55 protein-coding genes (2 of these 55 only partly in view) are annotated in these 55,734 nt (G+C 69.5%); 20 read left to right on the top strand and 35 right to left on the bottom strand.

Annotated features, from left to right (window positions below; genetic code table 11):
- The 4 genes from AC0J5J_RS11020 to AC0J5J_RS11005 all read left to right on the top strand — a co-directional run.
- Nucleotides 1–907, top strand: partial view of a LysR family transcriptional regulator gene (locus AC0J5J_RS11020; protein ID WP_474898000.1) — the 3' portion only. Its footprint begins 8 nt before the window's first position; the window shows 907 of its 915 coding nt (coding positions 9–915); the start codon falls outside the window, past its left edge; its stop codon occupies nt 905–907.
- A gap of 69 nt (nt 908–976) precedes the next feature.
- On the top strand, nt 977–1,348 hold the full coding sequence (locus tag AC0J5J_RS11015) for an META domain-containing protein (protein WP_134423859.1): 372 nt from the start codon (nt 977–979) through the stop codon (nt 1,346–1,348).
- A gap of 21 nt (nt 1,349–1,369) precedes the next feature.
- Nucleotides 1,370–3,007, top strand: a complete 1,638-nt coding sequence (locus AC0J5J_RS11010; protein WP_474897998.1) for a phytoene desaturase family protein — start codon at nt 1,370–1,372, stop codon at nt 3,005–3,007.
- A 110-nt stretch (nt 3,008–3,117) separates the two neighbouring features.
- Nucleotides 3,118–3,630 (top strand): SRPBCC domain-containing protein, encoded by a 513-nt coding sequence (locus tag AC0J5J_RS11005; protein ID WP_134423858.1) that lies wholly within the window; start codon nt 3,118–3,120, stop codon nt 3,628–3,630.
- 52 nt (nt 3,631–3,682) lie between these two features.
- Here the strand turns inward: AC0J5J_RS11005 and AC0J5J_RS11000 are convergent, their stop codons facing one another.
- On the bottom strand, nt 3,683–4,246 hold the full coding sequence (locus tag AC0J5J_RS11000) for an acyl-CoA thioesterase (protein ID WP_474897997.1): 564 nt from the start codon (nt 4,244–4,246) through the stop codon (nt 3,683–3,685).
- Between the two features lie 219 nt (nt 4,247–4,465).
- On the opposite strand from AC0J5J_RS11000, the gene AC0J5J_RS10995 reads away from it, so the two are divergent.
- Complete coding sequence (locus tag AC0J5J_RS10995; protein ID WP_134423856.1) at nt 4,466–5,104, top strand: LysE family translocator; 639 nt, start codon at nt 4,466–4,468, stop codon at nt 5,102–5,104.
- Between the two features lie 208 nt (nt 5,105–5,312).
- Here AC0J5J_RS10995 and AC0J5J_RS10990 read toward each other — a convergent pair whose 3' ends face one another.
- Nucleotides 5,313–6,329 carry an alpha/beta hydrolase gene (locus AC0J5J_RS10990; RefSeq protein WP_474897995.1) on the bottom strand — a complete coding sequence of 339 codons (1,017 nt, stop codon included), beginning with the start codon at nt 6,327–6,329 and terminating at the stop codon, nt 5,313–5,315.
- Nucleotides 6,330–6,404: 75 nt separating this feature from the next.
- Nucleotides 6,405–6,950: a YbhB/YbcL family Raf kinase inhibitor-like protein gene (locus tag AC0J5J_RS10985; protein WP_474897993.1), complete on the bottom strand. Its 546-nt coding sequence runs from the start codon at nt 6,948–6,950 to the stop codon at nt 6,405–6,407.
- 118 nt (nt 6,951–7,068) lie between these two features.
- Here AC0J5J_RS10985 and trhO point away from each other — a divergent pair, with 118 nt between their 5' ends.
- Nucleotides 7,069–7,977, top strand: a complete 909-nt coding sequence (gene trhO / locus AC0J5J_RS10980) for an oxygen-dependent tRNA uridine(34) hydroxylase TrhO (RefSeq protein ID WP_474897991.1) — start codon at nt 7,069–7,071, stop codon at nt 7,975–7,977.
- Here the strand turns inward: trhO and AC0J5J_RS10975 are convergent.
- Both AC0J5J_RS10975 and AC0J5J_RS10970 read right to left on the bottom strand, forming a co-directional pair.
- A complete protein-coding gene (locus AC0J5J_RS10975; protein WP_474897990.1) occupies nt 7,974–8,408 on the bottom strand; it encodes a hypothetical protein in 435 nt (144 codons plus the stop codon). The two genes, trhO and AC0J5J_RS10975, sit on opposite strands and share 4 nt — an antisense overlap.
- Complete coding sequence (locus AC0J5J_RS10970) at nt 8,405–9,256, bottom strand: LssY C-terminal domain-containing protein (protein WP_474897988.1); 852 nt, start codon at nt 9,254–9,256, stop codon at nt 8,405–8,407. The genes AC0J5J_RS10975 and AC0J5J_RS10970 overlap by 4 nt, the downstream gene beginning before the upstream one ends.
- A 211-nt stretch (nt 9,257–9,467) precedes the next feature.
- Here AC0J5J_RS10970 and AC0J5J_RS10965 point away from each other — a divergent pair, with 211 nt between their 5' ends.
- From AC0J5J_RS10965 to AC0J5J_RS10955, 3 genes are read left to right on the top strand one after another with little or no spacing between them, the layout of a single operon-like run.
- Nucleotides 9,468–10,412 (top strand): ATP-binding cassette domain-containing protein, encoded by a 945-nt coding sequence (locus AC0J5J_RS10965; protein WP_474897987.1) that lies wholly within the window; start codon nt 9,468–9,470, stop codon nt 10,410–10,412.
- Entirely contained in the window at nt 10,409–11,251 is an 843-nt protein-coding gene (locus AC0J5J_RS10960; protein WP_474897986.1) for an ABC transporter permease, read from the top strand. Before AC0J5J_RS10965 ends, AC0J5J_RS10960 begins: the two co-directional genes overlap by 4 nt.
- A 23-nt stretch (nt 11,252–11,274) precedes the next feature.
- Entirely contained in the window at nt 11,275–12,291 is a 1,017-nt protein-coding gene (locus AC0J5J_RS10955) for an MDR family oxidoreductase (RefSeq protein ID WP_474897985.1), read from the top strand.
- Nucleotides 12,292–12,369: 78 nt separating this feature from the next.
- On the opposite strand, the gene AC0J5J_RS10950 is transcribed toward AC0J5J_RS10955, so the two are convergent.
- From AC0J5J_RS10950 to hemE, 12 genes are all read right to left on the bottom strand, one after another.
- Nucleotides 12,370–12,720, bottom strand: coding sequence for a hypothetical protein (locus AC0J5J_RS10950; protein WP_474897984.1), 351 nt, complete (start codon nt 12,718–12,720; stop codon nt 12,370–12,372).
- Between the two features lie 77 nt (nt 12,721–12,797).
- On the bottom strand, nt 12,798–14,126 hold the full coding sequence (hemL, locus tag AC0J5J_RS10945; protein ID WP_474900219.1) for a glutamate-1-semialdehyde 2,1-aminomutase: 1,329 nt from the start codon (nt 14,124–14,126) through the stop codon (nt 12,798–12,800).
- The gene (hemB, locus tag AC0J5J_RS10940) at nt 14,126–15,112 is read right to left on the bottom strand and encodes a porphobilinogen synthase (RefSeq protein WP_474900218.1); all 987 of its coding nucleotides are present in this window, start codon (nt 15,110–15,112) and stop codon (nt 14,126–14,128) included. The genes hemL and hemB overlap by 1 nt, the downstream gene beginning before the upstream one ends.
- Nucleotides 15,113–15,257: 145 nt before the next feature.
- A complete protein-coding gene (locus tag AC0J5J_RS10935; RefSeq protein ID WP_134423873.1) occupies nt 15,258–16,049 on the bottom strand; it encodes a uroporphyrinogen-III synthase in 792 nt (263 codons plus the stop codon).
- On the bottom strand, nt 16,049–17,002 hold the full coding sequence (gene hemC, locus AC0J5J_RS10930; RefSeq protein WP_474897983.1) for a hydroxymethylbilane synthase: 954 nt from the start codon (nt 17,000–17,002) through the stop codon (nt 16,049–16,051). The genes AC0J5J_RS10935 and hemC overlap by 1 nt, the downstream gene beginning before the upstream one ends.
- On the bottom strand, nt 16,999–18,093 hold the full coding sequence (locus AC0J5J_RS10925) for a ferrochelatase (RefSeq protein WP_134423845.1): 1,095 nt from the start codon (nt 18,091–18,093) through the stop codon (nt 16,999–17,001). Before AC0J5J_RS10925 ends, hemC begins: the two co-directional genes overlap by 4 nt.
- Nucleotides 18,093–18,857, bottom strand: coding sequence for a hydrogen peroxide-dependent heme synthase (gene hemQ / locus AC0J5J_RS10920; RefSeq protein ID WP_134423844.1), 765 nt, complete (start codon nt 18,855–18,857; stop codon nt 18,093–18,095). Before hemQ ends, AC0J5J_RS10925 begins: the two co-directional genes overlap by 1 nt.
- A gap of 69 nt (nt 18,858–18,926) precedes the next feature.
- Entirely contained in the window at nt 18,927–19,244 is a 318-nt protein-coding gene (locus tag AC0J5J_RS10915; RefSeq protein ID WP_474897982.1) for a hypothetical protein, read from the bottom strand.
- On the bottom strand, nt 19,234–19,650 hold the full coding sequence (locus tag AC0J5J_RS10910; protein ID WP_474897981.1) for a phage holin family protein: 417 nt from the start codon (nt 19,648–19,650) through the stop codon (nt 19,234–19,236). Before AC0J5J_RS10910 ends, AC0J5J_RS10915 begins: the two co-directional genes overlap by 11 nt.
- 31 nt (nt 19,651–19,681) lie before the next feature.
- Complete coding sequence (locus AC0J5J_RS10905) at nt 19,682–20,038, bottom strand: hypothetical protein (RefSeq protein ID WP_134423842.1); 357 nt, start codon at nt 20,036–20,038, stop codon at nt 19,682–19,684.
- 89 nt (nt 20,039–20,127) lie between these two features.
- Nucleotides 20,128–21,609, bottom strand: coding sequence for a protoporphyrinogen oxidase (gene hemG / locus AC0J5J_RS10900; RefSeq protein ID WP_474897979.1), 1,482 nt, complete (start codon nt 21,607–21,609; stop codon nt 20,128–20,130).
- A gap of 52 nt (nt 21,610–21,661) precedes the next feature.
- Nucleotides 21,662–22,825: a uroporphyrinogen decarboxylase gene (gene hemE, locus AC0J5J_RS10895; RefSeq protein ID WP_474897977.1), complete on the bottom strand. Its 1,164-nt coding sequence runs from the start codon at nt 22,823–22,825 to the stop codon at nt 21,662–21,664.
- A gap of 72 nt (nt 22,826–22,897) precedes the next feature.
- Between hemE and AC0J5J_RS10890 the strand changes: the two genes are divergently transcribed.
- The gene (locus AC0J5J_RS10890) at nt 22,898–24,262 is read left to right on the top strand and encodes a glutamyl-tRNA reductase (protein ID WP_474897975.1); all 1,365 of its coding nucleotides are present in this window, start codon (nt 22,898–22,900) and stop codon (nt 24,260–24,262) included.
- A gap of 329 nt (nt 24,263–24,591) precedes the next feature.
- Here the strand turns inward: AC0J5J_RS10890 and AC0J5J_RS10885 are convergent, their stop codons facing one another.
- The gene (locus tag AC0J5J_RS10885) at nt 24,592–25,977 is read right to left on the bottom strand and encodes a glycine--tRNA ligase (RefSeq protein ID WP_474900217.1); all 1,386 of its coding nucleotides are present in this window, start codon (nt 25,975–25,977) and stop codon (nt 24,592–24,594) included.
- Nucleotides 25,978–26,142: 165 nt separating this feature from the next.
- Here AC0J5J_RS10885 and AC0J5J_RS10880 point away from each other — a divergent pair, with 165 nt between their 5' ends.
- Together AC0J5J_RS10880 and AC0J5J_RS10875 are read left to right on the top strand one after the other, a co-directional pair.
- Complete coding sequence (locus tag AC0J5J_RS10880; RefSeq protein WP_134423838.1) at nt 26,143–28,437, top strand: carbon starvation CstA family protein; 2,295 nt, start codon at nt 26,143–26,145, stop codon at nt 28,435–28,437.
- Nucleotides 28,434–28,679 carry a YbdD/YjiX family protein gene (locus AC0J5J_RS10875; RefSeq protein ID WP_474897973.1) on the top strand — a complete coding sequence of 82 codons (246 nt, stop codon included), beginning with the start codon at nt 28,434–28,436 and terminating at the stop codon, nt 28,677–28,679. Before AC0J5J_RS10880 ends, AC0J5J_RS10875 begins: the two co-directional genes overlap by 4 nt.
- An 80-nt stretch (nt 28,680–28,759) precedes the next feature.
- Here AC0J5J_RS10875 and AC0J5J_RS10870 read toward each other — a convergent pair whose 3' ends face one another.
- The 5 genes from AC0J5J_RS10870 to AC0J5J_RS10850 form a co-directional block, all read right to left on the bottom strand.
- Nucleotides 28,760–29,668, bottom strand: a complete 909-nt coding sequence (locus AC0J5J_RS10870) for a serine hydrolase (RefSeq protein WP_474897971.1) — start codon at nt 29,666–29,668, stop codon at nt 28,760–28,762.
- Between the two features lie 74 nt (nt 29,669–29,742).
- Nucleotides 29,743–31,707, bottom strand: coding sequence for a M13 family metallopeptidase (locus AC0J5J_RS10865; protein ID WP_474897969.1), 1,965 nt, complete (start codon nt 31,705–31,707; stop codon nt 29,743–29,745).
- Nucleotides 31,708–31,803: 96 nt separating this feature from the next.
- The gene (locus AC0J5J_RS10860) at nt 31,804–33,489 is read right to left on the bottom strand and encodes an ABC transporter permease (protein ID WP_474897967.1); all 1,686 of its coding nucleotides are present in this window, start codon (nt 33,487–33,489) and stop codon (nt 31,804–31,806) included.
- Complete coding sequence (locus AC0J5J_RS10855; protein WP_474897965.1) at nt 33,486–34,433, bottom strand: ABC transporter ATP-binding protein; 948 nt, start codon at nt 34,431–34,433, stop codon at nt 33,486–33,488. Before AC0J5J_RS10855 ends, AC0J5J_RS10860 begins: the two co-directional genes overlap by 4 nt.
- A gap of 141 nt (nt 34,434–34,574) precedes the next feature.
- Nucleotides 34,575–36,089 carry a DUF222 domain-containing protein gene (locus AC0J5J_RS10850; RefSeq protein ID WP_474897963.1) on the bottom strand — a complete coding sequence of 505 codons (1,515 nt, stop codon included), beginning with the start codon at nt 36,087–36,089 and terminating at the stop codon, nt 34,575–34,577.
- Nucleotides 36,090–36,407: 318 nt separating this feature from the next.
- Between AC0J5J_RS10850 and AC0J5J_RS10845 the strand changes: the two genes are divergently transcribed.
- Nucleotides 36,408–37,733, top strand: coding sequence for an MATE family efflux transporter (locus AC0J5J_RS10845; protein WP_474897961.1), 1,326 nt, complete (start codon nt 36,408–36,410; stop codon nt 37,731–37,733).
- Nucleotides 37,734–37,927: 194 nt separating this feature from the next.
- Here AC0J5J_RS10845 and erpA read toward each other — a convergent pair whose 3' ends face one another.
- The 10 genes from erpA to AC0J5J_RS10795 all read right to left on the bottom strand — a co-directional run bounded on the left by erpA (nt 37,928) and on the right by AC0J5J_RS10795 (nt 48,312).
- A complete protein-coding gene (gene erpA, locus AC0J5J_RS10840) occupies nt 37,928–38,284 on the bottom strand; it encodes an iron-sulfur cluster insertion protein ErpA (protein WP_134423831.1) in 357 nt (118 codons plus the stop codon).
- A gap of 108 nt (nt 38,285–38,392) precedes the next feature.
- Nucleotides 38,393–39,865: an aldehyde dehydrogenase family protein gene (locus tag AC0J5J_RS10835; RefSeq protein WP_474900216.1), complete on the bottom strand. Its 1,473-nt coding sequence runs from the start codon at nt 39,863–39,865 to the stop codon at nt 38,393–38,395.
- Nucleotides 39,865–40,509, bottom strand: a complete 645-nt coding sequence (locus AC0J5J_RS10830) for an HD domain-containing protein (RefSeq protein WP_134423830.1) — start codon at nt 40,507–40,509, stop codon at nt 39,865–39,867. Before AC0J5J_RS10830 ends, AC0J5J_RS10835 begins: the two co-directional genes overlap by 1 nt.
- Complete coding sequence (locus AC0J5J_RS10825; protein ID WP_474897959.1) at nt 40,506–41,807, bottom strand: NAD(P)/FAD-dependent oxidoreductase; 1,302 nt, start codon at nt 41,805–41,807, stop codon at nt 40,506–40,508. Before AC0J5J_RS10825 ends, AC0J5J_RS10830 begins: the two co-directional genes overlap by 4 nt.
- Before the next feature lie 5 nt (nt 41,808–41,812).
- The gene (locus tag AC0J5J_RS10820) at nt 41,813–42,133 is read right to left on the bottom strand and encodes a 2Fe-2S iron-sulfur cluster-binding protein (protein ID WP_134423828.1); all 321 of its coding nucleotides are present in this window, start codon (nt 42,131–42,133) and stop codon (nt 41,813–41,815) included.
- A 46-nt stretch (nt 42,134–42,179) separates the two neighbouring features.
- Entirely contained in the window at nt 42,180–42,962 is a 783-nt protein-coding gene (locus AC0J5J_RS10815) for an SDR family NAD(P)-dependent oxidoreductase (RefSeq protein WP_474897957.1), read from the bottom strand.
- Nucleotides 42,955–44,856: a PEP-utilizing enzyme gene (locus AC0J5J_RS10810; RefSeq protein WP_134423826.1), complete on the bottom strand. Its 1,902-nt coding sequence runs from the start codon at nt 44,854–44,856 to the stop codon at nt 42,955–42,957. Before AC0J5J_RS10810 ends, AC0J5J_RS10815 begins: the two co-directional genes overlap by 8 nt.
- Nucleotides 44,857–44,937: 81 nt before the next feature.
- Nucleotides 44,938–46,017 (bottom strand): PEP/pyruvate-binding domain-containing protein, encoded by a 1,080-nt coding sequence (locus tag AC0J5J_RS10805; protein WP_134423825.1) that lies wholly within the window; start codon nt 46,015–46,017, stop codon nt 44,938–44,940.
- Nucleotides 46,014–47,333, bottom strand: coding sequence for a cytochrome P450 (locus tag AC0J5J_RS10800; protein ID WP_241972654.1), 1,320 nt, complete (start codon nt 47,331–47,333; stop codon nt 46,014–46,016). The genes AC0J5J_RS10805 and AC0J5J_RS10800 overlap by 4 nt, the downstream gene beginning before the upstream one ends.
- A gap of 175 nt (nt 47,334–47,508) precedes the next feature.
- The gene (locus tag AC0J5J_RS10795) at nt 47,509–48,312 is read right to left on the bottom strand and encodes an IclR family transcriptional regulator (RefSeq protein WP_134423824.1); all 804 of its coding nucleotides are present in this window, start codon (nt 48,310–48,312) and stop codon (nt 47,509–47,511) included.
- Nucleotides 48,313–48,490: 178 nt separating this feature from the next.
- Here AC0J5J_RS10795 and AC0J5J_RS10790 point away from each other — a divergent pair, with 178 nt between their 5' ends.
- The 3 genes from AC0J5J_RS10790 (at nt 48,491) to AC0J5J_RS10780 (ending at nt 51,242) form a co-directional block, all read left to right on the top strand.
- Complete coding sequence (locus AC0J5J_RS10790) at nt 48,491–49,786, top strand: MFS transporter (protein WP_241972652.1); 1,296 nt, start codon at nt 48,491–48,493, stop codon at nt 49,784–49,786.
- A 9-nt stretch (nt 49,787–49,795) separates the two neighbouring features.
- Nucleotides 49,796–50,491 carry an endonuclease NucS gene (gene nucS, locus AC0J5J_RS10785; protein ID WP_474897955.1) on the top strand — a complete coding sequence of 232 codons (696 nt, stop codon included), beginning with the start codon at nt 49,796–49,798 and terminating at the stop codon, nt 50,489–50,491.
- Nucleotides 50,492–50,576: 85 nt separating this feature from the next.
- A complete protein-coding gene (locus tag AC0J5J_RS10780; RefSeq protein ID WP_474897953.1) occupies nt 50,577–51,242 on the top strand; it encodes an HAD hydrolase-like protein in 666 nt (221 codons plus the stop codon).
- Between the two features lie 102 nt (nt 51,243–51,344).
- Here the strand turns inward: AC0J5J_RS10780 and hxlA are convergent, their stop codons facing one another.
- Both hxlA and hxlB read right to left on the bottom strand, forming a co-directional pair.
- A complete protein-coding gene (hxlA, locus tag AC0J5J_RS10775; RefSeq protein WP_474897951.1) occupies nt 51,345–51,968 on the bottom strand; it encodes a 3-hexulose-6-phosphate synthase in 624 nt (207 codons plus the stop codon).
- Between the two features lie 75 nt (nt 51,969–52,043).
- A complete protein-coding gene (gene hxlB / locus AC0J5J_RS10770) occupies nt 52,044–52,670 on the bottom strand; it encodes a 6-phospho-3-hexuloisomerase (protein WP_474897949.1) in 627 nt (208 codons plus the stop codon).
- A gap of 99 nt (nt 52,671–52,769) precedes the next feature.
- Between hxlB and AC0J5J_RS10765 the strand changes: the two genes are divergently transcribed.
- From AC0J5J_RS10765 to AC0J5J_RS10750, 4 genes are all read left to right on the top strand, one after another.
- Nucleotides 52,770–53,606, top strand: coding sequence for a LuxR C-terminal-related transcriptional regulator (locus AC0J5J_RS10765; RefSeq protein ID WP_474897947.1), 837 nt, complete (start codon nt 52,770–52,772; stop codon nt 53,604–53,606).
- Nucleotides 53,607–53,682: 76 nt separating this feature from the next.
- The gene (locus AC0J5J_RS10760) at nt 53,683–54,333 is read left to right on the top strand and encodes a class I SAM-dependent methyltransferase (RefSeq protein WP_134423819.1); all 651 of its coding nucleotides are present in this window, start codon (nt 53,683–53,685) and stop codon (nt 54,331–54,333) included.
- A 71-nt stretch (nt 54,334–54,404) separates the two neighbouring features.
- Nucleotides 54,405–54,629 (top strand): YgaP-like transmembrane domain, encoded by a 225-nt coding sequence (locus AC0J5J_RS10755; protein ID WP_474897946.1) that lies wholly within the window; start codon nt 54,405–54,407, stop codon nt 54,627–54,629.
- 20 nt (nt 54,630–54,649) lie between these two features.
- Nucleotides 54,650–55,734, top strand: the 5' portion of a protein-coding gene (locus AC0J5J_RS10750) for an MFS transporter (protein ID WP_474897944.1). Its footprint extends 175 nt past the window's final position; only the first 1,085 of its 1,260 coding nucleotides appear in the window; it begins with the start codon at nt 54,650–54,652; the stop codon falls past the right edge of the window.

The raw sequence follows: 55,734 nt of genomic DNA, 5'->3' as shown, positions 1-55,734 counted from the left end.
TGTCCGCCGACTGCGTCTGCTGCGCGAGCTCAAGATTCGCGGCACTCTGGCCGGGGTCGCCGAGGCCCTCGCCTACAGCCCCTCCGCCGTCTCCCAGCAGCTCACCCTGCTCGAGAAGGAAGCCGGGGTCCCGCTGCTGCAGAAGGTCGGCCGCCGGGTGCGACTCACCCCGCAGGCCGAGGTACTGGTGTCGCACACCACCCATCTCCTGGAGCGCCTCGAACTGGCCGAGGCGGAGATGACCGCCTCCCTGACGACCGTGTCCGGCACGGTGCGCGTGGCCCTGTTCCAATCCGCGGCGCACGCCGTCATCCCCCAGGCCCTCACGCTGCTCGCCGAGGAGTTCCCCGAGCTTCGCGTCGAGGTCACCGAGCGCGAGCCTGAGCGCGGCCTGTTCGAGGTTTCCGCGCGCGATTTCGATCTTGTGCTCGCCGAGCAATATCCAGCGCACACCCGGGCGCACTGGCCCGACCTCGACCGGGTGAACCTGGCGACGGATGCGCTTCGACTCGCCGTTCCACCCCCGCGCCCCGGCCACGCGCCCCCGGCCGGGCTCACGGACGCCGCAGATCTGCCCTGGGTGATGGAACCCGAGGGCACCGCCTCGCGGCACTGGGCCACCCAGCTCTGCCGGTCGCAGGGTTTCGAGCCCGACGTTCGGTTCGAGACCGCGGACCTGATCGCGCACATCCGTCTGATCGAATCGGGCAATGCCATCGGCATCCTGCCGGACCTGATCTGGGCCGGAGCGCCGCCGACGGTGCACGTCGTCGACCTGCCGGGCAGTCCGCTGCGCACCGTGTTCTCCGCCGCCCGGCGCTCGAGTGCCAGCCGGCCGGGGGTGCTGGCCGTGCGGCAGGCGCTGGCCCGCGCCGTCACGCGGGTCGCCGCCACCGGGACGGCTTGACCTTCCTCCCTTTCGAACGTTGAATGGGCGCATCCGGCACCCCGCGCCGGCACCCGGACGGAGCCCGTCATGCCCAAACCAACCGCACTGCTCGCCGTCGCCGCCGTGGCCCTCGCCCTCGGCCTGGCCGGGTGTTCCGCGGGCACCGCCAGTGACGACGTGACAGGCACGTGGGGAACCCCCGACGCCACGGGCACTCCCGGCCTCGAGCTGAAGGCCGACCAGTCCGCGACCGGAACCGATGGCTGCAACCGGCTGGTCGGCACCTGGTCGCTCAGCGGCGAGACCATCGAGTTCGGCACATTCGCGTCGACCCTGATGGCCTGCGAGGGAGTCGACACCTGGCTGGGCCAGGCCAGCACCGCCACCGTGGACGGCAGCGTCATGACCGTGCAGGACTCCGACGGAGCCGAGATCGGCACGCTCGAACGCACCGACTGACACCCCCGCTAGTCTCGGTGCATGAGCGAACCCAGCATGAGCGAACCCGGCCTGCGCGAACCCCGACTGAGTGAACCCACACACGACGTCGTGATCGTCGGCGGCGGCCACAACGGCCTGACCGCGGCCGCCTATCTGGCCCTGGCCGGCAAATCCGTCCTCGTACTCGAGCGCGAAGACCACGTGGGCGGCGCGGCCGTCTCGGCCCAGGCCTTCCCCGGCGTCGACGCCCGGCTCTCGCGCTACTCCTACCTGGTCAGCCTGCTGCCGCAGCGGATCATCGACGAGCTCGGCCTGGAGATCGAACTCGCGCGGCGCCGCTACTCGTCGTACACCCCCGACCCGGCCGACACGCGCACGGGGCTCCTGGTCGACCACGGTGACGACGAGGCCACCGGCACCAGCTTCGAGCGGGTCGGCGCGGCCGCCGACTTCCCCGCCTGGAATGCCTTCTACAGCGACACCGGGCGCGCCGCCCGCGCGCTGTTCCCCACGGTCTGCGAGCCTCTGCCGACCCGCTCCGAAGCACGGGCGCTGCTCGGCGACGACAGGCTCTGGGAGCAGTTCATCGAACGGCCGCTCGGCACCGCCCTGCGCGACCGGTTCCAGAACGACCTCGTGCGCGGGGTCGTCGCCACCGACGGCCTGATCGGCACGTTCGCCTCGGTCGACAGCCCCGACCTCGCCGCGAACCGCTGCTTCCTGTACCACGTCATCGGCAACGGAACCGGGGACTGGGACGTGCCGGTCGGCGGCATGGGCGCGGTCACCGGCGAGTTGGAGAAAGCCGCCCGGCAGGCCGGCGCCCGCATCGAGACCGACGCCGAGGTCACAGCAATCACCCCGGACGGCGAGGTTCGTTACCGGCACGGCACCGTCGACCGGGTCGTGCAGGGCCGGCACGTGCTGGCCAACGTGGCACCCTGGGTGCTGCGGCAGCTGCTCGACGGGAACGCACCGGCATCCGTTCGCCCCGGCGGCGACCGGGGGAAGGACGCCAAGCCGGAGGGCGCGCAGGTCAAGGTCAACCTGCTGCTGACCCGGCTGCCACGGCTGCGCGACGCGACCGTGTCTCCCGAGGCCGCGTTCGGGGGCACGTTCCACATCAACGAGACCCTGACCCAATTGGAGCAGGCCCACGCGCAGGCCGACCGCGGCGGCTTCCCCGAGCTGCTGCCCTGCGAGATCTACTGCCATTCGCTCAGCGACCCGAGCATCCTCTCCCCCGAGCTCGTCGCCGCCGGCGCGCAGACCCTCACGGTGTTCGCGCTGCACGCACCGCATCGCTGGCTGACCGAGGAGAACAACGACGAGCGCCGAGACAAGCTGCAGGCCGCAGTGCTGGCCTCGCTGAATTCCGTCCTCGCCGAACCCATCGAAGACCTGATAATGACGGATGCCGGCGGCCGGCCCTGCATCGAAACGAAGACCACCCTCGACCTGGAGCACGCCCTCAACCTGCCCGGCGGCAACATCTTCCACGGCCCGCTGGAGTGGCCGTTCCTCGAGGACGACGAGCCTCGGTCCACTTCCGCCGAGCGGTGGGGCGTGGCCACGGAGCATCCGCGGATCCTGCTCTGCGGGGCCGGCGCGCGGCGCGGCGGCGGCGTCAGCGGCATCGGCGGGCACAACGCGGCGATGGCGGTACTCGAGGCGTGAGGCGGGCTTCGTGACCGGAGTCGGGGCAGCCTGCGTGGCCGCTGGCCCCAGCCCGGAGAAAGGCATAGCTTGGTACTGAGGCCCGTGCCTCACTCACCGTGGAGGTTCGCATGTCATTCAAGCCAACCGGACGCCTCGCCTATCGCGAAGACGGTCTCTACCTCATGCTCGATCGACTCTTCACCGCGTCGAAAGAAGATGTCTGGGCGAGCGTGAGCCGGGCCGCCGGCCTGAAGGGCTGGGTCGGCACCTACACGGGTGCTCCCGAGACGGGCGCCGTGCGCTTCAAGTTCGACGATCCGGATGCCGAGTGGGAGTACGTGAGCATCATCAAGTGCATCCCGCCGAAGCGGTTCACCGCCGATATCGGCGAGGACGACGCCGCCCGGCACGTGATCCTGCACCTCGTCGAGGGCGCCGGGATGACCACCCTCACCTTCGGCCAGCGCCTGCATTCCGCCGCGGAAGCCGCCGTCGCCGGCCCGTTCTGGGACTACTACCTCGACCGCCTCGTCGCGGCGCGCGCCGGTGCTCCGCTGCCCGACCGGGCGCACTACAAGCCCCACGTCGAGTACTACAGCGAGTTGATCGTGCCCAGGAAGGCCGCCGAACCGACCACCTAGGGTCGCCACGGGTCTCGGACTCGCAAGCCACGTCAGCTGGACTGCAGCCCGCTCAGCTCCAGTGGCTGGGAGCGGCGGCGCGGGTGGCTGGCATCGCGACGTCGGCGCTCCACTCCAAGAGCCAGGCCGGCACCGTCAGGTCATCGGGCACCGAGCCCACGGCGTCGACGAGTTCGTCGATGCCGACCACCCCTCCGCTGCGCTTGAGGAACCGGCCGCGGATGAAGCCCTGCGCGTAGATCTCCGGGTTGCCGTCGGCATCCGGCCGCACGAATCGCTGCTCCACGTAGACGGCCTTCTCGTCGAAGCCCAGGATGCGCGACTCGACCGTGAACTTCTGGCCGAGGGTCAGCGACTTGCGGAAGCTGATCGTCTCCGACACCACCACCGGGTACCAGCCGCGTTTCAGGAAGATCGCCCAGATGCCGGTGCGGTGCAGCAGGTCGAAACGGGCGATGTCCATGATCGACAGGTACACGCCGTTGTTCATATGCCGAAGGATGTCCTGATCGGTCGGCAGCGTGATGAACCGGGTGCTGGCCACGTCGTAGTGGCCCAGGCGCGGGCCGAAGCGGGACAGAACGGAGTGCAAAAGGGTGCGCCAGAGCATGTGCATCCTGAGATGCTAGCCACCGGTCGGCCAGACGCTCGATTCTGCTGTCGTCGGCCACAAGCATCCGGCCCCGCATGCCCGGAACCTGCACGATTGCCACAGTGCCCGGCCGCCACAGTGCCCGTTCCGGTCGAGAGTGCCCGTTCCGCGGGTCACTCTCGACCGGAACGGGCACACTCGCCACAGTGGATGCCCGGCCCCGGCCGGGTTTAGCATTCGTACATGGTTCCGCTGCCCAACCTGCTGACGTTCGCGCTGGCATCCGTCGCCCTGATCGCGCTGCCCGGACCCACCGTGCTGTTCGTGATCGGGCGGTCCCTCGCGCTCGGACGGGTCGGCGGACTGCTCAGCGTGCTCGGGAACGCCCTCGGGCTGATCCCGGTGATCGCGGCGGTGGCGCTGGGGCTCGGCGCGATCGTGACCGGATCGGTGGTGGTGTTCACGGTGATCAAGTTCGCCGGCGCCGCGTACATCGTCTACCTGGGCGTGCAGGCGATCCGGCACCGGCAGGCGGCCGCCCAGACCCTCGGCCTGAGCATCGTGCCGAAGACGAAGTGGCGCCTGCTGGCCGAGGGCTCGGTCGTGGGGATCAGCAACCCGAAGTCGATCGTGTTCTTCGTTGCCGTGCTGCCGCAGTTCGTGGACTACTCCGCCGGGGCCGTGCCGCTCCAGCTGATGACCCTGGGTCTCGTCTTCGTGGTGCTGGCTCTGCTCGGCGACAGCGTCTGGGCCCTCGCCGCCGGGTCGGCGCGCGACTGGTTCGCCTCGTCGCCCCGCCGCATGGAGCACCTCTCCGCCGGCGGCGGCGTGATGATGATCGGCCTCGGCGGCGTGCTCGCCGCCACCGGCGCCCACAGCTAGCCCTCGCGTCCCTGCCCCGGCGCCCGAGCCTGTCGAGACCCGGTGGTCGAGCCTGTCGAGACCCGGTGGTCGAGCCTGTCGAGACCCGGTGGTCGAGCCTGTCGAGACCCGGCGCCCGAGCCTCGCTCACGCCCGTCACGGCGCACCGTGTGGACGCCGGCGCACGGTAGAACATGCGCCGGCTTCCACAGGGTGCGCCCCGAACCTTCTAGGCCGCAGCAGTGACGGAGGTGGCGGCGGAGGCTGCGACGATGGCCGGCACATTCGCGACGCGGCGCACAAACGCTCCGAGCCGACGGTAGACCTCCTGCGATTCCGGATGCGCGGCATCCTGCTGCCAGGTATGGCGGGTGTTGACCTGCTGCCGGTCGTAGATCAACGTGTCGACCTCGAGCCCGCGCCTCCGCAGCGCGGCGATGAAATTCAGGTTGGCCCGGTAGAAGTAGTCGCGTTCCGAGGTGGTCACGAAGACCGGCGGGAAGCCGCTGTCGAGCCATTCGATCGGAGACATGAACCGTGCGGCGGTGCGCAGCACGACCCCGCGTCCGCGCTCGGGCAGCAGGATCCGCAGAAAGTTGAGGCTCAGCACGAACCCGCGCTCGAACATCACCGACACGTCGGCGATGCTGCAGTGTTGCACCAGCCCGCGCAGGTTCTCGGGGGCCACCCGGGGGCGGATGTCGTAGTGCGCCGCCAGCTCCGGCTCGAACGCCGACGCCGTGAGGAGCGCCGCGATATGACCGCCGGCGGAGTCCCCGCCCAGCACGATCCGGCTGGGGTCCCCGCCGAACTCCTCGATGTGACGGGCCACCCAGTCGAGCACCGCGTTGCCGTCGTCGAGCATGTGCTTGAGGTGGAAGCGGGTCGCCATCCGGTAGTTCGCGTTGACGACGATCATGCCGTCCGCCGCCTGGCTGGCCGCGTACTTGGTCAGCGGCGCCTTGTCGCCCGAGGTCCAGCCGCCGCCGTGGAAGTAGATGTAGACCGGGAGCGACGACGGCGCCTCATGCGGCACCAGCACGTCGAGGCGATGGTCCCGGATGCCGTCGCCCACGTAGTCGAGGTCGAAGTGGTAGTCGACGGTGTCGATCGGCTCCACGTTGAACCGGTGCAACTCGCCGGCCGAGATGCGGTGCATCAGTGCCCGCCAGGCCCAGACCGGAACGCGGGACAGGCTGGTTTCCCGATGCTTGCGAGGCTGCGAGGTGTGGGACTTGTGGCTCATCGGGTGGGGCTGCAGATCTGGATCACCCGAGAACAGTAGGAGACCCTCCCGTGAGCAACCTGAGAACGTCTCAGCTTAAGTCGTTGGGGTGGCTCCTCCGTGCACGCCGGTGGCCTCGAGAACCGCCCGGGCGAGGGTGTGGAAGTGCAGGTTGAACCCCAGCACGGCCGGTGTGGAGTCCGGATCGATCTCGAGCCGGGCCACGTCGACCGCATGCACGATGAACTGGTACCGGTGTGTTCCGGTGCCGGCCGGAGGGCCCGCGCCGACGAAAGCCGGCTGGCGCCCTTCGTTGGGCAGTGTCACGGCACCCGTCGGCAGCAGGCGCCCCTGCAGAGCGCCGGCAGCCTCCGGCAGGGACGTGCAGTCGGCCGGCAGGTTGAAGACCGCCCAATGCCAGAATCCGGAACCGGTCGGGGCATCCGGGTCGTACACGGTCACCGCGAAACTCTTCGTGCCAGCCGGGAATCCGGACCACTCCAGCTGCGGGGACAGGTTCCGGCCGCCGGAACCGGTGCCGTACTGCGCCGCGTCGAGGGGTGCGCCGTCGGTCATATCCGAGCTCGTGAGAGTGAAGAGGGGCACCTCGCCGAACCGGGCGAGAGGATCATTCTGGGCCATGGGGCCTCCAATTGGTTGCCAGAAGTTTAACCACCCGGCCACCGAGAGGGCCAGCGAGAGGGCCGCCGAGAGGCATCCCGGACGGATACCGGCGGGCGAAACTCCGTAAAATGGCGAGGTGTCCATTCCGAAGATCCTGCTCTACTACGTCTTCACCCCGCTGGCCGACCCCGAGGCCATCCGCCTCTGGCAACGCGACCTCTGCGAGTCGCTGGGCCTGCGCGGGCGCATCCTGATCTCCGCCGACGGCATCAACGGCACCGTCGGCGGCGACCTGCCCGCGATCAAGCGCTACCTGCGCAAGACCCGGGACTATGCCCCGTTCAAGCATCTCGACGTCAAATGGAGCGAGGGCAGCGGACTCGACGAGCAGGGCCTGAGCCTGGACTTTCCCCGGCTGGTCGTGAAGGTGCGCGACGAGATCGTGAGCTTCGGCGCCCCCGGCGAGCTGCGGGTCGACGCCGATGGTGTGGTCGGCGGGGGTGCCAAGGTCACCCCGGCCGAGCTGCACTCGCTCGTCGGCGAGCGCGGCGACGAGGTCGTGTTCTTCGACGGCCGCAACGCGTTCGAGGCCGAGATCGGGCGATTCCAGAACGCGATCGTGCCGGATGTCGCCAACACCCGCGAATTCGTGGCCGAGCTGGAGAGCGGCAAATACGACCACCTCAAGGACAAGCCCGTCGTCACCTACTGCACCGGTGGCATCCGTTGCGAGGTGCTCAGCTCCCTGATGAAGGAGCGCGGCTTCGGCGAGGTCTACCAGCTCGACGGCGGCGTCGTGCGCTACGGCGAGACCTTCGGCGACGACGGCCTCTGGGACGGATCGCTCTATGTCTTCGACCAGCGGATGTCCCTGGACTTCAGCGATCACACCGCCGTGATCGGGCGCTGCATCGACTGCGGCGAGCCGACGAAGAACATGCTCAACTGCCGGGATGTCTCCTGCCGGGAACAGCTCGTCGTCTGCCCGAGCTGTGTCCTGGCCGAAGCTCCGGCCTGCGCGGCCCATGCCACCACGAACGCCTAACCGGCACTTTTCCGCCCCCTCGCGAAGTGCCGTGCGGCCGTGCTCGACAGCGCCAGCAGGATCAGGATGTCCAGCGTGAGGCTGAACAGCGAGGTGCGGAACGTGATCGCGGCGCCGTTGAACGCGTAGTCGATAAATCCGGTGACGATGCTGAACGTTGACACCGTCATCGCCGTGATGCGGGCCCAGTTGCGGCCGAGGAACACGAAGACGGCCAACCCCGCGCCCAACAGCAGAACCACCCCGTACAGACCCAGCAGGATCCCCAGCACCAGGCCGGCGTCGGGAGTGCGGCCCCCCGGAGTCTCGATCACCAGCGCGTCGCTGAACGCGGTCCAATTCAGCAGGGCGACCAGGATGGTGCCGAGTCCCGCCAGCACCCGCGACCCCATCAGGAGCGCGCCGAGGGTCGTCGCCGCCGGACGCTTCACGGGTCGCCCCGGAGGTCGACCACCGGCAGGTCGCCATCCGTCTGGATCGTGTCGCCGCCGCCGTTGCGGGCGTGATAGCCGCTGGAGAAGTCCCGGATCACGGTGACCCGGGCCGCCGGTTCGGCGGCCAGCAGACTCGCCACGATATGGTCGCGCTCGACGTCGGTGTCCGCGTCGATCTTGTGCGTGATCTGCAGGGTGAACAGGGAGAAGCCCACGGCCTTGTCGAAGGTTCCGGCGGCGAGCCAGTCCACGCGGTAGCCGCCCGGCAGCATCCAGCCGTCGGGGCAGCGCCAGAACCGCACGTGGTGCCGCCGGGCGGGATTGTTCCGGACCTCCTGCTGGTAGGCGAAGTCCTGCATCCGACCGAACAGGAACAGGGGGCTCACGGGTGCCTCGTCATAGCTTCGCCGGGTCACCGTCGACGCCACGATCTTCCAGGCGGTGCCGAGTGTCACGTCGTCGGCTCTGGTCCAGGCGGCCGCCTCCAGGGTGCTCCGCAGCTGGGTCTCGGTTGCGTTGACGGCCAGGTTGACCGGGTCGCCGAGCAGGCCGTCGCTCGTGCGGGCCCGCCCGATGAAGTAGTCGGGCACGTAGAGCCGGGTCAGGATCCCGTGCAGGCGCGGCAGCACCAGGTAAGCCACCAGGAGCCAGAACACCACGGCGAACCAGAGGATGCCCCAGCCCAGCGACAGGCTCTCGCTGAAGAACAGCACCGCGAGCCAGACCGCGGCGGCGCCGGCGAAGACGAAGAAGAATCCGTCGACCAGGGCGCCGAACGAGACCCGGGACACCGCGGTCTGGCGGCCGGTGACGGGGCCGGTTCTGGGGGGAGCCGAGCGTGGCATGGCGACATGCTACTTCCCCGGGGCAAACGGTGGGGGCGGCAATCCCTCGAACGAATTCGACGGAGATTCTGGTCTGAACGGCTCGTTTGGGCCCAAAAACGGGTGTTGACCCAAGAATCTCCGTCGAATTGGTACCCGGGCGATCAGGACTCACTCCCCTAGGCTGGAGCCAGATTCCAGCGGCGGAATACCAGCAACGGAGGGGGAACGGATGCCGGACGGCGCGGTCATCGAGTTCAGCAACATCACCAAGACGTTCGGCAGTGTCACCGCGGTGAACGACCTGTCCTTCACCGTGGAGCCCGGTCGGGTCACCGGCTTCCTCGGCCCCAACGGCGCCGGCAAGACCACCACGCTGCGCATGCTGCTCGGCCTGGTCGCACCGACCTCCGGAACCGCCACGATCGGCGGCATCCGCTACCGGGACCTGCCGCGGCCGCTGCAGACCGTCGGGGCCGCGCTCGAGGCAGCCAGCTTCCACCCCGGGCGCACCGCCCGGAACCATCTGGCGGTCTACGCCCGAGCGGCGGGGCTGCCGGCCGCGCGGATCGACGCCGTGCTGCACCTGGTCGGTCTCAGCGCCCACGGCGGCCAGCGCGTCGGCGGCTATTCGCTCGGCATGCGGCAGCGCCTCGGCCTGGCCTTCACCCTGCTCGGCGACCCGGGCGTCCTGGTGCTCGACGAGCCGATCAACGGCCTCGACCCGGAGGGGATCAAATGGATCCGCGGCTTCCTGCGGGCCATGGCCGACGAGGGCCGCACGGTGCTGGTCAGCTCCCACCTTTTGTCCGAGGTGCAGCAGAGCGTGGACGACGTCATCATCATCGCCACCGGCGCCCTCGTGCACCGCGGCACCCTGGCGAGCCTCGAGACCGAGGCGGCGCCGCGCATCCTGGTCGACTCCCCCGACCGAACGGCCCTGGCGGCCGCCCTCGGCCACGCCGGGATCGACTTCTCCGTGGGGCGCACCGGTCTGCTCGCCGCCGCCCCCGATGCCGCCCTGATCGGGCACGTGGCCTTCCTGGCCGGTGTGGAGCTCAGCGCCCTGCACCGGGAGCGGAAGGGGCTCGAGGAGGCCTTCCTCGCCCTCGTGAACGGCGGCGGCGACACGCACGGAAACGAAACCGGAAACGCAAGCGGAGGGGAATCGCGATGACGTCCTTCAGTCGCGCCATCGGGGCCGAGTTCGCCAAGATCGGGACCACGCGCATGTGGTGGATCCTCGCCGCCGTCATGTTCGGCTACATCGCCCTGCTGGCGGGGGGCCTGTCCGCCCTGTTCGCGGGCATCGAGAGCGGCGCGATCAGCCCGGATGCCGCCGGTTCAGGCTCGCAGGGACTCCCGTCGTTCGGCAGCCTCCCACCTCTGATCTACAGCTTCGCCTCATCGATCGGTTACGTCTTCCCGGTTCTGCTCGGTGCTCTGGCCACCACCGGGGAGTTCCGGCACCAGACCCTCACTCCCACTTTCCTCGCCAATCCCCGGCGGGGTCAGGTGCTCGGAGCCAAGACCATCGCACTGTTCGTGATGGGGGCTGTCCTCGGGGTTGTCGCGCTGCTCGCATCCGTCGGCGTCGGCGCGCTCGTGATCGGCGCCTTCGGCCTGGACCCGCTGCTCGGCGAGAGCGCCACCTGGGCACTGATCGGCCGCACGGTGCTTGCCATGGCCGTCTGGGCGACCATCGGGGTCGGCCTCGGCGTTCTGGTGCCCAGCCAGGTGGCGTCGATCGTGATCGTGCTCGCCTTCACCCAGTTCGTGGAGCCACTGCTGCGCTTCGCGTCCCTGTTCACCGAGGTGACGCAGGGGATCGGCAACTACCTGCCCGGCGCCGCCTCCGACGCCCTGGTGGGCGCGAGCTTCTTCACGCTCGCCGCGCCGGGAGGTACCGCCGCGGCGATGCTGGAGTGGTGGCAGGGCGGGCTCGTGCTTCTGGCGTACGCGATCGCGGCCACCGTCATCGGTTACATGGTCAGCTGGAAGCGCGACGTCACCTGAACCGGTACGCGTAGTCTCGACCCATGGGTATTGAGACTGAGTTCCGCGCCATCGTCGTCGACCGCACCGAGGATGCCGACGGGAAGAAATCCCAGGGCGCGACCCTGCGCGTGATCGACGACGCCTTCCTGATGCCCGGTGACGTCACCATCGCGGTGGACTACTCGAGCATCAACTTCAAGGACGGCCTGGCCCTGATGGGCCGCCCCGGGGTGGTGCGCAGCTGGCCGCTGATCGCCGGGATCGACCTCGTCGGAACGGTCGAGCAGAGCGCCGACCCGCGCTGGTCGGCCGGGGACCAGGTCATCCTCAACGGGGCCGGCCTCAGCGAAACCCACCACGGCGGACTCGCGGAGCGGGCCCGCGTCTCGGGAGCCTCGCTGGTGCGGCTGCCGGAGGGGATCAGCCCCGCGCAGGCCGCGGCGATCGGCACGGCCGGCTTCACCGCCATGCTCTCCGTGCTCGGCCTCGAACGCGCCGGGGTCACACCGGAGGCCGGCGCTGTGCTGGTCACCGGCGCGGCCGGCGGAGTCGGCAGCATCGCGGTCGCGCTGCTCGCGGCCCGCGGCTACCAGGTGCACGCGTCGACCGGCCGTATGACGGAGCTCGGCGACTACCTGCACGGGCTCGGCGCCGTCGAACTCGTCGACCGGAACACCCTGAGCGAGGCCGGGAAGCCGCTGCAGGGCCAGCGCTGGGCCGGCGCGATCGATTCGGTCGGTAGCTTCACCCTCGCCAATGTGCTCGCCCAGACCACCTACGGCGGAGCGGTCACGTCCTGCGGCCTGGCCCAGGGGGCCGACCTTCCGGCCACGGTCATGCCCTTCATCCTGCGCGCCGTCAGCCTGATCGGGATCAACTCCGTCGAGGCCCCGCTCCCCCAGCGGGAAGAGGCCTGGCACCGGCTCCGCACCGACCTCGACCTCGGCCTGCTGGACAGCCTCACCCAGGTCATCCCCCTGGAGGCGGCCTTCGACGCCGCTGCGGGCATCCTCGCCGGTACCCTGCACGGGCGCACGGTCGTGGACGTGCGCGCCTGAGGGTCAGGTTCGGGGTTTCGACGGGCTCAACCACCGGTTGCGACGGGCTCGGTTTCGACGGGCTCGGTTTCGACGGGCTCAACCGCCGAGTTTGAGCGACGCGATCAGGTCCGGTGCGTGACTGGTGGTCAGGATCACCCGGGAGAATTCGTCGTCGATGAGGTCGATGACGACCGCCTGACGTTTGCGCTTGATGGCCAGGAAGTCCTTGCCGCCGTGGAACTTCCAAGTGCCGACCGCGACCACGTGTGGCAGGCCGACCCCGGGGGAACGGATGCCGCGGATCCAGATCCAGGGGTCATCCGTGATCGCCACTGAACGGATGTGATCCCGCGGCACGACGAGGTCGTCGCGCCGCAGCGCAAGCGCCTTCTCCGCTTTCGTGAGGTGGATCTCAAGCCGGTCAGGGTGAACGCGGAGGGAAGCCATACGTCTAGTGTGCCTGCTCACGACCGAAATCGGTGTGTCGCTTCCTCACAAAGAAATGCTGCACTCCCGAGACGGGGTCACTCCCCGGCGGTCGCCGCCGCAGCGGCCTTCGCAGCGGCCGGGAGGGCCTCGAGGATCCAGCCCACCGCGCTCTCGTCGTGGGCATCGGACACGAACCACGCCTCGAACACCGACGGAGGCAGCGAAATGCCCTGGTCGAGCATCGAGTGGAAGAACGGCCGGTACCGGAACGCCTCCTGTCGCTGCACCTCGGCATAGGTGCGGGGCGCCGCGGCAGCAGCCTCGGCCCCGAAGGCGAAGCTGAACAGGTTGCCGGCCCGCTGCACGCTGTGCTCGACGCCCTCGGCGGCGAACGCGGCGGACACGGCCTCCGAGAGCAGCAGTGATGTGGCATCGATGTGTTCATAGACACCGGCGTCCAGGGCCCGCAACGTGGCGATGCCGGCCGCGACCGCCACCGGGTTTCCGGAGAGCGTTCCGGCCTGGTAGACCGGGCCGTTCGGCGCCAGGAAATCCATCACGTCGGCGCGTCCGCCGAGCGCCGCCACCGGCAGGCCTCCGCCGATGATCTTGCCGAAGGCGAACAGGTCGGGGGTGTAGCCCGCGTCGTCACCGCTCGCGGTGTCCAGACCCCAATATCCGGCCGGATGCACGCGGAAGCCGGTGAGGACCTCGTCGATGATCAGGAGCGCGCCGTGCTCGTGCGCGATCGCGGTGAGGGCCGCGTTGAAGCCGGGGTCCGGAGCCACGACGCCCATGTTCGCGGCCGCGGCCTCGGTGATCACGGCGGCGATGCGGCCCGGGTGCGCCTCGAAGGCGGCCCGCACGGCATCCAGATCGTTGTACGGCAGCACGAGGGTTTGCGCGGCGGTCGCCGCCGTCACCCCGGCCGAACCGGGCAGGGCCAGCGTGGCCAGGCCGGAGCCGGCCTGCGCCAGCAGTCCGTCCGAGTGGCCGTGGTAGTGCCCGGCGAACTTGATCAGCAGGTCGCGACCGGTGAAACCGCGGGCCAGACGGATGGCCGTCATGGTGGCCTCGGTTCCGGTCGACACCAGGCGCAGCTTCTCGACCGCGCTGACGCGCTCCTCGATCAGTTCGGCCAGAACGGTCTCGCCGGGGGTGGAGGCGCCGAAGGAGAGGCCGAGCGCGGCGGCATCCTGCACCGCCTGCACGACCTCCGGGTGGGCGTGGCCGAGGATGGCCGGGCCCCAGGAACTGACCAGGTCGACGTATTCGCGCCCGTCGGAGTCGGTCACGTAGGCACCCTTCGCCTTGACCAGGAACAGCGGTGTGCCGCCGACCGAGCGGAAGGCCCGCACGGGCGAGTTGACGCCGCCGGGGATGGCGCGCTGCGCGCGGGCGAAAAGGTCGTCGTTGCGGGTCATCATCGAGCCTGTCTTTCGTTGAGCCAGGTGGCGAGTTCGACCGCCCAGTAGGTGAGAACGGCGTCTGCGCCGGCACGACGGATGCTGAGCACCGACTCCTCGACGGCACGGCGGCGGTCGATCCAGCCGTGCGCGGCCGCGGCTTCGATCATGGCGTATTCGCCGGAGACCTGGTATGCCCAGACCGGAATATCACTGACGGCGGCGACGTCGGCGAGCACGTCGAGGTAGCTGCCGGCGGGCTTGACCATGACGATGTCTGCACCCTCCTCGATGTCGAGCAGGGCCTCGCGCACGCCCTCCCGACGATTCGCGGGGTCGAGCTGATAGCTGCGGCGGTCACCCTCGAGGGTCGATTCGACGGCGTCGCGGAAGGGACCGTAGAAGGCCGAGGCGTATTTGGCCGAGTAGGCGAGGACGGCGGTGTTGACGTAGCCGTTCTGGTCGAGCGCCTGGCGAACGGCGGACACCTGGCCGTCCATCATCCCGCTCAGGCCGAGCAGCTGCGAGCCGGACGCCGCCTGCACGAGCGCCATCTCGCAGTACCTCTCGAGGGTGGAATCGTTGTCGACGCTGCCGTCGGCGGCGAGCACGCCGCAGTGGCCGTGGTCGGTGAACTCGTCGAGGCAGAGGTCGGTCTGCACGACGAGGGCGTCGCCGACCTCAGCGACCAGGGCACGGGTGGCGGCGTTGAGAATGCCGTCGGGATCGGTGGCGCCGGAGCCGACGGCGTCGCGCACGGCCGGCACTCCGAAGAGCATGACCCCGCCGATGCCGGATGCCGCGGCATCCGTCACGGCCCGCCGGGCGCTGTCGATGGTGTGTTGAACCACCCCGGGCATCGACGGGATCGGCATAGCCTCGCCGGTGCCCTCCCGAACGAACATCGGGAGAACCAGTTCGGAGGGGTGCAGACGGATTTCGCTGGCCAGGCGACGGAGCGCAGGAGTGGAGCGCAAACGTCGCGGGCGGATGACGGGGTTTATCACCCGTCAACCCTACGTCGCCCGGCTGGACGACCTCGACGGGCCGCGGCGAGTGTTGCCGTTCCGGACAACTGTTGCCGGCGTACCGGCAACAGTTGTCCGGAACGGCAACAAGAAGACTCCTGCCGAGCGCGGGCGCGCCGGGTCAGCGGGACTGGGCGACGAGGACGAGGGCCTCGATCAGGGACTCGGCGCTGGGTGCGTCGGCGACGACGTCGACCCGCAGGCCGATCGCTGCGGCATCCTTCGCCGTCCTCGGCCCGATGCAGGCCACCAGGCTGGATTCCGGGATGGGACCGAGCTGGTCCTGCACCTGCTGCGCGACGCTTCCGGAGGTGACGAGGATCGCCTGCACGTTGCCGGCGGCGACGTCCGCCACCACGCGCGGGTCGACGGGCACGCCGACGGTACGGTACGCGACGACCGACTCAACCTCGTGGCCGATGCGCCGCAGACCCTCGGTCAGCAGCGGCTTGGCGATCTCCGAACGCAGGGTGAGGATGCGCAGGGGCACCTGGCCGGCGGTGGCCGCCTCCCACTCCGCGAGCAACCCGCGGGCGGAGTTGTCTTCGGACGGCACGATGTCGACCCGGTAGCCGGCCGCGACCAGGGCGGCGGCCGTGGTCTCGCCGACGGCCGCGATGCGGGTGGTCGAGGCCACGACGGCCCGGTGCGACGACAACACGTCCACTGTCGTCGCGCTGGTGACCGTCATCCAGTCGAAGTCCCCGGCGGCGAGGCGCGCCAGGGCCTCCTCGAGCGCGGGGGCATCATCGGTCGGGGCGAAGTTGATCATGGGGGCCACGATCGGCTGGGCACCCTGGGAGCGCAGATCGGCCGCGACGTGGTCGCCCCACGGCCCGCCGCGGGGCACGAGGACGCGCCAGCCGGTGAGCGGCTTGGCGAGGCTGGGTTTGGTCTTGTAGCGCGAGGTCATCACGAAGTCACCTTCATCGGGGCGAAGTCGGCAGCGCCGCCGGCGAGCAGGTCACGCGAAACACGGTCAGAAACATCTTGCGCGGCATCGGTCAGGTGCGCAATGGAGTGCGAATCGGGGGTGGCGGCGTGCGAGCTCACGACGCTGCGGGTGCCGTCCGGGCTGTACACCGTGGCGGTGAGGAAGAGGAGCCCGTCGTCGATGGCGGCCATGGCCCCGATCGGCGCTGCGCAGCCGGCCTCGAGCCGGGCCAGCACGAAGCGTTCGGCCATGACCGTGGCCTGGCTGGTGGAGTGGTTGATGGCGGTGAGCGCACCGGCGAGGGCCCGGTCGGGACGTTCGTCGCGCACCTCGATCGCCAGCGCGCCCTGACCGGGTGCGGTGGGCCAGTCGGACAGCTCCAGGTACTCCCCGTCGACGGACTCGAGCAGCGCGAGGCGGCTGAGCCCGGCGGCGGCGAGCACGACGGCATCGAGGTCACCCTCGGCCACGCGGGACAGCCGGGTGTCGACGTTGCCACGGATGTCGACAACGTCGAGATCCGGGCGCAGCGACAGAAGCTGGGCCTTCCGCCGCGGTGAGCCGGTGCCGACCCGGGCGCCCACGGGCAGAGTGGTCAGGTTGAAGCCGCCGCGGGCGCACAGCACATCGCGCGCATCCGCCCGCTTCGGCGTGGCGCCGATGCGGAGAGCGGGGTACTCGGCCGTGGGCAGGTCCTTGAACGAGTGCACGACCACGTCGCATTCGCCGGCCAGCAGCGACTCGCGCAGGGCGCTGGCGAAGACGCCCGTGCCGCCCAGGGTGGAGAGGGGTTCGCGGGAGGTGTCGCCGTGCGTCGTGATCGGGATGATCGACACTTCGGAGCCGGACGCGGTCGCGATGCGGTTCGCGATCGCCGTGGTCTGGGCCAGGGCGAGCGCGCTTCCTCGGGTACCGACGCGGATCAGGCTCACGGAGCCATCCCGGCCACGGCGGGCTTGAAGCCCAACCGCACGTTCTCGCAACAACCCGGCCGGCAGACGTCGTACCAGGGACCGAGGTCGGTCTCGTGCGGGCGGGCGTCGGCAGGGGTGTCGTTCAGCCGCTCCTCGACCAGGTCGATCAGTCCGCTCACGAACGCCGGGTCGACGCCGGGCGTCGGCACGCGCACAGACACCAGGCCGAGCTCACCGGCCGTCTCGGTGGCCTCGTTGTCGAGGTCCCACATGACCTCCATGTGGTCGCTGACGAAGCCGAGCGGCACGATCACGATGGCGCGGATGCCCCGCTCGGGCAGCAGGGCGATGGCATCGTTGATGTCGGGCTCGAGCCACGGCATGCTGGGCGGCCCGCTGCGGGACTGGAAGACCAGCTGCCACGGGGTGTCCACACCGACCATGACCTTCTGGGCGACGGCCAGGTGCTGCGCCGCATAGGCGCCACCCTCGCCGAAGCCGCGCTCGGACGGGCCGCTCTTGTTGGCGTCGGTCATCGGGATCGAGTGGGTGGAGAACAGGATCTCGACCTCGGTGGCCAGGTCGATTCCGGGGACCTGAGCCTGGACATCCGCGAGGCCCTTGTGCAGGGCGGTCACGAACGGGGTGACGAAACCGGGGTGGTCGAAGAACTGGCGCACCTTGTCGATGTGCACCACACCCTCCAGCCCGGTCGCGGTGAGCGCCGCCGCGAAGTCCTCGCGGTACTGGCGGCATCCGGAGTAGGAGCTGTAGGCACTGGTGGCGATGGCCAGGAGCCGGGTCTGGCCGTTGGCGTTGGCCTCGCTGATGGTGTCGCGCAGGTACGGTGCCCAGTTGCGGTTGCCCCAGAGCACGGGCAGGTCGATGCCGCGACGCTCGAGCTCGGCCTGAAGCGCGGCCCGGAGAACGCGGTTCTGGTCGTTGATGGGGCTCACTCCGCCGAAGTGGCGGTAGTGCTTGGCAACCTCTTCGAGGCGTTCCTCGGGGATGCCGCGGCCGCCCGTGACGTTGCGCAGGAACGGGATCACATCGTCCTGGCCTTCGGGGCCGCCGAATCCGGCCAGCAGGATGGCGTCGTAGGTAGTCATTACTGCAGAACCTCCACGAGTTCGGCCGTCGTGATGCGGCGGCCGGTGTAGAACGGGACCTCTTCGCGCACGTGACGGCGGGCCTCGGTGGCCCGCAGTTCGCGCATCAGGTCGACGAGCTCGGTGAGCTCGTCGCTTTCGATCGGCAGCAGCCACTCATAATCGCCGAGGGCGAACGAGGAGACGGTGTTGGCGATGGCACCGCGGAAGGCCGCGCCCTTACGGCCGTGATCGGCGAGCATGGCGCTGCGCTCGGCCTCCGGCAGCAGGTACCACTCGTAGCTGCGCACGAACGGGTAGATGGTGAGCCAGGCCTTCGGTTCGATACCGCGCAGGAATCCGGGGACATGGCTCTTGTTGAACTCGGCGTCCCGGTGCACGCCCATGGCGTTCCAGGTGGGGAGGAGACTCTTCAGCAGCGCGCTGCGGCGCAACTGGCGGTTGGCCCACTGCAGGGTTTCGGCGTCCGGCGCGTGGGTCCAGATCATCACGTCGGCGTCGGCGCGAAGGCCGGACACGTCGTAGAAGCCACGCACCGTCACGCCCTCGTCCTCGACCAGCGCGATGACGTCGTCGAGCTCACGCACGGCGCGCGGCACGTCGTGGCCGTCGAGGTCATCGGGGTTGCCCGGGTCCTTGCGCAACACCGCGAACAGGGTGAACCCCTGCGGCGATGCGGCTGGTGTGTCGGTGGTTCCGTGGGTCTCAGCAGAGGTGGTGGAGTGAGGTGGGTTTACTGCCTCTCCGGCAGCCGGGTGAGTCATAACTACTAGTCTCTACTTCTTTCCTGCGAGAGCCAAAACTGCTCGGCCGCAGGCCGGGATCCCGTGACCTCAGCGACGCTGTACGGCCTTGACGCCGAGCCAGACGGCACCCACCGTTGCCGAGACGCCGCCCAGGACGATCCCGGCGAGCGCGACGGGGTTCTTGTCGCCGAACTCGCGCAGACGCACCTTGAACAGGCGCGAGCGCACCCGCATCTGCCGCGGCAGATTGAGCTTGTACTCGATCGCGTCGAGCGTCTGAGCGAGTTCGACGCGGGCTCGCGTCGCCTCGGCGCGAAGCTCCGTCTTGCTCTTCGGCGCGGTGTCGACTGCGGCGACTCTCTCGTCCACGGTGTCGATCGTCTTCGCGTTCTGGTCAGTGCTCATACTTGCCAACTCCCTTGAGCGCGTCGACGTCGCTACGGATACTCGCCGTGACTCCGTCTGGATCGGATGTGGTTCCGGCCGTCACCCGGTTTTTGCCGACCAACGCCAGGATCCCGGCGAGCAGAAGCAGGGCGAGGGCCACAATCAGGGCCGCGAGCCAGAGCGGCAGCACGAGGTCGAGGGCGATGACCGCGAGCGCGACCAGCACCATGACGGCGAAGAACGCGAATACGGCGGCGACGACGAACAGGCCGATGCCCAGTCCGATGTTCTTGGCCTTGCCGGCGAATTCCGCCTTGGCCGCGTCGAGTTCCGCCTTGACCAGGGCAATGACCTGGCCGGGCAGCTCACCGAGCAACTCGAACGTGGATCTCCGGGCCTTCGGATTGAATTCGCTGTTACTCACTGAATCCCCTTCGTTCGGATTGTCGCGGCGATTACTGAGAAGTGGTGTCGCCGGCGGCGCCCGGTGCGGTCGCTGCCGGTGTCGGTGCGGTCGCTGCCGGTGCGGTCGCTGCCGGTGTCGGGACCGTGTAGCTGGTGCCGGTGGAGCCGGACGACTTGCTCTGCACCGCGGCGACGAGCTTCTTGCCGGTCTGGAGGAGCGCCGACGGCACATCCCCGACTCGTTCGAGCGCGAAGTCGCGGGCCTCGTTCACTCGGCGCTGCACGGGCGGTGCGTTCCACAGGTTCTCCGCGGTTGCCACGATCTGGTCGTAGCGCTTGCGCCCGGCCCGGGCACCCAGCACATAGCCGACGAGCCCGCCCGTGATGAACAGAAGCTTTCCCCGCATTGTGACTCCATTCCTCAACGTGTACGTAGTTCTCAGAGTATCCCCCATCCGGGATGGAAGAAGAGTGTGCGCTGTCGGGACGGGGGGAATCAGATGCCGAGAGCGTCGTGCCGGGTGCGGGAGGCCGCGGCGACGGCATCCGGGATCACCGACGCCAGCCCGGTTCCGGCCAGCCAGGCACCCGTGAGTTCGAGCCCCGACGTGGCGGCGACGACCTCCCGGACCTGTTTCACGCGCTCGGGCGCGCCGACGGTCGCCGGCGAGAGGGCATCTCCCCAGACGGTTCGGGCGAAGCCGCGCACGGCCGCGGCGTCGAGGTCGACGCCCAGGATCGTGCGGGCGTCGTGCAGGGAGAGGGCGAGGAGCTCATCGTCGCTGAGCCGGGCCGTCGGGCTGTCCTGGCCGGCCCGGCCATAAGACAGACGGATGACGTGACGGCCTGGTCCGGCCGCCTTGGCCAGCCATTCCCACTTGGCGGTCACGTGCGTGAGCGCCTTGGCGGTGACTCCGGGCGTCGCGGCCGCGACCAGCACGCCGGTGCCGCGCGGGTGCGCGTCGAGCTCCGGGGCGTCGATCACGATCGTGGCCAGTTCGATCGCGGTCGGCTGGGGCCAGGCGAGGTCGACGAGCGCCGCGTGGGCCGGGCTCAGGTCGGCCATCAGACCGAGCGCCTGCGCGCCCGGGGTCGCGATGATCACGAATCGGGCATCGAGGGTGGGCTCAGGCTCGAGGGCGGGCTCGTCCGGGCCGCCTGTCTCCCGGGCAGCCGGGGCGTGGGTGACCGTCCAGGTGGGTGCGTCGTCGGTGCCGGCGCGATGCAGGCCGGTGACCGGGGCATCCGTCACGATCTCCACGTCGAAATGCCGGAGGTCGGCCACGAGCGCGGCCACGAGCCGGGACATGCCGCCGCGGAGCCCGGCCACGTTCGAGCCCGCCGGGGCGGCCGAGCGCAGGGAGAGCACGGCGCCGGACAGGGACCCGGTCACCGTGAGGGCGGAGTTGAGGCCCGGGGCCACCACGTCGATCTCGAGATCGTCGGCCGCGGAGGAATACACCCCGGTGGTCACGGGCTCGACCAGCCGCTCCAGCACGCGACGTCCCATGCGCTTGCGCACGAGCGCGCCGAGGCTGTGTTCACGACCGATTGTCATCACCGGCATCAGCCGGTCGGCGTAGGCGCGCCAGGCGCCGCTCCAGCCGATCACGCGGCGCACGTCGTCGGCCAGGGGCGAACCGGGGATGCCCAGCACGCCGGCCTTGGGCAGAGGCACGCTGACCGAGCCGTTCGGTACGCGGTCGTCGGGAAGTTGCAGCCACGCGCCCGCAGGGTTCGGCGCCACGACCTCGTCGGACAGGCCGAGGTCCGCGATGAACTCGGCCACCGCGTTGCGGCGCACCGCGAAACTCTCGGCACCGCTGTCGAGGGTGAGTCCGGCGACCTGATGGCTGCCGAGCGCGCCGCCCGGCACCCCGGTGGCTTCGAGCACGGTCACGCTCAACCCGATTCGGGCGCAGGAGCGGGCGGCGATCAGGCCGGCCACTCCTCCGCCGATGACGATGACATCTTTCATTCGCTGCCCCTGCGCTTCCCTCTGCGTGCGTGCGTGCTCGGTGTGCTGCCGGTCAGGAAGCGGCCGGCGGGGCGGCGGCGGGCGTGGCCGCGGTGACCTCGTGCACGAAGGACACCAGCCGGGTCAGAACGTTCGGGTCGGTCATCGGCGGAACGCCGTGACCCAGGTTGAGCACGTGGGCCGGTGCAGTGCGCCCCCGCTCGAGCACGTCGAGGACATGGGCTTCGAGCACCGGCCACGGTGCCGCGAGGAGGGCCGGATCGATGTTGCCCTGCACCGGAACGAGTCCGCCGAGTCGCCGGTTGGCTTCGTCGAGCGGAACCCGGTAGTCGACTCCGACGACGTCGGCGCCGACGTTGTGCATTTCCTTCAGCAGCTCTCCCGTGCCGACACCGAAGTGCACGACGGGCACGTTACGGCGCACGGATGCGGCGTCTGCGGCATCCGTGCCCGCGGGGACCTCGTCATACGTGAGGTCGCGCACGTGGGCGATCGCCGCGGTCGAGGCCGGTGCGACGAACCGGGTGTAGTCGTCGAGGGAGAGCGCGCCGGCCCAGGAGTCGAACAGTTGGGCGGCGGACGCGCCGGCGAGGACCTGGGCGCGCAGGAAACGACCGGTGACTTCAGCGGTCCAGGCCATCAATTCGGTCCAGGCGTCGGGGTCGGCGTGCATCAGCGTGCGGGCGTGGATGTGGTCCTTCGAGGGGCCGCCCTCAACGAGGTAGGCCGCCAGCGTGAACGGGGCACCGGCGAAACCGATCAGCGGCGTCGAGCCGAGTTCCGCGACGGTGCGGGCGACGGCGGCCCGGATGGGAGCCAGAGTGGTATCGAGCACGGAGGGGTCGAGGGCTGTGAGCTCCGCGACATCCTTCTTGGTGCGCACTGCCTTGCCGAGTACCGGCCCCATCCCGGCGACGATCTCGACGTCGACGCCCACGAGCTTCAGCGGGATCACGATATCGCTGAAGAGGATGCCGGCGTCGACGTTGTGGCGGCGCACCGGCTGCAGCGTGATCTCGCTCGCCATCTCCGGTTCGAGGCAGGCGTCGAGCATGCGGGTCCCGACCCGCAGCGACCGGTATTCGGGCAGCGAACGGCCGGCCTGGCGCATGAACCAGACCGGTGTCTTGTCTGGCCGGGTGCCCTGGTAGGCGCGAATGAGGCGGGAATCGGCAGTGAGTCCGGTTGCGAGAGGGTGTTGCGCGTCAAGGTTCATTTCCTTGATTCTGTCAAACTTCCGACATTCGGGCGATTCGGGAGGCTCAGTCGAAGGTCGTACAATCGACGAGTGTTGATCTGTCTGTCCGCCAGTCATAAGAACTCCAGCTTCGACGTGCTGGAGAAATTGTCTGTCGGTGCGAGCGACACGGCCGGCGGAATCCTCGAACGGCACTCGGCCCTGGTCGGCGCCGTTGTCGTGGCCACCTGCAACCGGTTCGAGGCCTACCTCGACCTCGACGAGCCGGCAGGCTCCTCCCCGCTCACGGCCGTGCACGCCGCCATCGACGGCGTCAGCGCAACCACTGGAGTAGCGGTCGACGTGCTGCGGAACACCCTCGACCTCGTGCATGGCGGCAGTGTCGCCGAGCACCTGTTCGCCGTGACGAGCGGCCTCGAATCCGTGGTCGTCGGCGAGGGGGAGATCGCCGGTCAGGTGCGCCGCTCGCTCGAGCAGGCCCGAGTCGGCGGCACCACCAGCCCCGAACTCGAGCGCCTCTTCCAGCGCGCCTCCCAGACCTCGCGCGGCGTGAAGAACCGCACCGGCATCGGCGCCGCCGGGCGTTCGCTCGTGCGCCTGGCTCTCGAACTGGCCGAAAGCCGCATCACGGACTGGGCCGAGACCCGCGTGCTCCTGGTCGGCACCGGACGCTACGCGGGCGCGTCCCTCGCCGCCCTGCGTGACCTCGGCGCCGAGAACGTGCGGGTGTACTCCCCCTCGGGACGAGCGCACAAGTTCGCCACCTCGCACCAGATCGCCGCCGTCTCCGAATCCGCGTTCGCCGTGGAGGCCGCCGAGGCCGACCTGATCCTCACCTGCACGACCGCCGACACCCATGTGATCGATGCGGCCCTGCTCCACTCCGGGCGCGCCCTCTCCCTGCAGCTGCCGGCCGCCGAAGCGCGCGCGCTCCCCGCCTGCCCGATGAAGGACGCCCCGGCGGAGATCGCGCGACGCCTCATCATCGACCTGGGCCTGCCCCGCAACGTCGACCCGGATGTCACGGACCTGGCCGGTGTCGAACTGCTCGACCTCGAGACCATCCGCATCCACGCCCCGCTCGAGGAGCTCAACGCCACCAGCGACGCCCGTTTGATCGTGGGGCGCGCCGCCCGCAAATTCTCGGCGGTAGCCGAGGAACAGAGCCTGGCACCGGCCGTCGTCGCCCTGCGAAGCTACATCTTCGACATCCTCGACGGGGAGATCGAACGGGCGCGCAACCGGGGCGACGACAGCGAACAGACCGAGTCGGCCCTGCGTCACCTGGCCGGCGTGCTCCTGCACACCCCGATGGTGCGCTCCCGCGAGCTGGCCCGGGCGGGCGAGCAGGCCGCGTTCCTGGGCGGGATCGATGCCCTGTTCGGCATCCAGGTCGAGCTCCCCACCGCCGGTTCCGTGGCCGCGGTCGTCGATATCGGCCCAGCCGCCTCCTGACCCTGGGCGCGCCCGGCCGGCCCTAGCCGTCTCGACCTTGCGCTCGGCACGGACCCCGGGCCGTCCGGCTGCCAAGCGCGTGCATAACTCCTGCAATTCGTTGCCGGGAGCCGGCGGCACCCCCGGAAACATGCGGGAGTGCGGTCCGCCCGGCGCAATTTGCAGGAGTTATGCGCAGAAACAGCCGGCCACGCCCGGATGTGGACGTGACCGGCGGCACCGAGCAGGCACCGGCGGCACCGAGCAGGTGCCGCGCAGGAGCCGCGGCCGGCAGGCGTCAGCAGACGGCAGGAGGCAGCAGGCGGCAGCAGGCGGCAGGCGGAGGGACGCTAGGCGCCGCGGAGACGCACGGCGAGGTAGGCGTCGAGCTCGTCGAGGGGCACGCGCTCCTGCGCCATGGTGTCGCGGTCGCGCACGGTGACGGCCTGGTCGTCGAGCGAGTCGAAGTCGACCGTGACGCAGTACGGGGTGCCGATCTCGTCCTGGCGGCGGTAACGGCGGCCGATCGCGCCGGCGTCGTCGAAGTCCACGTTCCAGGACTCGCGCAGCCGCGCCGCGAGGGACTTCGCCATCGGCGAGAGCGCCTCGTTACGCGACAGGGGCAGCACGGCGACCTTGATCGGCGCGAGCCGCGGGTCGAGCTTGAGAACAGTGCGCTTGTCGACGCCGCCCTTCGCGTTGGGCACTTCCTCCTCGTGGTAGGCGTCCACCAGGAACGCCATCAGCGAACGGGTGAGTCCGGCCGCGGGCTCGATCACATAGGGCACCCAGCGCTCGTTCTTCGTCTGATCGAAGTATGAGAGGTCCTTGCCGGATGCCTCCGCGTGCGTCTTGAGGTCGAAGTCGGTGCGGTTGGCGACACCCTCGAGCTCGCCGAACTCGCTGCCGCTGAAACCGAAGCGGTACTCGATGTCCACGGTGCGCTTGGAGTAGTGCGACAGCTTCTCGGCCGGGTGTTCGAACAGGCGCAGGTTGTCGATGTTGATGCCGAGGCCCGTGTACCAGTTCATCCGCTGGTCGATCCAGTACTGGTGCCACGTCTCATCCGTGCCGGGCTCGACGAAGAATTCCATCTCCATCTGCTCGAACTCGCGGGTGCGGAAGATGAAGTTGCCCGGGGTGATCTCGTTGCGGAAGCTCTTACCGATCTGGCCGATGCCGAACGGCGGCTTCATGCGGGCTGCCTGCAACACGTTGGCGAAGTTGACGAAGATGCCCTGCGCGGTCTCCGGGCGCAGGTAGTGCATGCCGGCCTCGTCGTCGACCGGGCCGAGGTAGGTCTTGAGCAGGCCGGAGAAGGCGCGCGGTTCGGTCCAGATGTGCCGGTTGCCGCAGTTCGGGCAGGGGATGCCGTCGATGCCGCCTTCGGGCGGGCGGCCCTTCTTCTCCTCGAATTCCTCCTCGAGGTGGTCGGCACGGAAGCGCTTGTGGCAGCTCGTGCACTCGACCAGCGGGTCGCTGAAAACCTCAACGTGACCGGATGCCTCCCACACCTTGCGGGGAAGGATCACCGAGGAGTCAAGGCCGACCACGTCGTCGCGGCTGGTGACCATGAAGCGCCACCACTGCTTCTTGATGTTCTCCTTGAGCTCCACGCCGAGGGGTCCGTAGTCCCAGGCGGACCGCGATCCACCGTAGATTTCACCGGCCTGGAACACGAACCCGCGGTGGCGGGCAAGGGCGATGACGGAATCGAGGCGGGACAGGGCGGCCACGGTGGCTCCAATGGTCGAGAGGGCGGAAAAACTGGAAAGCACGGTGAACAGACCGAAGCCGAACGGCGCTCAGCCCATTTTAGGCGTCCGTCCGGAAACTGCCGCCAAGCTGTTAGCCTTGCTAAGGATTTCCGCAGACGTTGCGGGCACCTCAAAGGAGAGATCATGGGCACCAAGCCCCGCACGCCACACGATTCACCGAAGCGGGGCGAGGAACTGGACCGGGATCCCCTCCTGTTGCCCGTTGCCCTCGACCAGACCACGCACGATGCCGAAGAGGCACACTGGACCCCCTTGAAGATTGCGATCTGGGGCGGTATCTCCCTGCTCGGCGGGCTGAGCTGGGTGATGCTCGCCGTGGTCCGCGGCGAGACCGTCAACGCCATCTGGTTCGTCTTCGCCGCCGTCTGCACCTACCTGATCGGCTACCGCTTCTACTCCAACTACATCCAGAAGCACCTGCTGCACCCGGATGACCGGCGCGCGACGCCGGCCGAGTACAAGGCCGACGGCAAGGACTACGCGGCCACCGACCGCCGGGTTCTCTTCGGCCACCACTTCGCCGCCATTGCCGGCGCCGGACCGCTCGTCGGCCCCGTGCTGGCCGCCCAGATGGGCTACCTGCCCGGAACGATCTGGATCATCGTCGGCGTCGTGTTCGCCGGCGCGGTGCAGGACTACCTGGTGCTGTTCTTCTCGATGCGCCGCGGCGGACGCTCCCTGGGCCAGATGGCCCGGGACGAGCTCGGCAAGGTGGGCGGCACGGCCGCCCTCATCGCCACCCTGGCGATCATGGTCATCATCGTGGCCATTCTCGCCCTTGTCGTGGTCAACGCTCTCGCCGACAGCCCCTGGGGCGTCTTCTCGGTCTCGATGACCATCCCGATCGCCCTGTTCATGGGCGTCTACCTGCGCTTCTTCCGCCCCGGCCGGGTCACCGAGATCTCGGTCATCGGCTTCGTGCTGCTGCTGGCCGCCATCATCGGCGGCGGCATGATCGCGGACACCGAGTGGGGCTCGACCTTCTTCGCCATCGACCCGCTGCCCCTCGCGATCGGCATCATCGTCTACGGCTTCGTGGCCGCCATCCTCCCGGTCTGGCTGCTGCTGGCCCCCCGGGACTACCTGTCCACCTTCATGAAGATCGGCACGATCGGGATGCTGGCACTCGCCATCATCGTCGTCCGCCCCGAGATCTCGGCCCCGGCCACCAGCGAGTTCGTGAACGGCGGCGGCCCCGTGGTGAGCGGCTCGCTCTTCCCGTTCCTGTTCGTCACCATCGCCTGCGGTGCCCTCTCCGGCTTCCACGCCCTGATCGCCTCCGGCACGACGCCGAAGCTGATCGAGAAGGAACGTCAGACCCGCTTCATCGGCTACGGCGGCATGCTGATGGAATCGTTCGTCGCCATCATGGCGCTCGTCGCCGCGCTGTCGATCGACCGCGGAATCTACTTCGCCATGAACTCCTCGCCGGCCCTGACCGGCGGAACCGTGGAGGGTGCCGTCACGTTCGTGAACAGCCTTGGCCTGACCGGCGTCAACCTGACCCCCGAGATGCTCACCGAGACCGCGAAGAATGTGGGCGAGGAGACCATCGTGTCCCGCACCGGCGGCGCCCCGACCCTGTCGGTCGGCCTTGCCAACATCATGCAGCAGGTGGCCGGGGGCTCGGGAATGATGGCGTTCTGGTACCACTTCGCCATCATGTTCGAGGCGCTGTTCATCCTCACCGCCGTCGACGCCGGCACCCGCGTGGCCCGGTTCATGCTGCAGGACAGCCTCGGCAACGTCTTCCCGAAGTTCAAGAACACCTCCTGGCGTCTGGGCGCCTGGGTCACGACCGGCATCATGGTCGCAGCCTGGGGCGCCGTGCTCGTGATGGGCGTCACCGACCCGCTCGGCGGCATCAACACCCTGTTCCCGCTGTTCGGGATCGCGAACCAGCTACTCGCGGCCATCGCCCTGGCGGTCTGCCTGGCGATCGTGGCCAAGCGCGGGCTGTTCAAGTACATCTGGGTCGTGGCGCTGCCGCTGACCTTCGCCGCCGTCGTGACCATCTACGCGTCGTTCCTGAAGATCTTCTCGACCGTTCCCAACGTGGGCTACTTCGCCCAGAACCGGGCGTTCTCGAAGGCCCTGGATGACGGACTCACCAGCTTCGGAACGGCCAAGACCGTCGAAGCAATGGAAGCCGTCGTGCGTAACACGATGGTGCAGGGCATCCTCTCGATCCTGTTCGTCGTGCTGGCCATCATCGTGATGGTCACCGCCGCTCAGGCCACCTGGAAGTCCTACAAGAGCCGCAACTTCGGCACCAACGAGGATGACGCGGTGGCATCGCAGATGTTCGCCCCGTCCGGTTTCGTCGCCACCCCGGAGGAGAAGAAGCTGGCCGTGCGCTGGGATGCCCAGATCGCCCAGGCCAAGCTGGACAAGGCGAAGAAGGTGCCCCGCCGATGAGTCTCCTCGCCGGCGTCCGTGAGGGCGCGAAGGGTTTCGCCTGGTTCATGAGGGGGGTCATGGGTGAGGACGCCTATGACAAGTACAAGGCCCACCATGACGCGCTGGACGACGCCCACGAGCACTCCGTTCGGGACCCGGATGCCGCCGCCTGCGGCAGGCCGGTGATGATGACGGAACGCGAGTTCTGGCGAGACCAGACCGACCGCCAGGACGTGAACCCCCAGGGCCGGTGCTGTTAGCCGCCTGACCGGACGCACCACCCGCATCGCTGCCCCTGCCTCGTGCGGGGGCAGCGACGTTTAATCGGCGTTCATCGAACTCAGTGCACGTACTCCAGCAGGTCGAGGCCAACCGCACGCATGCCGTCGAGCACCGCCAGCCGGGACGACAGGCGGGTGTCGGCGAAGGACATCGAGACCATATAGGTCACGCCTGCGCGCGGACCGCGCAGGATGCCGACCTCGCTGCGGACGCCGGCATCCGTTCCGGTCTTGTTCACCAACAGCAGTCCGTGGTCGCCGGCGCGGTGGGCGAGGGGGTCGATGCCGAAGGCGCCGGCCACCATGGACAGATCGGAATTCAGCGACAGCCAGCCGATCACGCGCTCGCTCGCCTCGGCGTCGACGATCTCGCCGCGCGCCAGCGCGGTGAACAGCCAGGTGAGCTCCTTGGCGCTGCCGACCGAGAGCTGCGGGGCGTCGTCGGGGCCGCGCCGATCGCGCACGAGGTCGAGCAGGGCGGTGCGGCTGAGCCCGAGCTGCTCGGCGCGGGCGCGCACGGCGTCGAGGCCGACCGCACGGAGCAGCACGTTGGCGGCCAGGTTGTCGTTCGCGGCTCCGACCAGGGCCGCAAGGTCCGCTACCGGAAGCGAAGGTGCCTGCAGGTGCTGCCAGAGCCCGGAACCGGCCACCGAGTCGGCGGCGCTGCGATCCAGGATCGTGTACGCACCGAAGTTGGCGTCCCGGAGCCGGGCGGCCACCTCGATCAGGAGCAGCACCGTGCCGATGCCGGCCGTGGGCATGACCACGTGGTCGTCCACGGAGAACAGGACCCGGCCGGTGACCAGGTCGGTGGCGCGGGCCGAGACCTGCACCCCGTCGACCGCCAGGTCACCCAGCGCCTGGAACCCGCGGCCGAAGTTCGCCGCCGCCGCCGTTCCGCCGTGCCGACCCCGCCGCAGCGCGGAATGGCGCGACCGACGCTCTGATTCCTGGGATGAAATGGCCACGGTGGGCAGGTCCTTACGTAGATTCGGGCTACTGGTCCCCGACCTCACGGTAGCTCACGGGTGGAGCGCTGAGGTCACCAGATCGTAACGCGCTTCTCCGGGTCCAGCCAGAGAGCGTCGTCGGGTGTGACACCGAACGCCGTGTAGAACTCGTCGATGTTGCGCACGATCTGGTTGCACCGGAATTCGTTGGGCGAGTGCGGGTCGATCGAGAGCAGACGGATGGCCTCCTCGTCGCGCATCTTGAGCTGCCAGGCCTGCGCCCAGGAGAGGAAGAACCGCTGGGCGCCGGTGAAGCCGTCGATCACGGGCGGCTCCTGGCCGTCGAGGGAGATGAGGTAGGCCTTCCAGGCGATGGAGAGACCGCCGAGGTCGCCGATGTTCTCGCCGATGGTGAGTGCACCGTTGACGAAGTGCTCGGGAACCTGTTTCGGGGCGAGCGCGTTGAACTGCTCGATCAGGGAGCTGGTGCGTTCCTCAAAGGCCGTGCGGTCTTCTTCGGTCCACCAATCGGTGAGCAGCCCGGTGCCGTCGTACTTCGAGCCCTGGTCATCGAAGCCGTGGCCGATCTCGTGGCCGATCACGGCACCGATCGCACCGTAGTTGGCGGCGGAGTCTCGGGCATCGTCGAAGAACGGCGGCTGCAGGATGGCGGCCGGGAAAACGATCTCGTTGAACCCCGGGTTGTAGTACGCGTTGATGGTCTGCGGGGTCATGAACCACTCGTCACGATCGAGCGGGTTGCCTATCTTGCCGAGTTCGCGCTGGAACTCGAACTCGCTCGTGGCGCGCACGTTCGAGATCAGGTCGGCAGGGTCGATCGTGAGGGTCGAATAGTCGCGCCACGTGGCCGGGTAGCCGATTTTGGGGATGAACTTCTCGAGCTTGTCGAGCGCCCGGGCCCGCGTCTCCGCGGTCATCCATTCGAGGTCGGTGATGCTGCGACGGTAGGCCTCGACCAGATTGGCCACCAGCACGTCCATGCTCGCCTTCGCACTGGGCTTGAAATGGCGCTCCACGTAGATGCGGCCGACGGCCTCGCCGAGAGCACCCTCGACCAGGGAGACACCGCGCTTCCACCGCTCGCGCAGCTGGGGCGTGCCGGTCAGGGTGCGGCCGTAGAAGTCGAAGCTGGACTCGACGAAATCGCTCGAGAGGAACGCCGCGCCGGAACGGATGATCTGCCAGCGCAGCCAGTCCTTCCAGCCTTCGAGCTGGTCGTCCGTGAGCATCTCCGCCAACCCGGTCACGAAGCTGGGCTGGCGCACGACGACCTCGTCGAGTGCGCCCGCCGGGCCGTCGAGTCCTTCGAGCCAGAGGTGCAGGTCGGCGCCGGCGGCCAGCGCCGTCACCTGGCCCCAGGTCTTGAGGTTGTAGGTCTTCTCGCTGTCGCGGGAGCGCACCTTGTCCCAGTGGTGGGTGGCGAGCTCGGTTTCGAGCAGGAAGACCCGCTCGGCGCGGACGGCGGCGTCCGGGACGCCGGCGAGACCGAACATCCGTTCAAGGAACGCCTGGTAGGCCGCGCGGATAGACGCGGATTTCTCGTCGCGGTAGTAGGACTCGTCGGGCAGGCCGAGCCCGCCCTGCTCGACGAAGACGAGGTAGCGTTCGGGGTTGCCCGGGTCGTTGTCGACGAAGAGCCCGAAAGCGCCGGACACGCCCGCGCGCTCGAGGCGGCCGAGGGTGCCGAGCAGTTCGGGGAGGGAGGTGACGGCGTCGACGGTGGCCAGGTCGGCCGCGAGCGGGGTGGCGCCGAGCTCCTCGACGCGGGCCTCGTCCATGAAGCTGGCGTAGAGGTCGCCGAATTTGCGTTCCTCCGTGCCGGGGGCGGCCGTCTGGGCCTCGAGGATGATCTCGCGCACGGCCTTCTCCGACTCCTCGGCGAGAAGGTAGAACGAACCCCAGCGGGCCTTGTCGGACGGGATCTCGCTCCGGGCGATCCACTGGCCGTTCACGTGCAGGAAGAGGTCGTCCTGCGGACGCACCTCCAGGTCGAGTTCGGTGCGGTCGATTCCGGATGCGGTCCCCTGGTCAGTCATACCTCCACCCTATTCGCTGCACCTCGGCGGTGGTCGAGCCCGTCGAGACCCGCGGTGGTCGAGCCCGTCGAGACCCGCGGTGCTCGAGCCAAGGCGTCACAGTGCCAGATCCCGGCGACGGATGCCCACAAAGGCCAGCACGCCGCCCACCAGGGCGAGGCCCAGCATCCACCCGGCTCCGCTCCAGTCCACATCGGCAGCACCGATCACGGGTGTGTGCGTGAACGGGGACAGGTTGAGCAGCCAGTCCGGCAGACCGAAGAGTTCGCCGAACTCGCCGATGAACCCGGCGGTCAGCAGCACGCCCCAGCTGAGGCCCGCACTGAACCGCGGCACCATCGCGACGAGCAGGGCCGCGATCGCCAGGACGAGCAGGGCTGCGGGTGCCTGCGCGGCCCCGGAGGCCATGGCGCTGGCCACCCGGTCGGCCGTGTCCACGGTTCCCGCGGCCCCGGACGACCAGACGAGACCGGCGGCTGCTCCCCCGGTCGCCGCGAGGAGCACCAGTGCGACGGCGATGGAACCCACAAGGAGGTAGTCGGCAAACCAGCGGTCGCGGCGTAGCGGCAGAGCGAGCAGGAGCTCGGCCGAACCGTTGGCCTCCTCCTGCCGCAGGCGGATCATCGCCTGGGTTGCCGCCGCCGCCGCGATCACACCCACCAGTCCGAAGATGGTGTTCGTGTACAGGTCGATGATTGACGCCCGGCCTCCGGCCATCCGTGCCAGCGTGTCCCCGACCTGCGCGCTCGACTCGACCAGCTCGACCACTGTTTCGCCCAGAGTCCCGGCGAGGAGACCGAACGCGAGGCCGGCGAGAGCCCAACCGGCCAGAGGCGCGCGCTGCAGACGCCAGGCCAGGCCGAGGCTGCCGCTGAGCGTTCGCGCGGCCCGCTCCGGGCCGGGCCGCTCCCCGACGAGGCTGGAGCCGAGGTCGCGCCGGGATTGCAGCAGCCCGACCACGGCGAAGAGCACGGCGGCCAGTGCCAGGGAAAGCAGGAGGGGAGCCGGCCGGTTCTCGGTGAAGGCATCCGTCTGTTGTCCCCAGCCGATGGGTGACAGCCAGCTCGGCCAGGCGCTGGTCAGGCTCAGACCGTCGGCGGATGCGGTGCCGCCGGCGTCACCGAGCGCCCGCAGGGTATAGGCGAGGGCGATGAGGGCCGCGCCGAGGCCGTTCGCCCCGCGCGAGGTGCGCATCACCTGGCCGGCCAGGAGCCCTACCCCGAGGAAGGCGATCCCGGTGGCGGCGATGGCGGCGCCGGTGGTGATCGTGCCGGCAGGGTCCAGTCCCCCGATCAGGAAACCCAGGCTCACGGCCGCCCCGGCGGCCACGGCAGCACCGATCCCGTGCACGGTCGTGGCAAGCAACGGCACGAGCCGGCCCGCCGGCGTCGCCGAGATGAGCTCGGATCGGCCCGCTTCCTCCTCGGCCCGGGAGTGGCGCACGGCGAGGAACGAGCTCATGAAGGCCACCAGCGTGGCCAGGAACGCGAAGAGGAGGAAGAAGATGACCGCGTCGGCATCCGTTCCCTGCGGCTCCCCGCGGAAGATCAGGATGGTCGGGGAGCCGACCGCGATTCGGATCAGCCCCTCGCGTTCGGCCATCGTGCCGAAACTCGCGTCGACGGCCGAGACGGCGAATAGGGCAAGCCCGAAGAAAGCGGCCATCCAGATCGCCAGCTGTATGCGGTCACGCCGGATACGCAGGCGCAGCAGGGGACCGAGGGTGCTCCGGCGTCGTCCGGGGGTCCCGGTGGGCGAGGCCGTGCGGAGTCCCGAGCTCACGACCGGGTTCCGGCCGTGGGAACCGGGGCATCCTCGTGATAGTGCCGCAGGAACAGGGTCTCGAGCGACGGCGGCGCGATGGTCAGGCCCTGCACGCGCAGCGCGGCGAGCACGGGCAGCATCTCGGGCAACGCCTCGCTGTCGGCCGTGAAGCTCACGCGGCCTCCGTGGCCGGGGACGAGGTCGTGAGCGGCAGGGATGCGCGCGGCCAGCCCGGCCAGGTCGGCGTCGGTCAGCCCTGTGCTGGCGAAGGTGACCTCGGTGCGGGTGAGGTGCCGCAGTTGGGTGAGGGTTCCGGTCTCCACCATGCGGCCGGCCCGGATGATGCTCACCCGGTCACAGAGGTGCTCCACCTCGGAGAGGATGTGGCTGGAGAGCAGAACCGTTGCTCCGCCCGCCGTCGCCGCTTGCAGCTCCCGGCGGAAGACGGCATCCATCAGGGGGTCGAGCCCCGAGGTCGGCTCGTCGAGGATGAACAGGTCTGCCGGGGCAGCCAGGGCTGCAATAAGCGCAACTTTCTGCCGGTTGCCCTTCGAATAGGTGCGGCCCTTCTTGGTGGGGTCGAGCTGGAAGGCATCGACGAGGCGCGCGCGACGTGCCCGGTAGGCAGCGGCATCCACGGTTCCGCCGCGCAAACGGCAGAGCAGGTCGATGGCCTCGCCGCCGGACAGATTGGGCCACAGGCTCACGTCCCCGGGCACGTAGGCGATGCGGCGATGGAGGGCGACGGCATCCGTCCAGGGGCTCTGGCCGAAGACTGTGGCGGATCCTCCGCTCGGGCGATACAGCCCCAGGAGGATGCGGATGGTGGTGGACTTGCCGGCCCCGTTCGGGCCGAGGAAGCCGTGGACTTCGCCGGCTGTGACCGTGAGGTCGAGGCCGTCGAGGGCCGGCACTCGGCCGAAGCGCTTGTCCAGGCCTCGGGTCTCGATGACACTGCTCATGCTGATCAAGTTACGCCCCTTCGGTGTCCCGCATCGGAGTCGCGACTCCTCGCCCGGTGGTCGAGCCTGTCGAGACCCGGCGACCCGCCCTCCAGACGCTCCCACAACGGTGGTCGAGCCTGTCGAGACCCGGGGTCACGCCTACAGAGTGGCCCGTTTGCTTGGCAGTGCGATCAGGGTTTGTTCCGGATCGACGTCGACGGGTGGTTTGAGCCAGTAGTCATTGCCGGTGCGGATGATCGTCCAGTGCTGGTTATGCAGCAGCAGATGGTGCGGATGACACAGCAGCACCCCGTCGGCAAGGTCGGTGTACCCGTTGTCTCTCAACCATTCGTTGATGTGATGTGCCTCAGACCACGCGGGTGATCTATCGCAGTCGACCCAACGGCAGCCTCCGTCGCGGACACCCATCGCGGCGCGCTGTGCCTCGGTGAAGAGACGTTGGTCACGGCCGACGTTGGTGATCTGCCCGGTGTCGTCAACCTGGATGCCGCGGGTTCCGGTGTCGCAGAGCAGACGATCGATGGTCTCCTGCGAGATGGGGACCGGGTTGCCCTCAATCTGCCCGTGAGCGGCGGATGCGGCGGGAACCGGGCCGGTCTGTGCGGCCTGGCCAGGGGCCGGCTGGCCCGACTGACCGGCCGACTGCCCCGTCTGACCGGCCCGCTGTCCCGGCTGGCCCGGTGTCAGGGCCTTCTCGGTGACGAGCACCCGCACCGAAGGGCGGCGGCCGCCGAAAACCCGGCCCTGGTCGGCCTCCCCGGCGATCTTCAGCAACTGCACGAGGGCGTCGGCGGCGATCTGCTCCGTGGTGCGGGGGTCGTCCTGCATCCGTTTGGCCCAGGCGGACTTGTCTTTGTCGACGAAGCGCACGCCGCCGCGGCGGGGGCTGGTCACGGAGTCGAACGTCGAGAGCACGAACTCGCCGTCTTCGGGGGCGAAGAGGCCGTGCAGGCGCACCTTGCCGTTGCCCAGCCGGTAGACCCGCAGGAACCGGTCGTCGTGAGCCTGCTTCTCCCGGGCGGCAATACCCGCCTCGTCGAGCTGGTCGCGCAGACGCCGGGCGAGCTTGAAGACCTGGTCGACATTCAGCGACGCGGCCTCAACGAGGAGCGCCTCGAGGGCGGTGCCCAGCTTCTCGGCAGTGACCGCGGCATCGATCTGGCCGAGGCCGGAACGGATCGACTCGGCCGCATCGACCGAGAGGCTGCCGTCGGTGACGGCTCGGGCGATCGCTGCCTGCCACGGCACCTTCGCCACGAACTCCGCGACCGCGGCGGGATCCGCATCGGGCGACTCCACAGCCGCCTCGACCAGTTTCTCCGCCGCTTCGGCATCGGCCATCATCGTGCCGACGGCGACGAGCTTGAACGCGTCATTCTTGGTCGAGCCGGTCACGGTCTGGATGAGAGCCTCGGGCGAGAGGAACCCCTGCTGGGCGGCCAGGCCGGAGTGGCCGAGCTCGGGCCGGGAGCGACGGGCGATGGTTGCCGCCATCCACGCGGAGCGGGTGTCGAGCAGGCGGCGCGCGGCCGCGATCTGCTTCTGACCGGCCAGCACCTCGGCATCGGCGAGAGCCTCATAGTCGGCGCAGGAGGAGCCCAGGCGAGCGACGGCATCCGTTGCCGTTCTGAGGTCATCTGCGGTGGTGGTCATGCGTTGAGGATATCAGAAATAGTACGCGTAGTCGATAGTCTGTCACATATTCGTGAGCTTGTTTTCGAAGTCGTGTTCTAAATGATCAGGGTCGGCTCGCCGGGTCTCGACAGGCTCGACCACCGGAGGACAGGGTCGTCCCGCCGGGTCTCGACAGGGTCGACCGCCGGGTCTCGACAGGCTCGACCAGCGTGGGTATCGAGACGTGGGTCTCGACAGGCTCGACCACCGGAGGACAGGGTCGACCACCGGGGACAGGCCCGAGCACTGTGGGAGAGCGCGGAGAGGCTGAACTAGAGTCTTGGGATCACTCTCACCGTGCTCCGCCCGCAGCCCATCGACCGCGAGATCCTGCGCCTCGCCATTCCCGCCGTCGGCGCGCTCATCGCCGAGCCGCTGTTCCTGCTCGCCGACTCCGCCATGGTCGGCCACCTCGGCGCCATTCCGCTGGCCGGACTCGGTCTGGCCAGCGCCGTGCTGCAGACGATCATCGGCCTGATGGTCTTCCTGGCCTACAGCACCACTCCCGCGGTGGCCCGCTGGCTGGGCGTCGGCGACCGTCGCCGGGCCGTCGGAATCGGAATCGACGGGCTCTGGCTGGCCCTCGGCCTCGGCGTTCTCCTCGCTGCCGCCGGCTGGTTCGCGACCCCGCTGCTCGTCGGTGCCTTCGGCGCCGAGCCTGCCGTCACCGCCGCAGCCGCCAGCTACCTGGGCATCTCCATGTTCGGCCTCCCGGCCATGCTGATCGTCTTCGCTGCGACCGGCCTGCTCCGCGGCCTGCAGGACACCCGCACCCCGCTGTGGGTGGCCGGGATCGGCTTCTCGGCCAACATCCTTCTCAATGCGATCTTCATCTACGGCCTGGGCCTCGGCATCGTCGGATCCGCGCTCGGCACGGTCATCGCCCAGTGGGCGATGGTCGCCGTCTACCTGGCCGTCGTCGGCCGGCATGCCCGCCGCGAGGGAGCACCCCTGCGACCGCATCGGGCCGGGATGCTGCGGGGCGCGGCATCCGGCGGCTGGCTCTTCCTGCGCACCGTGAGCCTGCGTGCGGCCATGCTGCTCGCGGTGTTCGTGGCCACGAGCCTCGGTTCTCCCGAGTTGGCGGCCTTCCAGATCGCGATGACCCTGTTCGCGACGCTGGCGTTCGCGCTCGACGCCCTCGCGATTGCGGCGCAGGCTCTGGTGGGCCGGGGCCTCGGCGCCGGCAACCTGGCCGAGGTGCGCATGGTCCTCAAGCGCTGCCTCGAATGGGGCGTGCTGACGGGGGCCGCGCTCGGGCTGCTGGTGGTCGCTGCGAGCGGCGTGCTCGGCCGCGTGTTCACGAATGCGACCGAGGTCAGCGGGCTGTTGCCGGCGACCCTGATCGTGCTCGGACTCTCGGTTCCGCTCGGCGGCGTGGTGTTCGTGCTCGACGGCGTGCTGATCGGCGCCGGTGACGCGCGCTATCTCGCACTGACCGGGCTGGTGAACCTGGCCGCGTTCGTGCCGCTGGCCGTCGCGGTGCTGATTCTGGCACCGACGGGGGCCGCCGGCCTGGCCTGGTTGATGGCAGCGTTCGCGTTCGGCTATCTCGGCGCCCGCGCGGTGACCCTGGGCCTGCGGGCCCGGGCCTCCCGCTGGATGGTCGTCGGCGCGCGCTGACTCCGCGGCATCCGGCCCGCCGAGGTGTGCCCCGTCGCTCGCGGCGCAGGTTGTGGAAGCGGGCGCAGGTTCTAACGTGCGCCGGCTTCCACAAGCTGCGCCGCGATCGAACGGATGCCGCGGCGGGCATCCCCGCGGATGCTGCGGCCGAGGCTCGAGCGGCCGAGGCTCGAGCGGGCGCTCGAGCGGAGCCTCTAGCTGAAGGAGTCGCCGCAGGCGCAGCTGCTGCCGGCGTTCGGGTTGTCGATCGTGAAGCCCTGCTTGGCAATGGTGTCCTCGAAGTCGATCGAGGCTCCCTCGAGGTACGGCACGCTCATCTTGTCGAGCACGACGCCGACGCCGTCGAAGTCGACCACGACGTCACCCTCGAGAATGCGCTCGTCGAAGTAGAGCTGGTAGATCAGGCCGGAGCAGCCGCCGGGCTGCACGGCAACGCGCAGGTTCAGGTCTTCGCGCCCCTCCTGGCTGAGCAGGCTGCGCACCTTCACGGCGGCGGCGTCGGTCAGGCCGACGCCGTGGGCCGGTGCGATGGGGGCGATGGTGTCGGTCATGGGGGCTCCTCGGACTTCACGCTGCATGGACGCGCCGGGCCCGCTCCACTGGAGCGTTCGCCTGCGCGAGTACCCAGTCACTCTAAGCTCCCCCGGCCGTTCCGCGAACTACGAGCGGATGCGCCGGTGCACCGACTGCGGCTTGAGGTAGACGTGCAGGCCCTCCAGGCCGAATTCGACGCCGAGTCCTGAATCATGCCGTCCCGCGAAGGGGGCGGCATGGTTGGAGGCGAAGAAGTTGAGCCCGATCGAGCCGGTGTCCACCCTGGCCGCCACCGCGAGGGCGGCATCCTCGTCTCTGGAGAAGACCGTGCCGCCGAGGCCGAAGGCCGTGTTGTTGGCGATCCCGACGGCCTCGTCGAGGCTGTCGTAGCGCAGGATCGCCAGCACGGGCCCGAAGATCTCCTCCCGGGCGATCCGCATGCCAGGCGTGACTCCGGCGAACACGGTCGGCTTCACGTAGAAGCCCCGGTCGAACCCGCTGGGCACATCGCCGCCGGTCGTGGGGCGCGCCCCCTCCGTGATCCCCGAACGGATGTAGCCGAGCACGGTGTCTCGCTGCGACGCGGTGGCGCTCGGCCCGAACACGGTCGCCGGATTCATCGGATCGCCCTGCGGCGCCGCCGCGATGGTCGCCGTGACCATGTCGACCAGCTCGTCGTAGCGCTCCCGCGGCGCGAGGATGCGGGTGGAGATGTAACAGGTCTGCCCGGTGTTGCGCATGCAGGTGCGAATCAGCACCTTCTGCATGTCGGCCAGGTCGGCGTCGGGCAGCACCAGGGCCGACGACTTGCCGCCCAGCTCCAGGGTCGCTGGGCGCAGCAGCTCGCCGCACGCCGCGCCGATGGACCGGCCCACCGGGGTGGAGCCGGTGAAGGCCACCTTGTCGATGCCGGGGTGCCGCACGAGGGCGTCGCCGACGGCGCTGTTGCCGGTGACCACGTTGACCACCCCGGCCGGAATGCCGGCGGCGGCGACGGCATCCGCGATCTGGCGGATCGAGAGCGGCGTCGGCGAGGCCGGCTTGATCACGACGGTGCAGCCGGCCATCAGCGCCGGGGCGAGCTTGGCGACCACGAGGTTGATCGGGAAGTTCCACGGCGCGATCAGGGCGCAGACCCCGACCGGGTCCTGCCGCACTACGGTCTCGGCGGAGCCGTCGGGGAACCGGCGCACATCCGGCGCCTCCAGGTGCGGCGCGAGGCCCGCGAAGTAGCGGAAGATGGCGGCCGCGTTCGAACCGGCGCGGCTGGTCTCCGCGACCGGCGACCCGTTCTCCCAGGTGTTGGTGTGCGAGATCGCCTCGCTGCGCTTCTCGACCTCGTCGGCCAGCCGCAGCAGGTAGACCGCGCGTTCGGAGGGCGCCAGGTCGCGCCAGCCGATGCCGGTGAAGGCCCGGCGGGCCGCGCCGACGGCCCGGTCGAGGTCGGTGACGGATGCCACGGGCACGCTCCCCCACACCTCTTCCGTCGCCGGGTTGGTCACCATCGTGCGCCCGGCCCCGTCGGCCGTGGTCCACGTTCCGTCGATGAACAGGTCGTCCGTGTGGGTGTACGGAACGGTCGCGAGCACCGTCTCCATCACAGCACCGCGACCTTGAGCAGCGCTTCGGCCCGGTCCAATTCGACCGTCGCCATCTCGAGCCCCGCGGCGGTGATCAGCTCCGGGAGAATCTCCGAGCGCAGCCGGCGGCAGTAGAACGACGGCGTCTGGAAGAACCAGCTCGAGGCCAGGGCGATGCCCGCCGGGGTGAAGCGCCAGAGCCGGTCGGCGTCGCGCACCAGTGAGTCCTCGATCGAGTGCGACTCCGGGCGGGTGTCGTGCCCGTCGATGATGTCGGTCACCCGGGTGATGAACGCGTCGTCGTAGCCGAGCCCGGGAAGCACCTCGCGGGCGATCTCGCAGCCCTTGATCTCGTGTTCGAACCGGATCTGGGACTGGCGCCAGTTCTTGCCGAAGCCCTCGGAGATGATCTTCGTCTCGTCGACGCGGGCCCAGCCGGTGTCGTGCAGCAGGATGGCGACCCGCACCACCAGGGAATCGGCCTCCGGATACGCGTCGCAGAGGCGTTCGGCGAAGGCGAACGACATGGGGATGTGGATGTCGTTGCCGCGCGTGCGCATCTCCGGCTCGACGGCCCGCCAGAGCGGGTCGAGGTCATCCGGTGAGTCGTCGGCGACGCCGATCGGGCTCGTGTCGATCGGCTGTTCGGTCTGCAGGGTCATGGCGTTGTCACTTTCTCGGAGAGCGCCGGGGCTTCGGTGGCGAGCTTCTTGAGCGGGATGGAGGTGTCGGTGGCGGCATCGGCCGGAACGGACAGCCCCTTGTGCAGGGCGTTCCGCACGGCCATGAAATCGAGCGGGCTGTTGATGCAGTCCGCGGCGATCAGGGTGCCGGCGCGGTAGTAGAGCACGGAGAACTTCTCCGAATCGGGGTCGCCACGCAGAACCACCTGGTCGTGACCGCCATTGAGCCCGGCGATCTGCAGTTTCAGGTCGGCCTGGTCGGACCAGAACCACGGCACCGTCTTGTGCTCTGCCGGGATGCCCAGCAGGGTGGCGGCGGCGACCTTGGCCTGCTCCACGGCGTTCTGCACGCTTTCGAGTCGCAGTCGGCCGTTGCCGAAATCGGAGATGGAGGGGTTGGGCATGTTGGCGCAGTCGCCGGCCGCGACGGTGACCCCGTCGCTGGCGAGCGCCTGGGCGTCCACGACGATCCCGTTGTCGATCAGGAGACCCAGCTGCTCGGCCAGCTCGGTGCGCGGGATGACGCCGACGCCGATCAGCACGACGTCGGCCGGTACGACGCTGCCGTCGCCGAGCTCCACGCCGGCCACCCGGTCGTGTTCGCCGACGAGGCGAACCACTGTCGCGTTCAGCACGACGTTCAGGCCGCGGCGCCGATGCGCCTGGAGGTAGAACGCGCTGGTCTGTTCGGAGACGGCCCGGCCGATCAGCCGCGGGGCGGCCTCCAGCACGGTGACGTCCTTGCCGGAGGCCCGGGCCCCGGCCGCCACCTCGAGCCCGATGAAACCGCCGCCGATCACGACGACGTTCCTTGCCTGACGCAGCTGCTGCTCGAGTACCGCGGCCTCCGTCGCATCCCGCAGGTAGTGCACCCCCTCCAGCTCAGAACCCTCGAGCGGGATCGTGCGCGGCACGGCCCCCACGGTGAGCGCGAGGCGGGCGAACGGGAAGATGCGCCCGGATTCGGCCACGGCCTCGCCGCCCCGCGCGTCGCGGGTGATCTTGACGATGCGTTCCCGGGTGACGAGCTCGATCCGGTGGGTCTGGTAGAAATCGTGACTGCGGAAGGCAAGCGAGTCCGCGGTGGCCTCGCCCTTGAGGAACGCCTTCGACAGCGGTGGCCGCTGGTAGGGCGCGTGCGGTTCCTCGCCGACCAGGGTGATCGGTTCGGTGTCGCCGAGCTCCCGCAGGCTGGAGGCCAGCTGCACCCCCGCCTGGCAGTTGCCCACGATCAGGGTGCCGCGGGGCGCGGCACCGGTGCCAATCGGGTCGCTCATGGTGCTCACACCTGCGTTTCCGGGGTCGTGACCTGCACGTCCAGGTCGTCGGTCAGTTTGAGCTGGCAGGAGAGCCGGGAGTTGTCCTCCCGGTCGACGGCGGTGCCGTCGAGCATGTCGTCTTCCAGGCCGGCGACCGGCGGGAACAGCTCGGCGCTGTCGGCGCAGACGAACACGTGGCAGGTGGCGCAGGAGAGGCTGCCGCCGCATTCGGCGACGATGCCGGGCACGCCGTTGCGCACGGCCGTCTCCATGACGGAGTCGCCCGCGAATCCGTCGACGATGGTCTCGCTGCCGTCGTGGGCAACGTAGGTTACGGTGGGCATTTCTCAGATCTCCTTCGGGTGAGTGACGGATGCGCGGAGCCGGTTCCTAGAGGAACTGGCGCCCGCCGTCGACGACCAGGGTCTGGCCGGTGATGTAGTTGCTGCCGGGGCCGGCCAGGAACAGGGCCGCCCCCACGATGTCCTCGGGTTCGCTGGCCCGCTTGAGGGAGCCGCGGTCAACGCCGTACTGCTCCGCGCCCTCGATCAGCCCGTAGCTGGCCTCGGTCAGGGTGAAGCCCGGCGCGATCGCGTTGACGGTGATGCCGCGGTCGCCGAGCTCCTTGGCGAGCACCCGGGTGAGGGCGATCACCCCGCCCTTGGACGCCACGTAGTGGGCCCAGTGGGCGGAGCCGCTCATCACCGTGGCGGAGGACAGGTTGATCACCTTTCCGCCGTCCTGCAGGTAGGGCGAGCAGGCCCGGGTGACCAGCCATGGCCCCTTGAGGTTGACGGCCATCACCCGGTCCCACTCGTCCACGTCGATCTCGTCGAAGGGGGCCCGGGTGATGGTGGCGTAGATCGCGGCGTTGTTGACGACGACGTCGATCGTGCCGGGGCCCGCGCCCTCCCGGCTGAAGGAGGCGGCGGTCAGGGCCATCGCCTGGACGGAGTCGAGCGCGGTGACGTTCACCCCGACCGCCAGGGCGGTGCCGCCGGCAGCCTCGATCAGCGCCACCGTCTCGCGGCATCCGTCGACGTTGAGGTCGGCGACGACCACCCGGTCGCCCTGGGCCGCGAAGCCCAGGGCGAAGGCACGGCCGAGACCGCCGGCGGCGCCGGTGATCAGCACCGTTCGGGGGGAAGGTTCGGCCGTGCCCGCGTCAGGCATGGCTGTCTTCGAGGTGGGCGGAGGCCAGGGCCGTGTCGAGCTGGTTCGCCGCGGCCGGGGCCAGGGTGAGGTCGTGCTCGTGATCCTCCACAATGGTGACGGTGCCGTTGTTGCCGTCGACCCGCAGCCACTGGCCGGTCTGGATCTGGGCCGAAGCGGTGCCGGTGCCGGTGACGGCGGGCATCCCGTATTCCCGGCAGACGATGGCCGCGTGGCTCATCATGCCGCCGATGTCGGTGACGGTGGCGCGGATCTTGCCGAAGATCGGTCCCCACGAGGGCGCGGTGACCGGGGCCACCAGGATCTCGCCGTCCTGCACCTCGGAGAGCTGGTCGGAGCTGCTGATCACGCGGGCCGGGCCCTCGGCGACCCCGCTGGAGGCCGCCATTCCGCGGAATTCGCCCTCCGGCGCATCCGATTCGCCCAGCCAGTTCTTGATCTGGTCGCTCGTGATGCCCCAGAGCATGAGGGTGAAGGGCTCGGTGATGACCGCCGGCGGCGTGTTCAGGGCCGGCTGCGGGCGCTCCGTCGAGAGGGCGTCGACGATGATGCGGCGGCGCGCGACCTCGGCGGGCCAGTAGTCGGGGCCGATGGCGGGAGCGCCGACGCCCCAGCCGGTGACGTAGTCGAAGAGCGTCTCACGCACCTCGTCGCGGCGGAGGTAGAACATGTCGTTCGCCTCCGGCCAGAACCCCTGCTCGTGCAGCATCTTCGACAGCTGCCGGGCCTTGCGCCAGAAGACGCCCATGGTCCAGTGCTCGATGTAGAAGTTGTGGTTCTCCACGTAGGGGTAGACCTGGCGGGCCAGGCCGAGCTTGCCCTGGAACGCCTCCAGCTGTTCGGGGCTGAGCAGCTCCGAGTACTCCTCGGTGATGCGGTCGCGCTCGGCGACGAGCTCCTCGACCGGGCGGTCGATGTTGTGGCCGGTCTGCACCCGCACGATGTAGTCCTTGATGTACCCGAGCGGCAGCTCGAGGTGGTCCATCCAGTACTTGTCGTGGGCGTAGAAGCCGTTGCCGACCGTGAAGTTGAACCACGGGTCCTGCGCCTCGGCCCAGGCGGCGAGCCACGCGGAACCGTTGGCGTGCGCGGCGATCGCCGCCAGAGTGGCGTCCGGGTTTTCCGTGTCGCCGAAGTGGTCGGCCAGACCCAGTTCGACGGCGAGCTTGGCCAGCTTCTTGAGCTCGTCATCCGGTCGGAACAGTTCCATGTCGACGCCCTGCACCATCTTGGCGACGGCCTGGTCGGGGATGCCCGGAAAGACCTCCTTGCAGAAGGTGAAGAAGTCGAGGTAGGCCACATAGCCGAGGTTGAGGAACTCGAAGTGGTACTGCCAGGCCCGGTAGGTGAGCGAGATCAGCTTGTCGAAGTTGCCGAGCAGCTCGTTGTTCGGGCCGGTGCCTTTGCCGCTCAGAACGTCTTCGACCGGGACTGCGTCGGGCAGCGCCTCGAAGGAGAGCTCGTTCAGCTCGTCGATGGTGCCGCGGATCTTGCCCTGCCACTGCTCGAGCAGGGTCTCCCAGTTCTGGAAGTAGTGGCCGGCGCGCTGCATGAACTGCGGTACGCGGGCTGCGATCTCGGACTCGGGAACGCCCACCGGCGACATGAAGACGTAACCGTTGTGGATGCGGAACTCGATGCCGTTGGCCGGCGGGATCAGGAGGTGGCGGGAGTTGTACTGGCCGAGGCAGGAGACCGCGAACTCGAAGCCGATGGTCTCGAACGGCTTGGTGACGGTGGGCCAGTGCTGGCTGTCACAGAACCAGAATTTGGCCTCCTCGACCTCGCGGCGGTTCTCCTGGAAGACCAGGTTGTAGGCGTAGAGGTCCTTCCAGCCTGCGGCGGCGTCTGAGGGCTTCTGGTCGTACGGGCTGGGGAATGACTTCTCTGTCATGGGTCAACCGTTCTGTATCAAAGGGGACGGGGCGGGTGGGTAGGGAAAGAAGGAGGACGAAAACGGATGCGATGGGCCGGCCTAGGCCTTGCCGGCCTGGCTCATCAGCGACTTCGTGATGCTCTCGATGCCGAAGCCGGCGCTCGTCACCGGGATGGAGCCCGAGGCGGTGGAGGAGAACACCGTCTCCGGCCGGGACTGGAGGAGCAGCAGGTTCTCCCCGTCGGGCAGGTCGCGGTCGAGCGCCCACTCGATGTCCTGCGGGCATTTGAAGTGCTTCTCCGCCTTCTTGGCGATCGCCGCGATGGCGGTGATCTCCGCGTCGCTGATGCAGAGGCGGTCGCGGCGCTCCGGGGGCACCTCGAGCTCGACCAGGGACTTGCTCTCGAGGTCTGGCACGAGTTCGGCGTGTTTGTCGCCGATCTGGCGCTTGACGACCATCAGCATGACCTTGTCGACCGTGATGTTGTCGGGGGTGACCTGGCCGGAGACGACCAGCTCACCGAGGCCGTATGCGGCCTCCATCACGATCTTGGACCGGTCGCCGTTGGTGGGATCCATGGTGATGGCGACCCCGGCGACCCTGGCGTTGACCATCTTCTGCACGGCCACCGCCATCGACAGACCCTCGTTGGGGATGTTGTTCTTCAGCCGGTAGATGATCGCCCGGGAGGTGTAGAGCGACGCCCAGCAGGCCCGGATGTGCTCCGTGACGTCTTTCACGCCCAGAAGCCAGAGGTAGGTGTCCTGTTGGCCGGCGAAGCTGGCATCCGGCAGGTCCTCCGCGGTGGCGGACGAGCGCACGGCCACCGGCACCGGGGAGTCGAACCGGGACTGCAGGGACTCGTAGGCCGCCAGGGTGATGGCATGCAGTTCGGGTGGCACTGGACGTGAGGTGATCTCGGAGCGCAGCTGCGCCGAGACGCGGTCGACCTCGACGATGTCGTTCGGGTCGAGGTCCTTCAGCAGCGCGTGGATGTCGGCCTCGATGCCGGCGTCGTGGATGAACGCGTCGTACGCGGCCGTGGTGATGGCGAACCCGGGAGGGACCGGCATTCCGGCCTTGGTCAGGGCCACCAGCGAGGCGCATTTGCCGCCGAGCAGGTCGTGGGCCGGGGCGACGTCGTCGTCGAAGAACTGGATGAAGGGTGCGTGGGTCATGACTGGGCCTCCCAGGTGACGGGCACCGCGGTGGGTGCCCTGAACGACAGGTTGTCTCCGAAGGTGATCTGCTCCGGGTCGATGATGCGCAGGGTGGGAACGGCCTTGAGGGTCTCCTCGAGCACGATCTTGTCCTGCATTTTGGCGAGCATGTTGCCGAGGCAGTAGTGGATGCCGAAGCCGAACGACAGGTGGGTGCGGGCGTTGGGCCGGTTGATGTCGAACACCTCCGGCTCCTCGAAGATGCCGGGGTCACGGTTGGCCGCACCCATCAGCAGCAGGATGTCCGCGCCCGCCGGGATCGGGGTGCCCGCGATCTCGGTGTCCGTCAGCGCCTTGCGGCGCCAACCCACGATCGACGGGCTGTAGCGCAGCGTCTCGTCGATCGCGGCCGGAATGCGGCTCGGGTCCGCGAGCAGCTTCTGCCACTCCTCGGGGTGGCCCAGCAGCACCCGGATGGTGTTGGAGATCAGCGTGGTGGTGGTCTCGTGGCCGGCGAAGAGCAGGCTGTAACAGACGGAGGCGATCTCGTGGTCGGAGATCTCGCCGCCGGCATCCTGGGCCTTGACCAGGTCGGCGATCAGGTTGTCGCCGCCCTTCTCGTGGGCGTCGGCGACCAGGCGCAGGCACTCGTTCCAGTAGTCGACCAGGTTGTGCGCGTGCGGGATCTGCTCCTCGTCGCTGAGGTCACCCCAGGTCATCGCGGCCCGGGAGTCCGACCACTTCTTGTACGTCGGGACCATCTCCGGCCCCACGCCGAGCAGGCCGAGGATGGTGATGGTGGGGATGTCCACGGCGACGTCTTTCAGGAAGTCGCCGCGGGCATCCGGGTGGGCCAGCATCTTCTGCAGCAGCCGCGCGGTGTTCTCGCGGATCGTCGGCTCCAGCGCCTTGTAGCGGCGCGGGGTGAACTCCTTCTGCACGATGGTGCGCATGCGGGTGTGCTCCGGGGGAACGCGGGCGGACAGGCCGGAGTAGGCGGTGAAGCCGCCGTCGTTCATGATCTTCACGGCCGCCGCACTGCGCGGCCGCACCGGCGCCTGGGCGTTCTCGCTGCTGAACGTCTGCCAGTCGTCGAAGACGGCCTTCACGTCGTCGTAACGGCTGACGATGTAGTAGCCGATGCGCTCGTCGAACATGACCGGCTCCTCCTCGCGGAGGGCGGCATAGGCCGGAAACGGGTCGTTCATGCTGAAAGGCTCGTAGCCGTGGTGGGCCGTCGCCTCGGCACCGTGACCGGCGTGATCCACCGGGCAGCCCCCGGGGGCGGCGGATGCTGCTTCTCGCTGTGCCTTCGACGTCTCGGTCTGGGTCACTGGGTGCTCCTTGGTCTCGTCCACAACTGCGGGGAACTGGGACCATCTAATGCCGACGATCCTTGGAATCACTCGGAGCGTCCCACTGGATGGAACTGGATCTCGACAAGCTCGATCACCGGATCTCGACAAGCTCGATCACCGGGGCTCGACAAGCTCGATCACCGGGGCTCGATCACCGGGGTGGTTTGCGCAGGCGGGCCGCGGGCTGCAGCGCCGAGGGCGGGAGGTGCGCGATGCCGCCCTGGATGCGCTCCGCCGTGCCGAGCAGGATCGGCAGGTTGCGTTCGAGCTGGTGGGCGCGGCTGGTCGGCAGCACGATGCCGAGCCCGCCGAAGATGCGGCCGTCGGCCTGGAACACCGGCACCGCGAGGGAACAGGAGCCGAGGCGCACCTCCTCCGCGGCAAGGGCGAACCCCTGCGCCCGGACCTTCTCCAGTTCCCGGCGGAGCTGTTCCGGGTCGGTCTTCGTGAACGGTGTGCGGGCGACCAGCGTGCCGCCGAGCACGGCGTCCCGCACCCAGTCCTCCTCGAACGCCAGGATCGCGCGCCCCACGGCGGTGGCATGCATGGGCAGCCGGCCGCCGACCCGCGAGGCCTGAGGCACCCGGCGGGTGCCGTAGACCCGGTCGATGTAGAGCACGTCCGCCCCGTCACGGATGGCCAGGTGCGCCGTCTCCTGGGTGAGGCCGAAGAGGTCCTGCAGGTAGGGGCGGGCCACATCACGCAGCTGCCGTCCCGCGTGCTGGCCGAGCTCCCAGAGGCGCAGGCCGATCTGGTAGCGGCCGCGGGCATCCCGCTGCACGGCTCCCCACTCCTCGAGCTCGCCGAGCAGGCGGTGCACGGTGCTCTGCGGCAGCCCGCTCTCGGCGCAGATCTCGGAGAGCGACCGCGGCGAGGGGCTCTGTTCGAAGACCGCGAGAATGCTCAACACGCGACTCGTCACGGATTGCCCGGGTGACGATGAACGACCGGCCACGGTGCCCCTTCGAAACGCTTGATCCCTGGTGGCAGTCTACGAGCGTTCCGGCGGTCGCGGCGGGGCGCGTCACCCCCCGTTCGGTCGTCTTCGGCGGTGCCGCCGCGGCAGCCCCTGCGGCACCCCCTCCGTGGGCCCCGGACACGCGGCCCGGTGCGTTTCGGATAACTTGGAGGGTGTGACCGACACCGCCCGAAACCCTGGAACCGCCGATCCCCAGGCCGCCCGGCCAGGGCTGCTCGCCTGGCGGAACGCCGTTTTCGCGCTCTTCTTCATCAGCGGACTCGCGCTGGCCACCTGGATGTCCCGCATCCCGGCCGTGCGCGACGGCCTCGAGCTGTCGACGTCGCAGGTGGGCATCGTCATCTTCGGCCTCTCGGCCGGATCGGTGATCGGTCTGGTCGCGGCGGTCGGGCTGCTCGCCCGCCTCGGCGCCCGGCGCGCCCTGGTGCTCGGCGTCACGATCTCCTCGGCCGGGCTCATCACGGCCGGGGTCGGCACCAGCCTGCTGGCGTCCACCGAGGTGGTCTTCGCCGGCCTGGTCCTCGTCGGCCTCGGGATGGGATCCGTCGACGTCATGATGAACGTCGAGGGCGCGGCGGCCGAGCGTGCCGTCGGCAAGACGCTGATGCCGCTGATGCACGCCTGCTTCAGCCTCGGCACCGTGGTCGGCGCGCTGGCCGGCGCGGGGGCATCCTTCGTCTCGCTGCCGGTGTTCTGGCACCTGGCCGGGGTCGCGACGCTCGTGCTCGCCACGGCCGTCGTCGGCGTGCGGTACATCCCGGTGCGCTCGGAACTCGGCGACGTGCCGGCGCCGGGCGCCCCTTCGGGTGCGGCGTCGGCCGGCCCCGCGGCGGCACCGCTGTGGCGGGAGCGCCTGCGTGCCGGCCTGTCGGTCTGGGGCGACACCAGGATCCTCCTGATCGGCACGATCGTGCTGGGAATGACCTTCGCCGAGGGCTCGGCCAACGACTGGCTGGCCCTGGCCGCCGTCGACGGGCACGGGCTGAGCAACACGGAGGGTGCCATCGTCTTCGGCGTCTTCGTGAGCGCGATGACCGTGGGCCGGGTGTTCGGCGGTCCGATCCTGGACCGGTTCGGGCGGGTGCCGGTGCTGCGCGCGTGTGCCGCACTGGGCATCCTGGGCCTGGTGCTGTTCATCCTCGCGCCGAACGACGTGCTGCTCTATGCCGGCGCGGTGCTCTGGGGTCTCGGCGCGTCGCTCGGCTTCCCGGTGGGCATGTCGGCTGCCGCCGACGACACGAAGAACGCCGCCGCCCGGGTCAGTGCCGTCGCCATGATCGGCTACTTCGCGTTCCTCGTGGGCCCGCCCGTGCTCGGCCTGCTCGGCGAGGCCTGGGGCATCCTGAACGCCCTGTTCCTGATTCTGGCGTTGATGGTGCTGGCGGGCCTGGCCGCGCCCGCCGCGCGCGAGCGCAGCTATTCGGCGCCCGCGCCCGCCGCACGCGGTTAGGCTCGAACGGTGCGCCTTGTGATTGCGAAATGCTCCGTCGACTACGCCGGGAGACTCAGCGCGCATCTGCCGCTGGCCACCCGCCTGCTCATGATCAAGTCGGACGGCAGTGTGCTCGTGCACTCCGACGGCGGCTCCTACAAGCCGCTCAACTGGATGAGCCCACCGTGCAGCCTGGCGCTGTCGGACCCCGATGACGACCAGACGGATGCCGGCGTCACGGCCGTCTGGACGGTCACCCACGCCAAGACCGCCGACCAGCTCATCGTCAGCATCTATGAGGTGCTGCACGACTCCGCCCACGAGCTCGGCATCGACCCCGGGCTGATCAAGGACGGCGTCGAGGCCCATCTGCAGAAGCTGCTGGCCGAGCACATCCACCTGCTCGGCGACGGCCACACCCTCGTGCGCCGGGAGTACATGACCGCCATCGGCCCGGTCGACATCCTGGCGAGGGACGCGTCGGGCGGGTCGGTCGCCGTGGAGCTCAAACGCCGTGGCGACATTGATGGCGTGGAACAGCTCACCCGCTACCTCGAGCTGATGAACCGCGACCCGCATCTGTCCCCGGTCAGCGGCGTCTTCGCGGCGCAGATCATCAAGCCGCAGGCGCGCGTGCTGGCCGAGGACCGCGGCATCCGCTGTCTCGTGCTCGACTACGACGCCATGCGCGGGCTGGACGACACGCAGTCGAAACTCTTTTAGGACTGGTGGCTCACGCAAAAGCGTATTAGTCTCAGATTTTTAAGATTTATGCGGGAGTTCTTGTTCCTGCCCCTAGTATTAGCCTGTGATTTCGACATTGACTCGCACCTGGAGTGCCATCCTTTTTGACCTCGACGGAACGATCACCGATTCCGCCCCGGCCATCACCAATTCTCTCGCTCGCACCTTCGCCGTGCTGGGCCGCCCGGTTCCCACCGACGCGGAGCTCACCGCCTACGTGGGCCCGCCCCTGCTGGCCGCTTTCAGCGAATACGCCGGGATGACCGCAGACGAGGCCGTCGAGGCTCTTGCCGTCTACCGCGCCGATTACCAGGAACGGATGCTGGACACCGCCGTCTACCCGGGAGTCGCCGGGCTGATCGAGCGCCTCCACGAGGCGAAGATTCCGATGGCCCTCGCGACCAGCAAGCCGGAGCACCATGCGACCGCCGTGCTCGAGCACTTCGATCTGGCGAAGTACTTCACGGTGATGGTGGGCTCCTCCGATTCGGAGACCCGCAGTTCCAAGGCCGACATCGTGGCAGAGGCGCTCACGCGACTCGGCGCCGTCGGGGCCGACGTCGCCACCCCGGTGATGGTCGGCGACCGCCGGTACGACGCCGAAGGGGCTGCGGCACACGGCGTCCCGACCATCCTCGTGGAGTGGGGCTATGGCTCCCCGACCGAGGCCGCCGGCGCGCACGCGACCGTCTACTCCGTCGACCAGCTCGCCAAGCTGCTGCTCGGCTGACCTCCCCTGACCCGTTCCACACGACAAAGCACCCTCGCCTTGCGACGAGGGTGCTTTTTCGCGTTCAGGCAGAACTGACGGCTCGGCGGGCCTCCGGGTGCGTCAGATGATGGCGGCGCGCAGGGCGGCTGCGGCGGCCGCCGGGTCCTCGGCGCCGTAGATCGCTCCGCCGGCGACGGCGACCCGGGCACCGGCACGCTGCACGGAGGCGATGGTGGCCACACTCACACCGCCGGCCAGGGAGAACGGAACCCGGGCGGTCTCACCCTGGTTCAGCAGGGTGGCGAGCGAGAAGCCAGGCTCGGCCTGCTCGTCCAGGCCGGCGTGCATCTCTACGAAAACGGCTCCGAGCTCGGTCACCTCACGGGCCCGGGTCACCTTGTCGGCGACGCCGATCAGGTCGACGACGACACCCTTGCCGTGCTTGGTGGCCGCGGCGACGGCTCCGATGATGGTGCTGTCCCCTGCGGTTCCGAGCACGGTGACCAGGTCGGCGCCGGCCGTGAACGCCAGGTCGGCCTCAAGCTCGCCGGCATCCATCGTCTTGAGGTCGGCGAAGACCGTCTTGTCCGGGTGCGCGGCCTTGACGGCGGTCACGGCGCGCATGCCCTCCGCCTTGATCAGCGGGGTGCCGAGCTCGATGATGTCCACGTAGGGGGCGACCTTGGCGGCCAGTTCGAGGGCGGCATCCGTGGTGACTACGTCCATGGCGACTTGCAGCTTCATGATTGTCTTCTTTCCGGTTCTGGTTGGTCTGACTGGGTTCTGGTGGGTTGTGGTGGGTCTGAGCGCGGAACAGCGCTATTCGAGGTTCGAGTGGCGCGGCCACAGTTCGTCGGCCGTGGCGCCGGATGCCTTCCACAGGCTGTGGAAGATCGCGTCGCCGAGCACGACGACGGTCTGCTCGAAGAGCGCCCCCGAATACTGGATCGACAGGAGACCGTCGTGGTCCTGCTTCTGGGCCGCCGGCACGACCACGGTCACGGCGGCGAGCGCGGCAAGCGCGGAGTCCGCGGCGGTGGTGATCGCGATGACCTGGGCGCCGCATGCCGCGGCCGTCTCGGCCGCACGCACGACGGCAGCCGTGGTTCCGGAGCCGCTGGCGGTCAGCAGCACGTCGCCGGCGGCGATGGCCGGGGTGGTCACCTCGCCGACGACGTGAACGTCGAGACCCAGGTGCATCAGCCGCATCGCGGTCATCCGCAGGGCCAGGCCGGACCGGCCCGCGCCGAGCACGAACACCCGCCGGGCGCCCTGCAGGGCGGACGCAGCGCGGTCGAGAGGCGCGGCGGTGCCCGAGTCGGTGGACGAGCCGGGGGCGACGCCACCAGCCGAGGCCAGGAGCTGGCGCACGATACCCGCGTTCTCGGCCGCGATCGCGGCGACCGATTCGGTCACGGTCGGGAGGGTGTCGGTACGAGAAAGCATTCCTTTATCGTCCACTCTTTCGGGTGGGTGTGCCGCCCACCGAACGGGCAGGATACCTACCCGAACGAATGGCTCAGGGCCCTCCGCTAGGCTGCTCGGGTGACTTCACCGCATCCGCCCCACTCGATCGAGCCGTTCGACTCCCGCTCGGCCTCCGCCGAACGTGCCCGCGTCGTCGCCGACCTCACCGACCGGCAGGCAACCACCCTCGAATCCCTGCTCGCCGTGCTCCGTTCCCGGGACACGAGCGACGCCGCAGCCCGGCAGACCGCGATCGACCTGGCCGCGACGGCCATGGTGGCGCTGCGCGCCGTCTCCGACCACGACCGGTCCCTCTCCGAGGAGCCCGTGGCCCAGGCCTTCGAGCGTCTGCGCGACGATCTGCGCCCGCTGGTGCGCTTCGGCGACCTCGACGTGCAGTTCATCGAGCCGCCTGTGAACGGCCGCGCCCTGCCCGGCGAGGTCGCGCACGCCGCCCGAGCCCTCGTGCGCGGCGCCGTTCTGGCCCTGGTCGAACAGGCCGGGGTGGCCCGGGTGCGCGTGCACTGGGACTGCGACGGCAGCAACCTGCTGATCCACATCCGCGACGACGGTTCCGGGGACCTCACCCCGGACAGCCCGAGCATCAGCCGGTTGACCAGCCGGGTGGCCGCACTGAACGGCACGCTGCGGCTGGAGGCCACGGCCGGCTGGGGGTCCGAAATGGCCGTCAGTCTCCCGCTGGACGTGCCGCTCGCCCCGCTCACCCCGGCCGCCGCCTGGGGCCTCAGCCCGCGGGAGAAGGGCGTCCTCGAGCTGGTGGCCTCCGGCGCGCGCAATCGGGCGATCGCCGAGGCGCTCTCGATCAGCGAGAACACGGTCAAGTTCCACGTCGCCAACCTGCTGCGCAAAGTGGGCGCCACCACCCGGGCGGAGCTCGCCGCACTCTCCCGCTGAGCCGCCGCTTCCGTGCCAAACTGGCCTTCGCGCAGCATCCGTTCCCGGCGACGGATGCCCGACGAGAGGACACGCCATGGACGCCACCGAATGGGACACCCGCTACCGCCTCGCCCGTGAGGCGCAGGCCGGTCAGGCCGGACGCCTCTGGTCGGCCCTGCCGGCACAGATCGTGCAGGACACCGTGAGCCCGTTCACTCCAGGGCGCGCTCTGGATCTGGCCACCGGCGACGGCCGCAACGCGATCTGGCTGGCCGGCCGCGGCTGGGCCGTCACCGCGGTCGACTTCTCCGCCGAGGCCATCGGCCAGGCCCGCGAGCACGCCGCGGCGGCAGGCGTGGCGGTGGACTGGCAGGTCGGCGACGCCACGACCTGGGACCCCGCGGGCGAGACGTTCGACCTGATCACGGTGATGTACCTGCACCTGCCGGAGCCCGCGCTGCGGGGCGTCGTGGAGCGCGCCGCGGCCCGGCTCTCCCCCGGCGGGCACCTGGTCGTGCTCGGACACGACCGGGCCAACCTCGGGACCGGGGCTCCGGGACCGACGAACCGGGACATCCTCTACACGCCGGAGCTGCTGCGCTCCTGCATCGACCCCGCGAGCGTGGGCGCCGTGCGCGTCATGCGGTGCGAGACCATCCGCCGCGACCTGGCCACCGACCCGGAGGCCCCCGGCGACGGCGGCGCCGCCTTCGCCCTCGACACCCTGCTCGTCGCCGAGGCCTGAGCCCGGCGCACACACTTTCCGACTCGTACCCCCGGGGGTATAATGGCTTCATTCACGAGAAGGAGTATCTGATGGCTCTCATTCAGTTCCTCGGTTCGACCGCCGGCCGCTGGGTCCGCATCATCGCCGGGGTCATCCTGGTTGTCCTGGCCGTTGTCCTCGGCGGCTGGTGGCTGCTGCTGGCCGCCCTCGGCGCCGTGTTCATCGCCGCCGGCGCCTTCGACTTCTGCCTCCTCGCCCCCCTCGCGGGCAAGCCCCTCCGAGGCTCCGAGTTCCGTAAGACCTTCACATCCTGACCCCGGAGGCGCCGGCACCCGTGACGCCGGGCGTCGGCTCCGGATTCGCGCCCGTCGACCATACGCCGCTGCAGCGTGCGGTGGTGCGGGTGCTCATCGCCGGCCAGGTCCTCGGCGGGATCGGGATGGGCGCCACGCTCTCCCTCGGCGCCCTGCTGGCCGCGCAACTCTCCGGCTCCAGTGCCTGGTCGGGCATGGCCGCCACCATGAGCACCCTCGGCGCCGCCCTCGTGGCGGTGCCGCTGGCCCGCCTGGCCCAGCGCCGCGGGCGCAGCCGCTCACTCGCGACCGGCTCGCTGATCGCCGGCTCCGGCGCTGTTCTCGCCATCACCTCCGTGGCGATCGACGTCTTCCCTCTGCTCCTGCTCGCCCTGATGCTGCTCGGCGCCGGCTCGGCCACGAACCTGCAGGCCCGCTTCGCCGCCACCGACCTCGCGAGCACCACATACCGGGCACGGGACCTGTCCATCGTGGTCTGGTCGACGACCATCGGCGCCGTGCTCGGCCCGAACCTGTTCGGCCCCGGCGAGGTCGTGGGGAAGGCACTCGGCCTGCCGCCGCTGACCGGGGCTTTCGCCTTCTCCCTGATCGCCACGGTCGGCGCGGCCGTGGTCTACACCGTCGGCCTCCGCCCCGACCCGCTGCTCACCGCCCTCGCCGCCCGCGAGGTCGACCCCGCCCACGGAACGCGGCGTGGCGGCCTGGCCCTCGTGCGCACCAACCCGCAGGCCCGCTACGCGGTGGCCGTGATCGCCCTCAGCCACGCCACCATGGTCGCCCTGATGTCGATGGCCCCGGTGCACCTGCGCGACCACGGTGCCACGCTGACGCTGGTGGGACTGACCATCAGCCTTCACGTGGCCGGCATGTACGCGCTGTCGCCCGTGTTCGGCTGGCTGGCCGACCGCCTCGGGCGGATGCCCGTCATCCTCCTCGGCCAGGCCCTGCTGCTGGCCTCGCTGACGATCTTCTGGCTGGCCGGCGAGTCACAGACCGCCATGACCGTGGGGCTGATCCTGCTCGGACTGGGCTGGTCGGCATCCGTCGTCGCCGGTTCGGCACTGATCGCCGAGGCCGTGGACGTGCACGACCGGGCCGCCCTGCA

The organism is Cryobacterium sp. TS_SC_7 (assembly GCF_056156285.1).
This window is presented reverse-complemented; position numbering and strand designations above follow the sequence as displayed.

Excerpts from the sequence above, each read along its gene's own strand:
- AC0J5J_RS10915 (WP_474897982.1), bottom strand. The coding sequence starts at position 19,244 with ATGAGCACTGACCAGAACGCGAAGACGATCGACACCGTGGACGAGAGA.
- hxlA (WP_474897951.1), bottom strand. The coding sequence starts at position 51,968 with ATGAAGCTGCAAGTCGCCATGGACGTAGTCACCACGGATGCCGCCCTC.
- hemQ (WP_134423844.1), bottom strand. The coding sequence starts at position 18,857 with ATGACTCACCCGGCTGCCGGAGAGGCAGTAAACCCACCTCACTCCACC.
- AC0J5J_RS10955 (WP_474897985.1), top strand. The coding sequence starts at position 11,275 with ATGGGTATTGAGACTGAGTTCCGCGCCATCGTCGTCGACCGCACCGAG.
- AC0J5J_RS10835 (WP_474900216.1), bottom strand. The coding sequence starts at position 39,865 with ATGGAGACGGTGCTCGCGACCGTTCCGTACACCCACACGGACGACCTG.
- AC0J5J_RS10970 (WP_474897988.1), bottom strand. The coding sequence starts at position 9,256 with ATGCCACGCTCGGCTCCCCCCAGAACCGGCCCCGTCACCGGCCGCCAG.
- AC0J5J_RS10815 (WP_474897957.1), bottom strand. The coding sequence starts at position 42,962 with ATGCCTGACGCGGGCACGGCCGAACCTTCCCCCCGAACGGTGCTGATC.
- AC0J5J_RS10820 (WP_134423828.1), bottom strand. The coding sequence starts at position 42,133 with ATGCCCACCGTAACCTACGTTGCCCACGACGGCAGCGAGACCATCGTC.
- AC0J5J_RS10865 (WP_474897969.1), bottom strand. The coding sequence starts at position 31,707 with ATGACTGACCAGGGGACCGCATCCGGAATCGACCGCACCGAACTCGAC.
- hemE (WP_474897977.1), bottom strand. The coding sequence starts at position 22,825 with ATGAACCTTGACGCGCAACACCCTCTCGCAACCGGACTCACTGCCGAT.
- AC0J5J_RS10825 (WP_474897959.1), bottom strand. The coding sequence starts at position 41,807 with ATGAGCGACCCGATTGGCACCGGTGCCGCGCCCCGCGGCACCCTGATC.
- AC0J5J_RS10965 (WP_474897987.1), top strand. The coding sequence starts at position 9,468 with ATGCCGGACGGCGCGGTCATCGAGTTCAGCAACATCACCAAGACGTTC.
- AC0J5J_RS11015 (WP_134423859.1), top strand. The coding sequence starts at position 977 with ATGCCCAAACCAACCGCACTGCTCGCCGTCGCCGCCGTGGCCCTCGCC.
- AC0J5J_RS10755 (WP_474897946.1), top strand. The coding sequence starts at position 54,405 with ATGGCTCTCATTCAGTTCCTCGGTTCGACCGCCGGCCGCTGGGTCCGC.
- AC0J5J_RS10880 (WP_134423838.1), top strand. The coding sequence starts at position 26,143 with ATGGGCACCAAGCCCCGCACGCCACACGATTCACCGAAGCGGGGCGAG.
- AC0J5J_RS10960 (WP_474897986.1), top strand. The coding sequence starts at position 10,409 with ATGACGTCCTTCAGTCGCGCCATCGGGGCCGAGTTCGCCAAGATCGGG.
- AC0J5J_RS11005 (WP_134423858.1), top strand. The coding sequence starts at position 3,118 with ATGTCATTCAAGCCAACCGGACGCCTCGCCTATCGCGAAGACGGTCTC.
- AC0J5J_RS10995 (WP_134423856.1), top strand. The coding sequence starts at position 4,466 with ATGGTTCCGCTGCCCAACCTGCTGACGTTCGCGCTGGCATCCGTCGCC.
- AC0J5J_RS10875 (WP_474897973.1), top strand. The coding sequence starts at position 28,434 with ATGAGTCTCCTCGCCGGCGTCCGTGAGGGCGCGAAGGGTTTCGCCTGG.
- AC0J5J_RS10810 (WP_134423826.1), bottom strand. The coding sequence starts at position 44,856 with ATGACAGAGAAGTCATTCCCCAGCCCGTACGACCAGAAGCCCTCAGAC.
- AC0J5J_RS10850 (WP_474897963.1), bottom strand. The coding sequence starts at position 36,089 with ATGACCACCACCGCAGATGACCTCAGAACGGCAACGGATGCCGTCGCT.
- AC0J5J_RS10985 (WP_474897993.1), bottom strand. The coding sequence starts at position 6,950 with ATGGCCCAGAATGATCCTCTCGCCCGGTTCGGCGAGGTGCCCCTCTTC.
- AC0J5J_RS10990 (WP_474897995.1), bottom strand. The coding sequence starts at position 6,329 with ATGAGCCACAAGTCCCACACCTCGCAGCCTCGCAAGCATCGGGAAACC.
- erpA (WP_134423831.1), bottom strand. The coding sequence starts at position 38,284 with ATGACCGACACCATCGCCCCCATCGCACCGGCCCACGGCGTCGGCCTG.
- AC0J5J_RS10905 (WP_134423842.1), bottom strand. The coding sequence starts at position 20,038 with ATGCGGGGAAAGCTTCTGTTCATCACGGGCGGGCTCGTCGGCTATGTG.
- hemG (WP_474897979.1), bottom strand. The coding sequence starts at position 21,609 with ATGAAAGATGTCATCGTCATCGGCGGAGGAGTGGCCGGCCTGATCGCC.
- AC0J5J_RS10950 (WP_474897984.1), bottom strand. The coding sequence starts at position 12,720 with ATGGCTTCCCTCCGCGTTCACCCTGACCGGCTTGAGATCCACCTCACG.
- AC0J5J_RS11000 (WP_474897997.1), bottom strand. The coding sequence starts at position 4,246 with ATGCACATGCTCTGGCGCACCCTTTTGCACTCCGTTCTGTCCCGCTTC.
- AC0J5J_RS10925 (WP_134423845.1), bottom strand. The coding sequence starts at position 18,093 with ATGACTACCTACGACGCCATCCTGCTGGCCGGATTCGGCGGCCCCGAA.
- hemL (WP_474900219.1), bottom strand. The coding sequence starts at position 14,126 with ATGACCCGCAACGACGACCTTTTCGCCCGCGCGCAGCGCGCCATCCCC.
- AC0J5J_RS10935 (WP_134423873.1), bottom strand. The coding sequence starts at position 16,049 with ATGACCTCGCGCTACAAGACCAAACCCAGCCTCGCCAAGCCGCTCACC.
- AC0J5J_RS11010 (WP_474897998.1), top strand. The coding sequence starts at position 1,370 with ATGAGCGAACCCAGCATGAGCGAACCCGGCCTGCGCGAACCCCGACTG.
- AC0J5J_RS10760 (WP_134423819.1), top strand. The coding sequence starts at position 53,683 with ATGGACGCCACCGAATGGGACACCCGCTACCGCCTCGCCCGTGAGGCG.
- hxlB (WP_474897949.1), bottom strand. The coding sequence starts at position 52,670 with ATGCTTTCTCGTACCGACACCCTCCCGACCGTGACCGAATCGGTCGCC.
- AC0J5J_RS10855 (WP_474897965.1), bottom strand. The coding sequence starts at position 34,433 with ATGAGCAGTGTCATCGAGACCCGAGGCCTGGACAAGCGCTTCGGCCGA.
- AC0J5J_RS10805 (WP_134423825.1), bottom strand. The coding sequence starts at position 46,017 with ATGACCCACGCACCCTTCATCCAGTTCTTCGACGACGACGTCGCCCCG.
- AC0J5J_RS10830 (WP_134423830.1), bottom strand. The coding sequence starts at position 40,509 with ATGACCCTGCAGACCGAACAGCCGATCGACACGAGCCCGATCGGCGTC.